Source organism: Devosia sp. P3_B2, from assembly GCF_056402875.1.
On record NZ_JBFUGO010000008.1, the window covers coordinates 55670 to 110312 of the forward strand.

Annotated in this window: 59 protein-coding genes, 1 tRNA gene and 1 other RNA gene (2 of these 61 cut by a window edge); 30 read left to right on the plus strand and 31 right to left on the minus strand. The window is 66.0% G+C overall.

Annotation, left to right across the window (positions count from 1 at the left end; all coding sequences use genetic code 11):
* Window positions 1-334, minus strand: the beginning of a protein-coding gene (locus AC1DV8_RS13045; RefSeq protein ID WP_477157740.1) for a tetratricopeptide repeat protein. Its footprint begins 419 nt before the window's first position; the window shows 334 of its 753 coding nt (coding positions 1-334); the start codon lies at window positions 332-334; its stop codon lies off the left edge, out of view.
* A 197-nt stretch (window positions 335-531) separates the two neighbouring features.
* On the opposite strand from AC1DV8_RS13045, the gene AC1DV8_RS13050 reads away from it, so the two are divergent.
* Complete coding sequence (locus AC1DV8_RS13050; RefSeq protein WP_477157741.1) at window positions 532-1875, plus strand: leucyl aminopeptidase family protein; 1344 nt, start codon at window positions 532-534, stop codon at window positions 1873-1875.
* 35 nt (window positions 1876-1910) lie between these two features.
* Window positions 1911-2825 (plus strand): GNAT family N-acetyltransferase, encoded by a 915-nt coding sequence (locus AC1DV8_RS13055; RefSeq protein WP_477150762.1) that lies wholly within the window; start codon window positions 1911-1913, stop codon window positions 2823-2825.
* On the opposite strand, the gene AC1DV8_RS13060 is transcribed toward AC1DV8_RS13055, so the two are convergent.
* Entirely contained in the window at window positions 2822-3769 is a 948-nt protein-coding gene (locus tag AC1DV8_RS13060) for a 2-hydroxyacid dehydrogenase (RefSeq protein WP_477157742.1), read from the minus strand. The genes AC1DV8_RS13055 and AC1DV8_RS13060 overlap by 4 nt on opposite strands.
* Window positions 3770-3840: 71 nt before the next feature.
* Window positions 3841-4551 carry a c-type cytochrome gene (locus AC1DV8_RS13065; RefSeq protein WP_477150760.1) on the minus strand — a complete coding sequence of 237 codons (711 nt, stop codon included), beginning with the start codon at window positions 4549-4551 and terminating at the stop codon, window positions 3841-3843.
* Between the two features lie 244 nt (window positions 4552-4795).
* On the opposite strand from AC1DV8_RS13065, the gene AC1DV8_RS13070 reads away from it, so the two are divergent.
* Entirely contained in the window at window positions 4796-5626 is an 831-nt protein-coding gene (locus tag AC1DV8_RS13070; RefSeq protein ID WP_477157743.1) for a prephenate dehydratase, read from the plus strand.
* A gap of 24 nt (window positions 5627-5650) precedes the next feature.
* Here AC1DV8_RS13070 and AC1DV8_RS13075 read toward each other — a convergent pair whose 3' ends face one another.
* Together AC1DV8_RS13075 and AC1DV8_RS13080 are read right to left on the minus strand one after the other, a co-directional pair.
* Entirely contained in the window at window positions 5651-5872 is a 222-nt protein-coding gene (locus AC1DV8_RS13075; protein WP_477150758.1) for a hypothetical protein, read from the minus strand.
* Between the two features lie 302 nt (window positions 5873-6174).
* Window positions 6175-6570 (minus strand): hypothetical protein, encoded by a 396-nt coding sequence (locus AC1DV8_RS13080; protein ID WP_477150757.1) that lies wholly within the window; start codon window positions 6568-6570, stop codon window positions 6175-6177.
* Between the two features lie 97 nt (window positions 6571-6667).
* Here AC1DV8_RS13080 and ffs point away from each other — a divergent pair.
* From ffs to recR, 4 genes are all read left to right on the plus strand, one after another.
* Window positions 6668-6763, plus strand: an RNA gene (gene ffs / locus AC1DV8_RS13085) — signal recognition particle sRNA small type.
* Window positions 6764-6845: 82 nt separating this feature from the next.
* Complete coding sequence (locus AC1DV8_RS13090; protein ID WP_477157744.1) at window positions 6846-8636, plus strand: DNA polymerase III subunit gamma/tau; 1791 nt, start codon at window positions 6846-6848, stop codon at window positions 8634-8636.
* On the plus strand, window positions 8633-8956 hold the full coding sequence (locus tag AC1DV8_RS13095) for a YbaB/EbfC family nucleoid-associated protein (RefSeq protein WP_477150755.1): 324 nt from the start codon (window positions 8633-8635) through the stop codon (window positions 8954-8956). The genes AC1DV8_RS13090 and AC1DV8_RS13095 overlap by 4 nt, the downstream gene beginning before the upstream one ends.
* Window positions 8957-8964: 8 nt before the next feature.
* A complete protein-coding gene (recR, locus tag AC1DV8_RS13100) occupies window positions 8965-9558 on the plus strand; it encodes a recombination mediator RecR (protein ID WP_477150754.1) in 594 nt (197 codons plus the stop codon).
* Here the strand turns inward: recR and AC1DV8_RS13105 are convergent.
* Window positions 9555-10019, minus strand: a complete 465-nt coding sequence (locus AC1DV8_RS13105) for a hypothetical protein (protein WP_477157745.1) — start codon at window positions 10017-10019, stop codon at window positions 9555-9557. The two genes, recR and AC1DV8_RS13105, sit on opposite strands and share 4 nt — an antisense overlap.
* A 198-nt stretch (window positions 10020-10217) precedes the next feature.
* Between AC1DV8_RS13105 and AC1DV8_RS13110 the strand changes: the two genes are divergently transcribed.
* Entirely contained in the window at window positions 10218-12608 is a 2391-nt protein-coding gene (locus AC1DV8_RS13110; RefSeq protein ID WP_477150752.1) for a bifunctional diguanylate cyclase/phosphodiesterase, read from the plus strand.
* 54 nt (window positions 12609-12662) lie between these two features.
* Here AC1DV8_RS13110 and AC1DV8_RS13115 read toward each other — a convergent pair whose 3' ends face one another.
* Window positions 12663-13838 carry a DNA recombination protein RmuC gene (locus AC1DV8_RS13115; RefSeq protein WP_477157746.1) on the minus strand — a complete coding sequence of 392 codons (1176 nt, stop codon included), beginning with the start codon at window positions 13836-13838 and terminating at the stop codon, window positions 12663-12665.
* A gap of 150 nt (window positions 13839-13988) precedes the next feature.
* Here AC1DV8_RS13115 and def point away from each other — a divergent pair, with 150 nt between their 5' ends.
* The 3 genes from def (at window position 13989) to truA (ending at window position 16367) form a co-directional block, all read left to right on the plus strand.
* The gene (gene def, locus AC1DV8_RS13120) at window positions 13989-14510 is read left to right on the plus strand and encodes a peptide deformylase (RefSeq protein ID WP_477150750.1); all 522 of its coding nucleotides are present in this window, start codon (window positions 13989-13991) and stop codon (window positions 14508-14510) included.
* 199 nt (window positions 14511-14709) lie between these two features.
* The gene (gene fmt, locus AC1DV8_RS13125) at window positions 14710-15630 is read left to right on the plus strand and encodes a methionyl-tRNA formyltransferase (RefSeq protein WP_477150749.1); all 921 of its coding nucleotides are present in this window, start codon (window positions 14710-14712) and stop codon (window positions 15628-15630) included.
* Entirely contained in the window at window positions 15630-16367 is a 738-nt protein-coding gene (truA, locus tag AC1DV8_RS13130; RefSeq protein ID WP_477157747.1) for a tRNA pseudouridine(38-40) synthase TruA, read from the plus strand. Before fmt ends, truA begins: the two co-directional genes overlap by 1 nt.
* Here truA and AC1DV8_RS13135 read toward each other — a convergent pair.
* From AC1DV8_RS13135 to dapD, 7 genes are all read right to left on the minus strand, one after another.
* Entirely contained in the window at window positions 16351-16953 is a 603-nt protein-coding gene (locus AC1DV8_RS13135) for a hypothetical protein (protein ID WP_477157748.1), read from the minus strand. The two genes, truA and AC1DV8_RS13135, sit on opposite strands and share 17 nt — an antisense overlap.
* Entirely contained in the window at window positions 16953-17492 is a 540-nt protein-coding gene (locus AC1DV8_RS13140) for a hypothetical protein (RefSeq protein WP_477157749.1), read from the minus strand. Before AC1DV8_RS13140 ends, AC1DV8_RS13135 begins: the two co-directional genes overlap by 1 nt.
* A complete protein-coding gene (locus AC1DV8_RS13145) occupies window positions 17489-18037 on the minus strand; it encodes a hypothetical protein (RefSeq protein WP_477157750.1) in 549 nt (182 codons plus the stop codon). The genes AC1DV8_RS13140 and AC1DV8_RS13145 overlap by 4 nt, the downstream gene beginning before the upstream one ends.
* Window positions 18037-19191 carry a succinyl-diaminopimelate desuccinylase gene (dapE, locus tag AC1DV8_RS13150; protein ID WP_477157751.1) on the minus strand — a complete coding sequence of 385 codons (1155 nt, stop codon included), beginning with the start codon at window positions 19189-19191 and terminating at the stop codon, window positions 18037-18039. The genes AC1DV8_RS13145 and dapE overlap by 1 nt, the downstream gene beginning before the upstream one ends.
* Before the next feature lie 19 nt (window positions 19192-19210).
* Window positions 19211-19768 (minus strand): DUF805 domain-containing protein, encoded by a 558-nt coding sequence (locus AC1DV8_RS13155; RefSeq protein WP_477157752.1) that lies wholly within the window; start codon window positions 19766-19768, stop codon window positions 19211-19213.
* Between the two features lie 83 nt (window positions 19769-19851).
* A complete protein-coding gene (locus tag AC1DV8_RS13160) occupies window positions 19852-20367 on the minus strand; it encodes a DUF805 domain-containing protein (RefSeq protein WP_477157753.1) in 516 nt (171 codons plus the stop codon).
* Window positions 20368-20426: 59 nt separating this feature from the next.
* Window positions 20427-21266: a 2,3,4,5-tetrahydropyridine-2,6-dicarboxylate N-succinyltransferase gene (gene dapD, locus AC1DV8_RS13165; RefSeq protein WP_477157754.1), complete on the minus strand. Its 840-nt coding sequence runs from the start codon at window positions 21264-21266 to the stop codon at window positions 20427-20429.
* Between the two features lie 123 nt (window positions 21267-21389).
* On the opposite strand from dapD, the gene AC1DV8_RS13170 reads away from it, so the two are divergent.
* Window positions 21390-22244 (plus strand): LOG family protein, encoded by an 855-nt coding sequence (locus AC1DV8_RS13170; protein ID WP_477150740.1) that lies wholly within the window; start codon window positions 21390-21392, stop codon window positions 22242-22244.
* Here AC1DV8_RS13170 and AC1DV8_RS13175 read toward each other — a convergent pair.
* Both AC1DV8_RS13175 and AC1DV8_RS13180 read right to left on the minus strand, forming a co-directional pair.
* Window positions 22241-22621 (minus strand): VOC family protein, encoded by a 381-nt coding sequence (locus AC1DV8_RS13175; protein ID WP_477157755.1) that lies wholly within the window; start codon window positions 22619-22621, stop codon window positions 22241-22243. The two genes, AC1DV8_RS13170 and AC1DV8_RS13175, sit on opposite strands and share 4 nt — an antisense overlap.
* A complete protein-coding gene (locus AC1DV8_RS13180) occupies window positions 22618-23322 on the minus strand; it encodes a pyrimidine 5'-nucleotidase (RefSeq protein ID WP_477157756.1) in 705 nt (234 codons plus the stop codon). The genes AC1DV8_RS13175 and AC1DV8_RS13180 overlap by 4 nt, the downstream gene beginning before the upstream one ends.
* 203 nt (window positions 23323-23525) lie before the next feature.
* Between AC1DV8_RS13180 and AC1DV8_RS13185 the strand changes: the two genes are divergently transcribed.
* The 3 genes from AC1DV8_RS13185 (at window position 23526) to AC1DV8_RS13195 (ending at window position 26113) form a co-directional block, all read left to right on the plus strand.
* Window positions 23526-24143: a TetR/AcrR family transcriptional regulator gene (locus tag AC1DV8_RS13185; protein WP_477150737.1), complete on the plus strand. Its 618-nt coding sequence runs from the start codon at window positions 23526-23528 to the stop codon at window positions 24141-24143.
* A gap of 2 nt (window positions 24144-24145) precedes the next feature.
* Window positions 24146-25642, plus strand: coding sequence for an MFS transporter (locus tag AC1DV8_RS13190; RefSeq protein WP_477150736.1), 1497 nt, complete (start codon window positions 24146-24148; stop codon window positions 25640-25642).
* Between the two features lie 102 nt (window positions 25643-25744).
* Window positions 25745-26113 carry a YciI family protein gene (locus AC1DV8_RS13195; RefSeq protein WP_477157757.1) on the plus strand — a complete coding sequence of 123 codons (369 nt, stop codon included), beginning with the start codon at window positions 25745-25747 and terminating at the stop codon, window positions 26111-26113.
* Window positions 26114-26122: 9 nt separating this feature from the next.
* Here AC1DV8_RS13195 and AC1DV8_RS13200 read toward each other — a convergent pair whose 3' ends face one another.
* Both AC1DV8_RS13200 and AC1DV8_RS13205 read right to left on the minus strand, forming a co-directional pair.
* Entirely contained in the window at window positions 26123-26281 is a 159-nt protein-coding gene (locus AC1DV8_RS13200; protein WP_477150734.1) for a hypothetical protein, read from the minus strand.
* A gap of 11 nt (window positions 26282-26292) precedes the next feature.
* Entirely contained in the window at window positions 26293-27525 is a 1233-nt protein-coding gene (locus AC1DV8_RS13205) for an FAD-dependent oxidoreductase (protein WP_477157758.1), read from the minus strand.
* 52 nt (window positions 27526-27577) lie between these two features.
* Between AC1DV8_RS13205 and AC1DV8_RS13210 the strand changes: the two genes are divergently transcribed.
* Window positions 27578-28051, plus strand: a complete 474-nt coding sequence (locus AC1DV8_RS13210) for a MarR family winged helix-turn-helix transcriptional regulator (protein WP_477150732.1) — start codon at window positions 27578-27580, stop codon at window positions 28049-28051.
* A 125-nt stretch (window positions 28052-28176) separates the two neighbouring features.
* The gene (locus AC1DV8_RS13215) at window positions 28177-29142 is read left to right on the plus strand and encodes a hypothetical protein (RefSeq protein ID WP_477157759.1); all 966 of its coding nucleotides are present in this window, start codon (window positions 28177-28179) and stop codon (window positions 29140-29142) included.
* A gap of 188 nt (window positions 29143-29330) precedes the next feature.
* On the opposite strand, the gene argB is transcribed toward AC1DV8_RS13215, so the two are convergent.
* Window positions 29331-30239 (minus strand): acetylglutamate kinase, encoded by a 909-nt coding sequence (argB, locus tag AC1DV8_RS13220; protein ID WP_477150730.1) that lies wholly within the window; start codon window positions 30237-30239, stop codon window positions 29331-29333.
* Between the two features lie 141 nt (window positions 30240-30380).
* Here argB and AC1DV8_RS13225 point away from each other — a divergent pair, with 141 nt between their 5' ends.
* The 5 genes from AC1DV8_RS13225 to AC1DV8_RS13245 all read left to right on the plus strand — a co-directional run bounded on the left by AC1DV8_RS13225 (window position 30381) and on the right by AC1DV8_RS13245 (window position 34000).
* Entirely contained in the window at window positions 30381-30929 is a 549-nt protein-coding gene (locus AC1DV8_RS13225; protein WP_477150729.1) for a sigma-70 family RNA polymerase sigma factor, read from the plus strand.
* On the plus strand, window positions 30926-31636 hold the full coding sequence (locus tag AC1DV8_RS13230) for an anti-sigma factor (protein ID WP_477157760.1): 711 nt from the start codon (window positions 30926-30928) through the stop codon (window positions 31634-31636). Before AC1DV8_RS13225 ends, AC1DV8_RS13230 begins: the two co-directional genes overlap by 4 nt.
* 319 nt (window positions 31637-31955) lie before the next feature.
* Entirely contained in the window at window positions 31956-32519 is a 564-nt protein-coding gene (locus tag AC1DV8_RS13235) for a fasciclin domain-containing protein (protein ID WP_477150727.1), read from the plus strand.
* Window positions 32520-32667: 148 nt separating this feature from the next.
* The gene (gene msrB / locus AC1DV8_RS13240) at window positions 32668-33171 is read left to right on the plus strand and encodes a peptide-methionine (R)-S-oxide reductase MsrB (RefSeq protein WP_477157761.1); all 504 of its coding nucleotides are present in this window, start codon (window positions 32668-32670) and stop codon (window positions 33169-33171) included.
* Window positions 33172-33295: 124 nt separating this feature from the next.
* Complete coding sequence (locus AC1DV8_RS13245; RefSeq protein ID WP_477150725.1) at window positions 33296-34000, plus strand: type 1 glutamine amidotransferase; 705 nt, start codon at window positions 33296-33298, stop codon at window positions 33998-34000.
* Here AC1DV8_RS13245 and yihA read toward each other — a convergent pair.
* The 5 genes from yihA to rpmH are packed head-to-tail and all read right to left on the minus strand — an operon-like array spanning window position 33997 to window position 37807.
* The gene (yihA, locus tag AC1DV8_RS13250) at window positions 33997-34647 is read right to left on the minus strand and encodes a ribosome biogenesis GTP-binding protein YihA/YsxC (RefSeq protein ID WP_477150724.1); all 651 of its coding nucleotides are present in this window, start codon (window positions 34645-34647) and stop codon (window positions 33997-33999) included. The two genes, AC1DV8_RS13245 and yihA, sit on opposite strands and share 4 nt — an antisense overlap.
* A gap of 37 nt (window positions 34648-34684) precedes the next feature.
* A complete protein-coding gene (locus AC1DV8_RS13255; RefSeq protein ID WP_477150723.1) occupies window positions 34685-35386 on the minus strand; it encodes a hypothetical protein in 702 nt (233 codons plus the stop codon).
* 18 nt (window positions 35387-35404) lie between these two features.
* Window positions 35405-37264 (minus strand): membrane protein insertase YidC, encoded by a 1860-nt coding sequence (gene yidC / locus AC1DV8_RS13260; RefSeq protein WP_477150722.1) that lies wholly within the window; start codon window positions 37262-37264, stop codon window positions 35405-35407.
* The gene (gene rnpA / locus AC1DV8_RS13265; protein ID WP_477150721.1) at window positions 37264-37659 is read right to left on the minus strand and encodes a ribonuclease P protein component; all 396 of its coding nucleotides are present in this window, start codon (window positions 37657-37659) and stop codon (window positions 37264-37266) included. Before rnpA ends, yidC begins: the two co-directional genes overlap by 1 nt.
* 10 nt (window positions 37660-37669) lie before the next feature.
* Window positions 37670-37807 (minus strand): 50S ribosomal protein L34, encoded by a 138-nt coding sequence (gene rpmH / locus AC1DV8_RS13270; protein ID WP_477150720.1) that lies wholly within the window; start codon window positions 37805-37807, stop codon window positions 37670-37672.
* Between the two features lie 277 nt (window positions 37808-38084).
* Between rpmH and AC1DV8_RS13275 the strand changes: the two genes are divergently transcribed.
* From AC1DV8_RS13275 to AC1DV8_RS13300, 6 genes are all read left to right on the plus strand, one after another.
* Complete coding sequence (locus tag AC1DV8_RS13275) at window positions 38085-39518, plus strand: dihydrolipoyl dehydrogenase family protein (protein WP_477157762.1); 1434 nt, start codon at window positions 38085-38087, stop codon at window positions 39516-39518.
* 60 nt (window positions 39519-39578) lie between these two features.
* On the plus strand, window positions 39579-41009 hold the full coding sequence (locus AC1DV8_RS13280; protein WP_477150718.1) for a sensor histidine kinase: 1431 nt from the start codon (window positions 39579-39581) through the stop codon (window positions 41007-41009).
* Between the two features lie 102 nt (window positions 41010-41111).
* Window positions 41112-41188: transfer RNA gene (locus AC1DV8_RS13285), tRNA-Arg, on the plus strand.
* Window positions 41189-41324: 136 nt separating this feature from the next.
* The gene (locus AC1DV8_RS13290) at window positions 41325-42407 is read left to right on the plus strand and encodes a type III polyketide synthase (RefSeq protein WP_477157763.1); all 1083 of its coding nucleotides are present in this window, start codon (window positions 41325-41327) and stop codon (window positions 42405-42407) included.
* 1 nt (window position 42408) lies between these two features.
* Entirely contained in the window at window positions 42409-43119 is a 711-nt protein-coding gene (locus AC1DV8_RS13295; RefSeq protein WP_477150716.1) for a class I SAM-dependent methyltransferase, read from the plus strand.
* Window positions 43116-44300, plus strand: a complete 1185-nt coding sequence (locus AC1DV8_RS13300; protein WP_477157764.1) for an NAD(P)/FAD-dependent oxidoreductase — start codon at window positions 43116-43118, stop codon at window positions 44298-44300. Before AC1DV8_RS13295 ends, AC1DV8_RS13300 begins: the two co-directional genes overlap by 4 nt.
* Window positions 44301-44352: 52 nt before the next feature.
* On the opposite strand, the gene AC1DV8_RS13305 is transcribed toward AC1DV8_RS13300, so the two are convergent.
* The 7 genes from AC1DV8_RS13305 to AC1DV8_RS13335 all read right to left on the minus strand — a co-directional run bounded on the left by AC1DV8_RS13305 (window position 44353) and on the right by AC1DV8_RS13335 (window position 51416).
* Window positions 44353-45120, minus strand: coding sequence for a GntR family transcriptional regulator (locus tag AC1DV8_RS13305; protein WP_477150714.1), 768 nt, complete (start codon window positions 45118-45120; stop codon window positions 44353-44355).
* A gap of 7 nt (window positions 45121-45127) precedes the next feature.
* Entirely contained in the window at window positions 45128-46015 is an 888-nt protein-coding gene (locus AC1DV8_RS13310) for a carbohydrate ABC transporter permease (protein WP_477150713.1), read from the minus strand.
* Window positions 46016-46022: 7 nt separating this feature from the next.
* Entirely contained in the window at window positions 46023-46967 is a 945-nt protein-coding gene (locus tag AC1DV8_RS13315) for a carbohydrate ABC transporter permease (RefSeq protein ID WP_477150712.1), read from the minus strand.
* Between the two features lie 62 nt (window positions 46968-47029).
* Entirely contained in the window at window positions 47030-48250 is a 1221-nt protein-coding gene (locus AC1DV8_RS13320) for an ABC transporter substrate-binding protein (RefSeq protein ID WP_477157765.1), read from the minus strand.
* Window positions 48251-48301: 51 nt separating this feature from the next.
* Window positions 48302-49390 carry an ABC transporter ATP-binding protein gene (locus tag AC1DV8_RS13325; protein WP_477157766.1) on the minus strand — a complete coding sequence of 363 codons (1089 nt, stop codon included), beginning with the start codon at window positions 49388-49390 and terminating at the stop codon, window positions 48302-48304.
* An 8-nt stretch (window positions 49391-49398) separates the two neighbouring features.
* The gene (locus AC1DV8_RS13330) at window positions 49399-50622 is read right to left on the minus strand and encodes an enolase C-terminal domain-like protein (RefSeq protein WP_477157767.1); all 1224 of its coding nucleotides are present in this window, start codon (window positions 50620-50622) and stop codon (window positions 49399-49401) included.
* An 8-nt stretch (window positions 50623-50630) separates the two neighbouring features.
* Window positions 50631-51416: an SDR family NAD(P)-dependent oxidoreductase gene (locus AC1DV8_RS13335; protein ID WP_477157768.1), complete on the minus strand. Its 786-nt coding sequence runs from the start codon at window positions 51414-51416 to the stop codon at window positions 50631-50633.
* A 142-nt stretch (window positions 51417-51558) separates the two neighbouring features.
* On the opposite strand from AC1DV8_RS13335, the gene AC1DV8_RS13340 reads away from it, so the two are divergent.
* Window positions 51559-52656, plus strand: a complete 1098-nt coding sequence (locus tag AC1DV8_RS13340) for a lactonase family protein (protein ID WP_477157769.1) — start codon at window positions 51559-51561, stop codon at window positions 52654-52656.
* A 45-nt stretch (window positions 52657-52701) separates the two neighbouring features.
* A protein-coding gene (locus AC1DV8_RS13345) for a glycoside hydrolase family 38 N-terminal domain-containing protein (protein ID WP_477157770.1) crosses the window boundary here: on the plus strand, window positions 52702-54643 show its 5' portion. It continues 683 nt past the right edge of the window; 1942 of the gene's 2625 nt are visible here — the first part of the coding sequence; it begins with the start codon at window positions 52702-52704; its stop codon lies beyond the right edge, outside the window.

Here is a 54643-nt window from a genome sequence, read left to right on the forward strand (position 1 = left end):
GCGCTTGGTCGAACCGGCCGGCCGCCGATAGGGCCTTGCCATATCCGATCAGGACATCCGGATCGTCCTTGAAGCGGGCGACGCCGGTCTCGAGCACCGCAACGGCCTGGTCGTTCTGGCCGTTGGCGCGCAAGGCGGCTGCGTAATAGACGATCGTCGCCTTGTCGTTGGGCGATTTCTTGTAATGCGCGGCGAGCTGCGCCAGCGCGGCCTGCTTCTGGTCCATCGGTTGGCCGGTGAAATCGGCGTCGCCGATGCTGCCGGTGGTCATGGGGTTGGTGGCGCAGGCGGAGAGCGCCAGGGCTGCCACGCTCACGAGGAGCAGGGCGCGCAACGGTTTCAGATCAGTCCGGACAAGACGCAACAACACGAAACACTTCCTCTGGGCCATGCGATTTGCAGTTCCCGAGCCCCAGAGCAGCAATAATTGATTAACCCTAATACGGGGTTAAGGTACGCTTTCGGACCGTTGCCGCGCTCTTTGGCGGGGCGTAAATCCACCCTGTCCCGCCTCTTGCAACGGATTGCCCAATGGCCAAGTCGAAGTCGCTGCCGCTCATTGCCGTGGAGCAGGGCGCGCTCCCCCCGAGCCTGACGCCCGCCGAGGCCAAATGGGCCAAGGCCAATGGCTTCACTGGCCAGCGCGGCCGCCTGCTGGCGCTTCCGGGCAGTGACGGCGCGCTTGCCGGCCATCTCTTCGGCCTCGGTGAAGCCACGGGCCGCCCGGCGCTGACCCTGGGGCTGGCGGCGGCGGCGCTCGAGCCCGGCCATTACCGGCTCGCCGGCAGCTTCGGCGATCCCACCCTCGCTGCCCTGGCGTTTCGCCTCGGCGCCTATCGCTTCGACCGCTACCGCAAGGCTCGCGACCCCGTGTCGCTCGATGCCGTCGAGGGCGCCGATGCGGCCGAGGTGGCACGGCTGGCGGATGCGGCTTATCTGGCGCGCGACCTGATCAACACGCCGGCCAATGATCTCGGCCCCGACGCGTTCGAGAAGGAAATCCGCGCCTTCTGCAAGCGGCACAAGCTCGACATCAAGGTGATCGCCGGCGACGATCTGCTGAAGCAGAACTTTCCGATGATCCACGCCGTCGGCCGCGCCGCCGCCGAGGCGCCACGGCTGGTCGAGTTCAACTGGGGCAAGGCCAAGGACCCCAGGATCACGCTGGTGGGGAAGGGTGTCACCTTCGATACCGGCGGGCTCGACATCAAGCCATCGGCCGGCATGCTGCTGATGAAGAAGGACATGGGCGGCGCAGCCAACGTGCTGGGCCTCGCCCACGCCATCATCGACGCCGGGCTCCGCGTTCGGCTGCGCGTGCTGATCCCGATCGTCGAGAACGCCATCTCCGGTCCGGCTTTCCGGCCCGGCGACGTGCTGCGCGCCCGCAACGGCTCCACCGTCGAGATCGGCAACACCGACGCCGAGGGCCGGCTCATTCTCGGCGACGCCCTGGCGCTCGCCGACGAGGAGACACCCGATCTGATCGTCGACATGGCGACCCTCACCGGCGCTGCCCGCAGCGCCCTCGGCCCCGACCTGCCGCCGCTCTATGCCACCGACGACGCGCTTGCCCGCGACATCATCGCCGCCGGTGCCATGTCCGACGACCCGCTGTGGCAGATGCCGCTCTGGGCCGCCTACGATGCGATGATCAGCTCCAAGATCGCCGACGTAAACAATGCCGGTGCCAGCGCCTTCGCCGGCTCGATCACCGCGGCGCTGTTCCTCAAGCGCTTCGTCAGACAGGCCAAGGCCTGGGCGCATCTCGACATCTACGGCTGGGCGCCGGAAGCCAGGCCCGGTCGCCCGTTCGGCGGCACCGACCAGGGCATCCGCGCCGTGTACGGTTACCTGAAACAACGGTATAGTTGACAAGATCAACGATATCGGCGCCAATCTCATCCATCATGGATGAGACGCAGATCGCCGAGATTCGCCGCTTCAACCGCGCCTTTGCGCGCTGGCTGGGGCTGTTCGACGAGCACTACTCGAAGACCGACTACAGCCCGGCCGAGAGCCGGTTGCTCTACGAACTCGACGCGGCGGGCCATTCGAACAGCGCCACGCTGGCCCGGGCCATGGGCGTCGATCCGGCCTACATGAGCCGCATGGTCTACAAGTTCGTGGCCGCCGGGCTGATCGCCAGTTCACCCGGCACCCGCGACCGGCGTCGCAGTGAACTCGCGCTCACTGCCGAAGGCGACCAGGCCGCGGCCGATGTCGAAGCCGCCGCCGATCGCGCCATCGCTGACTTGGTCGCGCCGCTGTCGGAGGCCGAGCGGCAGGAACTGGTCTCCGCCATGCAGACCATCGTTCGCATTCTCGATCAGGAGGACGGCGCTGCCTCGATCGTCCTCAGGCCCCACCATATCGGCGACGTCGCCCACGTCGTCGCCCGCCAGTCGCGTCTCTATGCCGAGGAGTTCGGTTGGGACGGCAGCTACGAGGCGCTGGCGGCGGAGATCGGCGGCAAGTTCCTGCAGGACTTCGATCCGACGACCGAAGGCTGCTGGATCGCCGAGCGCGATGGCAGGGTCATCGGCTCGGTGTTCGTCGTCGATGCCGGGCAGGGCGTGGCTCAACTGCGCCTGCTCTATGTCGAACCCGAAGCCCGCGGCCTCGGCGTCGGCAAGCTGCTGGTCGACCAGGTGGTCCGCTTCGCCCGCGACAAGCGCTATTCGAAAATCCGGCTCTGGACCCAGTCGAACCTCGCTGCGGCCCGCAAGCTCTACACTGCCGCTGGCTTCACCCTCACCGAGAGCAAGCCCCACCACAGTTTCGGCAAGGACCTCGTGGGCGAGTATTGGGAGCTGAAGCTCTAGTAGCCGCGGCTGAAGTCGATCACGTTCGGCAGCGGCAACCCCGCCTCGTGATCCCGGATCACCTTGGAGAAATACGCAACGCCCGTCCGCTCGCTCGAGGCAGCGGCGATGTGTGGGGTGATATAGACATTGTCCATGCCCCAGAGCGGGCTGTCCTGCGGCAGTGGTTCCACCTCGAACACGTCGAGGCTCGCCGCCTTCAGCGTGCCATCGTTGAGCGCCCTGACGATATCGGCTTCCCTCTGGTGCCCGCCGCGCGCCGCGTTGATCACCACCGGCCCCTCGTTGTCGATGCCGCCGCGCTTCAGCTTCGAGAACGTCTCATAGTTGAGGATGCCCTGCGTCTCGGCCGTCAGCGGCAAGAGGTTGACGAGAATATCGGTGCCCGAGAGGAACGCCTCGAACTGCTCCGGCCCGGAGAACGCCTCGACGCCCTCGACATGTTTGGGTGAACGGCTCCAGCCGCGCAGCTTGTAGCCGAACACCTTGAGGTGCCGGATCGCGTCGAGCCCGAGCTGCCCCAGTCCCATGATGCCGACTGTCGCGTCCCACGCCGGCGCCGGGTAGAGCTGGCGCCACTGCCGGGCCGCCTGGTCGCGCTTGAACCGGGTGAACAGCCGCTGGTGCATCGTCACCTGCGAGACGACATAGTCGCTCATCCGCTGCGTCAGGTCTTCGTCCATGAACCGAGCGATCGGCACGTCCTTGGGCCGCGACGGATTGCGTAGCAGCGCATCGACGCCGGCGCCCAGCGACAGGATGGCCTTGAGCTTGTGCAGCCCTTCGAACGCATCAGGCTTCGGCTTCCAAATGAAGATGTACTCGATCTCATCGGGGTCATAGCTGTCGGCCCGGGTCACCACCTTGCGGCCGGGCAGGGCGGCGGCGAAGCCATCGGCCCAGCGCCGCTCGTTGAAATCGGCGAGGTGCAGCAGCAAGGTCATCGGTGGTCTCCCCAAAACAAACGAGCCGCACCAGGGGCGCGGCTCGGTAAATCAGTTGCCGTGAGCCAGGCTCACTGAGCGGCCGGCGCTGCCGGTTCGGTCGTCGCAGCCGGAGCCTCAGCGGCCGGTGCAGCTTCTGCGGCCGGCGCAGCAGCGGCATCGGCAGGAGCAGCTTCCGCGGCGGGAGCAGCGGCGGCATCGGCCGGAGCCGCAGCCGGAGCGGCTTCGGCGACCGGGAACGGCACGGGCGACGGCGACAACGTCTGCAGGTAGGCGAGGATGTTGGCGCGCTCGGCCGGATCCTTGACGCCGGCGAAGCTCATCTTCGTGCCGGGCGTGAAGGTCTTTGGCGAGGTGATGAAGGCGTTGAGGTTCTCGTACGACCACACGTCGCCCTTGGCCTTGTGCTCTTCCATACCGGCCGAATAGGCAAAGCCCTCGTGGCTGCCGATCGGGCGACCGACGACACCGTAGAGCAGCGGGCCGGTCTTGTTAGATTCGCCTTCGCCGAAGTTGTGGCAGCTGGCGCACTTCTTCGTGGACGCCTGGCCCGCGGCGGCATCCGCGCTGGCCAGCAGCGTGCCGAGCGGCACTTCCGGAGCTGCCGGCTCGGCGGCGCCGCCACCATGCTCGCCGGCGACTTCCGCCTCGGCTAGCGTGAGGCCCGGACCGCGATCTTCGATCGGGTGATAAACGGCCTCGGCCAGGAACCCTACGCCCATGACGAACAGCAGGGTGCCGAGAATGGCGCCAATGATCTTGTTGAGTTCGAACGAATCCATCGGGGGTATCTTTAGCCTTTGACGCCGGTTTGATGAACGGCGGAACAGCGATAGGCCATAGCTAGCCAACCCCGGCGCTTCAAGCCCTGTCCCGACGCGGGCGGAAGATAGTCTGTCCCTCCCCATGGCGCAACGGGGTAACGCGCACTGCGACAATAGTGGAAAGAGGAGGCTTCTCCTCAACATTGACTTGGCTCGCACCGGGTCGCATTAAGGCGCGCCTTTCGTTTGGGAGTTCCAGTACATGTCCAGAAAGATCGCGTTCCAGGGTGAGCCCGGCGCCTTCAGCCACGCGGCGGCACATGCGCTGTTTCCGAGTGACGAAGCGCTGCCCTGCACCACTTTTGAGGACACCATCTCGGCCGTGCAGAACGGCGACGCGGATTTCGGCGTGGTGCCGGTGGAAAACTCGCTCTACGGCCGCATCACCGACATCTACCACCTGCTCCCCAAGAGCGGGCTGTTCATTACCGGCGAGCATTTCCTGCGCGTCGAGATGAACCTGCTCGGCGTGCCCGGCGCCAAGCTTGCCGATATCAAGTCCGTGCAGTCGCTCTCGGTGGCGCTCGGCCAGTGCCGGAAGTTCATAGCCAAGCACAAGCTGAAGACCATCAACGGCGTCGATACCGCCGGTTCCGCGCGCGAAATCGCCGAAAGGGGCGACAAGTCGGTGGGCGCCATCGCTTCGCTGTTCGCTGCCGAGGTTTATGGGCTCGACGTGCTGGCACAGAACATCGAGGATGCCGCTCACAACACGACGCGTTTCCTGGTGATTTCGAAAAAGGCCGAGGAGCCGGCGCCCGAAGCGGGTAAGGTGAAGACCACCTTCGTGTTCCGCGTCCGCAACGTGCCGGCAGCGCTTTACAAGGCGATGGGCGGCTTTGCCACCAACGGCGTCAACATGACCAAGCTCGAAAGCTACATGCTCGACGGCTCGTTCACCGCCACGCAGTTCTACGCCGATATCGAGGGACATCCGTCGGATCGCTCGGTGCAGCTCGCCTTCGAGGAGCTGCGGTTCTTCACCGACCACTTCCACGTACTGGGCGTCTACAAGGCCGCGTCCGCGACCTAGCAAGCTCGCCTCGAGCTTGTCGGCTCAGTAGAAGTCGTCGTCCTCGTCGGCGCCGATGGTGAGGCCGCCAGCCTCGACACCCCAGTCGAGATCGTCGGACTTGTCTTCCTCGCGACGGGCTTCGGCTTCGAGGATCTGGTGCTGGAACGCCGGCAGGTAGAGCGGGGCACCAATTTCGCGGGTAGCGGCGCGCTGCATCTGGCTGAGCGCGATGAGTTCGTGTGGAACGCGGACTGACTTCAACATGACAAGCCTCCTTGGGGCTCGTGAAGTCATTAGAATGCGCCCCAGTTTGTTAACAAGGTCTGAGGGATGCGTTCAGGGTGGGACGGTTGCCTGCACGTGATCATCCAACCCACGGGCCGTCATCCCGGCGAAAGCCGGGACCCACTGCTCGGACGGTCGGGTAGGCGCGAACCCATCCGGTCCATCACAGCAAGGTCGGAGAGGCTCGAGCGAGTGGAGCGCTCAGAGTACTGGGTCCCGGCTTTCGCCGGGATGACGACCGGTGGGGTAGGTGAGAGGCAGGGCCAAGTCGAGGGCCAAGCCTAAGCCCCCAGCCCCGCATCCCGCTTCAACTCGCTCAGCAGGTACTTCAGCCCAGCGATGTTCTTGCTCGCCTCGATCCTCGGCCCCATCTGCTCGGCCGAGATCGCGATGCTCTCGCTCAGCGCTTCCAGCGCTCCTTCGATCTGGAACAGGTCGGGCCGCATCTCGTGGCCGGGAGCCAGGTTGTCGATCAGCCGCTCGCAGTGATCGAGCGCATCGCGGATGCGCCAGCGCGTGCGATCGGCTTCGCGAAGCAGGTGCGGGCTGGCCTGCGCCCTGCCGCGCGCCGCGTCGCGATACTCGTCGGCAATGGTGTTCCAATGCCCGATCATCCCCTGCCACAGCGCGATGTGGTGCCGGGCCTCGGCTTCGTCACTACTACCTCGGGCGATCATGGCCGCCTCCAAGCTCTCAAACTCGCCCAACTAACGCCGCCGAGCACCGGGGAGTTGCATCTTGCCATCGCCGCAATGTCGCGCCATATAGCGGATCGGGAGGTTGGCGCGGACGTGTTCCTCGCCAACCGGGTCAGGACCGGAAGGTAGCAGCCCCAACGAGACCTTCACGGGTCGTTGCCAGCCTCCTACTTCCCACATCTTTCTGATCAGGCCCCGCGCTTTGATGGCATGAACTTTTGCGATCCGCGTCCGCGCTCGCTATATGCTCTGCCATGGCTGACGGAATGTTCCCCGACGATCCCCCTGCGCCCGCCGCCAACGCGGCGAAGTCGCCCTATCTGGTGCTGGCACGAAAGTACCGGCCGCTAAGCTTTGCCGGGCTGATCGGTCAGGACGCCATGGTCCAGACCCTCCGGAACGCCTTCAAGTCGGGCCGCATCCACCACGCCTTCATCCTCACCGGCGTCCGCGGCGTGGGCAAAACCACCACTGCCCGCATCCTCGCCCGCGCCTTCAACTACGAGGACGAGACCGGCCGCCATCCAACCCTGGATTTCGAGAAGGAAGGCATCCACGACCGCGCCATCATCGAGGGCCGCCATGTCGACGTGGTGGAGATGGACGCCGCCTCGAACACCGGCATCAACGATATCCGCGAGATCATCGACTCGGTGAAGTACGGGCCCGTCTCGGCGCCCTACAAGGTCTACATCATCGACGAAGTGCACATGCTCTCGACCGCGGCCTTCAACGGCTTGCTGAAGACGCTCGAAGAGCCGCCGCCCTATGTGAAGTTCATCTTCGCCACCACCGAGATCCGCAAGGTCCCGGTGACCATCCTCTCCCGCTGCATGCGCTTCGATTTGCGCCGCGTGCCGCCCGAGACGATGACCGCCCACCTCATCGACCTCCTCGCTCGCGAAAAGATCGACTACGAGCCCGAAGCGCTGGCGATGATCGTCCGCGCCGGCGAAGGCTCGGTGCGCGACAACCAGTCTCTGCTCGACCAGGCGATCAGCCACGGCGACGGCAAGGTGACCACCGCGACGGTCAAGGCCATGCTCGGGCTGGGCGACCGCGCCCGCACCATCGATCTGTTCGAGGCGCTGATGGCCGGCCGCATCGGCGATGCGCTGGGTAACCTGCGCGAGCTCTACGATGCCGGCGCCGACCCGCAGACCATCGTCGCCGACCTCTGCGATTTCACCCACCTCGTCACCCGCATCAAGATCGTTCCGGCAGCCGCCGACGACGTATCGCTGACCCCGGACGAGCGCACCCGCGGCGCGCAGCTGGCGACAAAGCTCGGCATGCGCGCTCTGTCGCGCACCTGGCAGATCCTGTTCAAGGGCTATGACGAGGTGCAGCAGGCCGGCAACGCGCTGCAGGCCGCCGAAATGGTGCTGGTCCGCCTCGCCTATGCCTCCGACCTGCCGACGCCGGACGAGCTGATCGCCAAGCTCGGCAACCTGCCCGCTCCCACCCAGCCGCAGACTGCCCCGGTGGCCCGTGGCAATGGCGGCAGCGGTGGTGGGCCATCGGCCGCCCGGCAGTATCAGCCGGAAGTTGCGCCGCGCTTCGAAGCCGCGCCGCCGCAGCAGGCCATTCCGCAATCCACCCCGCAAGCCCAGGTCTTCGCCAATCCGCGCACCTACGCCGACCTCGTGGCGCTCGCAGGCGAGAAGCGCGACCTGATCGTCAAGCACGCGCTAGAATCCTCGCTGCGCCCGGTGTCCATCGGCGACGCGCGGCTAGAGGTGGCGCTCGTCCCCAATGCCGACCCCGGCATCATCCAGACCCTCAGCGCCAAGCTGAAGCTGTGGACCAACCGGCAGTGGATGATCACGCTCAAGACCGACGCACAGCACGTGCCGACCATGCGCGAGCAGCGCGAGGAGCGGCAGGAAGCGGTGCGCCAGGAGGCCCACCAGGATCCGTTGGTGCAGGCCATCCTCGAGACGTTCCCCGGGGCCACGGTGCGGGTGACGGTCAAGCAGGAACAGGTACCGATCGAAGCCTACGCGGACGTGGTTCGCGACAGCGATGAGGAAGACGACGAATGAAAGACCTGATGGGAATGATGAAGGCCGCCCAGGAGATGAAGGGGCGGATGGAGGAGTTCCAGAACAAGGTCGCCGAGATGACCATCGAAGGCCGCTCCGGCGGCGGTCTGGTCACCGTGACGCTCACCGGCAAGGGCGAGATGCGCGGCCTGAAGATCGACCCCAGCCTGTTCAGGGAAGACGACGTCTCTGTGCTCGAGGACCTGATCCTCGCCGCCCACAACGACGCCAAGTCCAAGGCCGAAACCGAAATGAACGCCAAGATGCAGGAGATGACGGCGGGCCTGCCGCTGCCTCCGGGCATGAAGTTCCCGTTCTAGAGGACGCTTTGGCTAACGGCGGACCCGAAATCGAACAGCTGATCCTGCTGCTGGCGCGGCTGCCGGGGCTTGGGCCGCGCTCGGCCCGGCGTGCCGTGCTGCAGCTGATCAAGAAGAAGGAACAGCTGATGATCCCGCTGTCGGCGGCGCTTGATCGCGCCGTCCAGGCGGTGACGGTCTGCGAGACCTGCGGCAACGTCGATACCCGCTCGCCCTGCCACATCTGTGCCGATCCGCGCCGCGACAGCGGGCTGCTGATCGTCGTCGAGGACGTCGCTGACCTCTGGGCGCTGGAGCGCGCCGGGGTAGGGCAGGTGAAATACCATGTGCTGGGCGGCGTGCTCTCGCCGCTCGACGGCGTGGGCCCCGATGACCTCTCGATCGATGCGCTGCTTCGCCGTGCCCCCGAATTCAATGAAATCGTCCTGGCGGTGAATGCCACGGTCGAGGGCCAGACCACCGCGCACTATATCACCGACCGCCTCGCCCCCAGTGGCGTGAAGATCACCCGGCTGGCCCATGGCGTGCCGGTGGGTGGCGAGCTCGATTATCTCGATGAGGGCACGCTCAGCCAGGCGCTGAAGGCGCGTACTGCGCTCTAGTGCTTCTTGTCGGCATCCAGTCCGTCGCCGTCGATCCACTCGTTCTTGTCGATCGGCCCCTCCTCGTCTTCCGAGAATGACGCCTTGTCGGCCGCCTCGATCGCGTCGAGTTCGTCTGAATCGGGTGACAGGGTCTCGCGATGCGCCGTCGCGTCGTGATCGATCGAGGTAGGGTCCATGCCCTCCCCATCGAGGCTGCTGAGCTGGGCGATCGCCTCGTCGATGGCGCCGATCATGCTGCGCGGGTCGTCGTCGCCGAAATCGGGGGCTTCAAGATCGGCGAGTTCGGCCCGGATCGATCTCAGCCGCGCCAGCCGTTCGACCGCGGGCCAATCGTCGCCATAGAGCAGTTCCTCGAGCTCGGCCTGGCTCACCGGCTGGGCGAATCCTGGGGTATCGCCGTCATTGCCGGCTGGTGTGTCCTCCGCGATCAGGCCGCGGAAGTGGTTGTTAGCGCTCATCGGTCATACTCCCTTTGGACCTTAACGCACGCACCCACTGGCGGGTTCAGCCGAACATCTTAAGCCTCCATTTACGCCGTATCGAGAGGGCAGGCGGTTAAGCACAAGTCGTATCAAGCGAGGCAATACTCTCTTCACCACCGCGGGCCGAAAGCAGTGGCACTGCCTCCAGAAGGACGCGCCATCTTGCAGATCATATTGTCTACGCTTTTCGAGCATCACGACCTCCGCCTGGTGGCCCTGGCGGCACTCGTATGTGCTCTCTCCGCTTTTGCCGGTATCACGCTGCTCAATCATGCCCGGCGCACCGTCGGCCCGATGCAGAAGGCATGGCTTGCCGTTGCCGCCGTATCGGTGGGCTTCGGCGTCTGGGCGACGCACTTCGTCGCCATGCTGTCGTTCTCGGCCGGCATGCCGGTGGGCTACGACCTGCCGCTGACATTGGTTTCGCTGCTCTGCGCCATCACCATCGTCGGTGGTGGCCTGTGGTTCGCAACCATCGGCACCCGCCGCTCCGACACCATACTTGGTGGCGCCATCGTCGGCATCGGCATCGCCGGCATGCACTATGTCGGCATGGCGTCCGTGCTGCTGGGCGGCCACATCGTCTGGGATCCGACGCTGGTCACCACTTCGCTGCTCCTCGGCATGAGCCTGGGCGCGGCCTCGTTGTGGGTCGGCACCGAGCGCGACACGCTGCGCTGGCGGCTCGGCTCGACCGGGTTGATGACGGTGGCAATCTGCGCCATGCACTTCACCGCCATGGGCGCCGCGGGCCTAGAGAACTGCTTCCCCGTGGTTTCCGCCGCCGACCAGACGCCGCAATGGCTCTCGCTGGTGGTCGCGGTGGTCTCGGTGATGATCCTGCTGTTCGCCCTCGGCGGCACCTATCTCGACCTGCTCGATCGCCGCCGCACGGCTGCCGAAAGCGATCGCATGCGTGGCCTTGCCGACGCCGCGGTGGAGGGCCTGCTGGTGGCCCGCGATGGCGAGATCGTCACCGCCAACCAGAGTTTCCTGGCCCTGGTCGACCTGCCGCAGGTCGATGTGAGCGGCCGGCAACTGTCGGAGTTCCTCGGCTCCGCCGTCTGCTCCATGCTGCTTGAGCGCCCCAATATCGCCATCGAGACCGATCTCAAGACCGGCTTCGGAGTCGTGCCCGCCGAGGTGATCCTGCGGCAGGTCGATTTCGCCGGCCAGCCGCACCAGGCAATCGCCATCCGCGATCTGTCGGCCCGCAAGCAGGCCGAGCAGCATATCCGCTTCCTCGCCCACAACGACCCGCTGACCGGGCTGCCCAACCGCGTGAGCTTCTCGCGCAAGCTCGAGGACGAAATCAGCCACGCCCGCAGGCACGGCCAGACGTTTGCCGTGCTGTGCCTCGATCTCGACCGCTTCAAGGAGGTCAATGACCTCTTCGGCCACGCCGCAGGCGACTCGCTGCTGCAGCGCGTCGGCCAGGCCTTGCTCGGGGCCATCGAGGGCCAGGGCGACGCGGCGCGGCTGGGTGGCGACGAGTTTGCCGTGCTGTTGGGCGATATCGGCACGCCGGCCCGCGCCGGCCGCATCGCCGAGCAGATGCTCGATGCGTTCCGCCGGACCAACGATCAGTCGTCGAGCGGGGCACTGATTTCGGCCTCGGTCGGCATCGCACTGTTCCCCGACAATGCCGACACCGCCGAACAGCTGATGACGCACGCCGACACCGCGCTCTATCGCGCCAAGCAGGACGGTCGCGGTATCTACCGCTTCTTCGAAAATGCCATGGGCGCCGAAGTGCGCGATCGCCGGCTGCTGGAGCACGACCTGCGCCACGCCGTGTCGCGCAACCAGCTGCGCCTCGTCTATCAGCCGCAGGTCGATATCCAGTCCGGCGAAGTCACCGGCTTCGAGGCGCTGGTGCGCTGGCAGCACCCCGAACGCGGCGAGATACCGCCGTCGGTGTTCGTTCCCGTCGCCGAGGAGAGCGGTTTGATCCTGCAAATCGGTGAGTGGGTGCTCCGCACCGCCTGCAACGAGGCTGCGCGCTGGAAGTCGCCGCTGTCGATCGCGGTGAATGTCTCGGCGGTGCAGGTGCATTCGGCCAGCTTCGCGCAGACCGTGCACGAGGTGCTGATCCAGACCGGGCTCTCGCCCTCGCGGCTCGAGGTCGAGATCACCGAGACGGCGCTGATCCGCGATATGATGCGGGCGGTGACGACGCTCCGGCAGATCCGGGCGCTGGGCGTCCGCATCGCCATGGACGATTTCGGCACCGGCTACTCGTCGCTGGCCAATCTCCGCGCCTTCCCGTTTTCGAAGATCAAGGTCGACCAGTCGTTCATCCGCTCGGTCGACAACAACCACCAGTCGGCCGCCATCGTGCGCGCCGTGCTGGGGCTGGGCAGCGGGCTCAACGTGCCGGTGGTCGCTGAAGGCGTAGAGCGGGCGGAGGAACTGGCGTTCCTCAAGGGCGAGGTCTGCCAGACCGCGCAGGGCTACCTCTTGAGCCGACCCGAGGACATCCGCACCTTTGCAGCCGTCACCGAGGGGCGCACCAAGCTGCTCGACAGCATCCTGCCGGCGCCGATGCACGTGCTCGCCAGCTAGTCTTTCAGCATCAGGGCCGGCTGGGGGTCGTCCCCCGCCTGCCCGAGTGATTCACTACTCTCCAGCGAGACGCTGCTCCGGCCGCGCCTCGTCGAACTCCATCGCCTCGATGCGCTCGCCGCGCTTCACGATCTTCGACGACGACGTGACGATGTCGCCGATATCCCCGGCGGCCTGGGTGAAATGCGTCTGCAGCTTCCGCACCCGCTCGTCCAGCCGGCCGACATCGGTGAGCAGCGCCCGCACCTCGGTCTGGATGCGATACGCCTCTTCGCGCATCTTCACGTCGCGCAGCAACGCCTGCACCACCTGAATCGACAGCATCAGGATCGACGGCGAGACGATGACGATGCGGGCCTTGAGCGCGCGCTGCACCACATCCTCGAAATGTTCGTGCAGGTCCGCGAAGATCGATTCCGACGGCACGAACAGGAAGGCCGTATCGGCAGTCTCCCCGGCAATCAGGTACTTCTCCGAGATCGCCTTGATGTGGACGCCCATGTCGTTGCGGAAGCGGCTGGCCGCAAACCGCGGGTCCTCGCCTTCACCGGCGCCCGAAAAACCCTGCCAGCTCTCGAGCGGAAACTTGGCGTCGATCACCAGCGAGGGCGCGCCGTTGGGCATGTAGACCAGTGCGTCCGGCCGGCTGCCGTTCGAGAGCGTCGCCTGGAACGCATATGCATTCTGGGCCAGCCCATCCCCGATGATCGCTTCCATCCGGCCCTGGCCGAACGCCCCGCGCGTCTGCTTGTTGGCGAGGATCGACTGCAGCGACACCACGTTCTGGCTGAGCTGCGTGATGTTGGATTGCGCCCGGTCGATCACCGCCAGCCGCTCCTGGAGCTTTGCAAGGCTCTCGTTGGTCTTCGCGTTGCCTTCCTGCATTGCCGCGCCGATGCGCTGGCCCTGGCTGTCGAGTCGATCATTGACGAGGCGGGCGAGGTCGGAGGTGCGCGAGCCGAAGATCTCGCTCATCGTCTGCATCCGGCCGGTCATCTCCGACTGTACCCGCAGCATGTCGGCGATATAACGCTCGGTCTCCTGCGCCTTGAGCTGCGCCGCGGCCGCCTCATCGGCCCGCTGCTGCGCTTCCTCGGTGCGGATGCGCGACTGCCGCACCATCACCACCAGGAGGGCGATCAATAGCGCCGCGAACAGTCCTGCCGCCGCAAACGCGGCGATCTCGAGCGTGACGGGATAGTCGGCGATGACGAAGAGCACACGATCCATCGCGGCAGCCTACACGATTCGACCGAGTTGTTCCCGCATTGTTCACGTTCGCCCCAATTATCGTTGACGAAGCGTAAACCGGCTGGCCGTTGACCGGCGCCCGGGAAATACCATATTCAGCGGCAACCCCCGATGAAGGACTGAACGTTCATGGCCAAGCGCCCCATCCTGATCCTGCCCGACGAGCGCCTGCGCGCTATTGCAGAGCCGATCGAGAAGATCGACGATGGCATCAAGCAGCTCGCCAAGGACATGCTCGACACCATGTACGACGCGCCGGGCATCGGCCTCGCCGCGCCGCAGATCGGCGAGCTGAAGCGCATCGTGGTGATGGACCTCGCCAAGGAAGACGAGACGCCGGCGCCGCTGGTCATGATCAACCCCGAGATCCTCAAATACTCGGACGAGACCGTGACGACGGAGGAGGGCTGCCTCTCCATCCCCGAGCTCTACTACGACGTCGAGCGCCCGGCCGAAGTCACCGTCCGTTACACCGATCTCGACGGCAAGGAAGTTGAACTCGACGCCAAGGACCGCCTCGCGGTCTGCGTGCAGCACGAGCTCGATCACCTCGATGGCGTGCTCTACATCGACTACCTCAGCCGCCTGAAGCGCGACCGCGTGCTGAAGAAGTTCCAGAAAGCGGAGCGCCTGGCCAAGAAGGTCGGTTAGCACCTTAGTGAGGCGATCGCCTTCTCCCCTTGTGGGAGAAGGTGCCCGAAGGGCGGATGAGGGGTCTCTCTCCGCGCACTGGGTCGCTCCTCGCTTCGCTCGGATCGCGCTACACTTCGTTTCGCGGGACCCCTCATCCGGCGCTGCGCGCCACCTTCTCCCACAAGGGGAGAAGGCGACCACCGGGAGACCGGAACATATGAAAATCATCTTCATGGGCACGCCGGAATTCGCCGTGCCCACCCTCACCGAGATCGTCTCCACCGGCCACGAAGTCGTCGCCGTCTACACCCGTGCGCCAAAGCCCGCCGGCCGCGGCCAGGCCGAGCGCAAGTCGCCGGTGCACGAGGCGGCCGAGAACTTCGGTATCCCCGTCTTCACCCCGCGCAGCCTCAAGCAGGCGCCCGAGCAGGAAGTGTTCGCCTCGCTCGATGCCGATGTTGCGGTGGTCGTCGCGTACGGCCTGATCCTGCCCAAGCCGATCCTAGAAGCGCCGCGTCTCGGCTGCCTCAATCTCCACGGCTCGCTCTTGCCGCGCTGGCGCGGCGCCGCGCCGATCCAGCGTGCGGTGATGGCCGGCGACGCGCGCACCGGCATCATGGTGATGCAGATGGACGAGGGCCTCGATACCGGCGCCGTCGGCCTGATCGAGGAAATGCCCATCGGCCCCGACATGACCTCGGGCGAGCTGCACGACAAGATGATGCTGGTCGGCGCCGACCTGATGGGCCGGGCGCTGGCGGCACTCGAACGCGGCAGCCTGCACTTCACCCCGCAGCCCGAAGAAGGCGTGACCTACGCCGCCAAGATCGACAAGGCCGAAGCCCGCATCGATTGGGGCAAGCCGGCGGCTGAGGTCCACAACCTGATCCGCGGCCTCTCGCCATTCCCCGGCGCCTGGTTCGAACTCGAGCTCAACGGCACGCCGACCCGCATCAAGGCGCTGCGCTCGACCCTGATCCCAGGCTTCGGCGCGCCCGGCACAATCCTTCCCGATCTTACCATCGCCTGTGGCAGCGGTGCCGTGAGGCTGACCGCGGTGCAGCGCGAGGGCAAGGGCGCGATGGATGCCGCCACGTTCCTGCGCGGAGCCGGGGCGCTGCCGGAACGGGCGGGCTAATGCCCCGCTACCGCCTCAGCATCGAGTATGACGGCCGCCCCTTCTGCGGCTGGCAGCGGCAGGCGCACGATCTGTCGGTTCAGCAACTGCTTGAGGAAGCCATCGAGCGCTTCTCCAGCGAGAGCGTCGTCACCCAGGCTGCCGGCCGCACCGATGCCGGCGTCCATGCCCTCGGCCAGGTCGTCCATTTCGACCTCGAGCGCGACTGGGACCCGTTCAAGGTCCGCGAAGCCCTGAACTACCACACCAAGCCGCACCCGGTGGCGATCCTCACTGCCGACCTGGTCGACGAGAGCTTCGAGGCCCGCTTCTCCGCCATCGCCCGGCACTACGAGTACCGCATCCTCAACCGCCGGGCTCGTCCTGGCCTCGACATGGGCCGTGTCTGGCACGTGCCCGTGCAGCTCGATGCCGACCGTATGCACGAGGCCGCCCAGCTCATCCTCGGTAAGCACGACTTCACCACCTTCCGCGCCGCCGAGTGCCAGGCGAAATCGCCCGATCGCACCCTCGATGTCTTCACCGTGTCGCAGCAGTCCGACATGATCGTCGTCACCGCCAAGGCGCGGAGCTTCCTTCACAGCCAGGTGCGCTCGATGGTGGGTTCACTGAAGCTGGTCGGCGACGGCAAGTGGCAGCCGCGCGACTTCCGCGCCGCCCTAGACGCGCGCGATCGCGCCCGCTGCGGCCCGCTGGCCCCGCCCGACGGGCTCTATCTCACTAGGGTCGACTACTAGCCGCCGCGGCGTTGAGTTCGGCCAGCTGTTCCGGCGACAGCGGGAACACCACGCCGACGATCAGCAGTGCGATGCTGACCCCGACCAGCTGCGCCACGAGGAACATGGCAATCTGCCAGGCCGACAGCGTGACGATCAGGCGCGCGATATTGATCTCGATGACGATCACCACGATGCCGACAGCAATCAGCAGGAACTCTCCACCGATGCCGAACAGGCTAAGCAGCGTGCTGGCGAGCGTGAGGAAGAACGACGCCCAGTTGTCGGCAACCAGATAAGGCACGAGGCCATCGAGGCGTTTCAGCTGCCGCAGCAGGATGGCCGAGAAAGCGATCTGGAAGCCGAACAGGATGATGACCGTCATCACCGCCCGGAACACCGATCCCTTGGCGCCTGGCACCCCCAGCAGCAGCGGCAGCGCAGCGGTAATCAGCGTGACCGTGAGGAAGGCAATGAAGCTGCCGACGAGGCCGCGCGTCGAGAAATCGAAATACCTGCCCGACTGGCGATTGCCGATGACCAGCCCCGCGACGCCGCGCGCGGCCGAGCTCACCTCATCCCAGATCTCGTTGCTGCGTTCGGGCACTAGCCAATTCCCTGCATACCGGAGGTCAGCATGTAGAGCCCGACTCGGACGGCGACAAGCGCGGCGACCGAAAGAATGGCAAACGCGACGGAAATGCCGATCCGCAGTTTGCCGATTTCGCGCGCCACCCGATACTGCATGAAGCCGGTGACCCCGAGCGTCGCAACGATCAGGTTCGGCCCGCCGAAATAGGCGAGGGGCAGCGACAGCGCCAGGATGAACGCCATCGCATAGGTGCTCGGCACCGCCATGGCGACGGCCGGCGCCGAGAGCAGCCGCGCCGTGATCCAGATGACCGCCCAGACGGTCGCCAGCCGCCCCGCATTCACCGCGAGGCTGATGGCGATCAGCCCCCAGCCGGGAAAGCCGCTCAGCGTACTCTCGGCGGCAATCAGCAGCATCACCACCGCGAAATAGCAGCCGGCCGCGTTGACGAGGCCGAGGCCCGTAAGATTGAACTTCTCCGCCGCCCCCGGACGCGCCGTCAGCAGGTCGAGCCAGCCGATAATGGCGCGCCACAGCTCGCCGAAAGCGTTCATGGCGCCGCCAGCATCGCCTGCCCGGTCGGCAAGGCCAGGAACAGGAAGCTCGCGGCGAATGTGCCGACCGCGACCAGCGCGCCGATCAAGATCGCCCCACCCCAGCCGACCCCGAGCAGGCTTTTCGACGCCCGTGCGGTGAAGAAGGCGAGGACGCCGATCAGCGCCGTGCCCGAGCTGACGCCGAGCGCGCCGAGCACCAGCCCGACGATCTGGCTGATCGCCAGCACCAGTGCGAGGAACAGGAAGAGCGCCGGCAACTGCTCGCGCTTGTTCAGCAGCATCGCCGCTCCGCCGAGCACCACGAACGGCACCGCCAGCATGATCAGCGCCACGGCAGCGAAGTCGACTACGACCCGCAGCGCCTCAGGCAGCATGCCGGCAAAGGGAACCACGAGGATCGCGGCCTGCAGGACCGCCAGCACGACGATGCCGGTCACCGCATGCGTCCAGGTCACGCTCGCCGCAGCGTCGCCAGGGGCTGGGGCCTTACCGAACACTGCCCGGCTCACCACGTCGATGGCGCGGTAGAAACCGTTGGCCATCACTTGGCTCCCAGATAGTCGGCAATGAACGCGGCGTAGACCGCCGTCAGATCCTCGACATCGGCGACCCGCACGTTCTCGTCCACCTTATGCATGGTCGGACCGGGCAGCCCGAACTCCACGACCGGGCAGTATTCGGCGATGAACCGCGCGTCCGATGTGCCGCCCCCGGTCGAGAGCTCCGGCGGGATGCCGGTGCGCCGCGCGATCGTCTCGATCAGCGTCTCCACCCCACCCCCGAGCGGCGATAGGAACGAGCGCGATGGCCGCCCCGCCACGGTGAATTCCACCGCGCAGCCGCGCGCGTCCTGGTTGCCGATCACCTCGTTGATCGCCTCGATCAGGCTCTCGGGCGTCCAGCGGTCGTTGTAGCGCACGTTGAAGCGCAGCAGCACCGAGGCCGGAATGACGTTGGTCGTCTCGTTGCCCACGTCGGCCGAGGTGAATTCGAGGTTCGACGGCGGAAAATGCTCGGTGCCGTCATCGAGCTTGCCGGTCAGCGCGCCGATCAGCAGCGCCGCCACCGGCAGCGGATTGTTGGCCTTGTCCGGGTAGGCAACATGCCCCTGCGTCCCGGTCACCCGAATCTGCCCGTTGAGCGACCCGCGCCGCCCCACCTTGATGCTGTCACCCACCCGCGCCGTAGCGCTCGGCTCGCCGACAATGGCGAAATCGAACCGATGGCCCTCAGCCTCCGCCCAGGCCATCAGCTTGTCGGTGCCGTTGACCGAGTCGGCTTCCTCGTCATTGGTGATCGCAAGCGAGATGTGGCCGGCGTCAGGCACGCGGGACAGCGCGGCAACGAACGCCGCGATCCCCGACTTCATGTCCGCCGACCCGCGCCCATAAATCGTCCCGTCGACGATCTCGGCAGCAAACGGCGGGTGCCGCCACGCCGCCGTATCACCCGGCGGCACCACGTCGGTGTGCCCGGCAAACAGCAGGTGCTTGCCGCCGCTGCCGCGCGTCGCGAACAGGTTGTCGACCGGATACGAGCCATCACCCTCGAAACGCAGGCGCTGGCAGGTGAACCCGAGCGGCGTCAGTGCCGCCTCGAGCACATCGAATGCCCCGGCAAGCTCCGGGGTGACCGATGGCTGCCGGATCAGCTCGGCGAGAAGTTGGACGGGATCGATCCCGAGTGATGCGGGCATGTCCCGTCCGTCGTTCTGGTTACGCGGTCGCGGCCGCGCCGCTGGTCAGCGGATCGAGGCCATAGTCATTGGTGCCGTCGGTGCCCTTGAGGAACCCGAGGACGACCAGCATGTAGATGCCGAAAATGCCGACCGCCGCGCCGATCACCGAAAACAGCATGCTCGGCATCGGTACCGTCACGCCCTGGATGTCGGTCATCGTGTAGCCCAGACCAAGTGCCTGGATCAGCAGCAGCACGACCGTGACGCCGAAGTAGATCAGCACGTCGCGTCCGGCATTGTTCTTGTCGTGCCGGCGCTTCACCGACAGGCAATAGGCCGGATAGGCGAAGATCAGGAACACCACGAGGCTGCCCCATGCCGAGGCCTGGATCACTCCGGTGGCAATGGTCGCGATCTGCGCGGGATCGGTGGTGTTGGCCATGATCGCCGCCATGTTGGGGCCGCCCAGGCCCACCAGCGGCAGGATGAGCATCGAGATGACGATGTTGGCAACCGCCAGCACGATCGCGCCGATCCACCAGCTCTTGCGCGAAATCCGACCCTCGGTCTTGGTGTAGAGATACTGAAAGTCCATTATTCCCTCTATGGCTTCCCGCGGCGCCCTCATGCCGCAGGCGCGAGCCTAGTAGAGTCGCCGCAATCCTACCAGCCGCGCCGCTAGGCCGCGGGAACCGGGGGTCGGAGGGGATCGGGGCCATGCTTATTGGCGCCCTTCGTCCCCATCTGGAACCCGAGCAGGTAAAGCAGATAGAGACCACATGCCGACTGGATTGCGGTGAGCGCTCCGAGGACGTTGCTGAGCGTCGAGAAGGACGGCATCAGCATGGTCGTGAGCGACGCCCTCGTCTCCATGCTGGGCAGCAGGACCGTCGTGATGAACCATGTCTGCGCGATCATTGCGATACCCGAGAGGACCAGGTAGGCCAAGAGGAGACGGCCGTTCTCGTTGCAATCGTGCAGGCGTTTCACCGACAGGCAATAGTAGGGACAGGAAGCCGCGACTGAGGTTGCCCCGAACAACCAGAAGAAGGCCGCCGGAGATAGAGCTGCACCACTGAACATGGCGGCCATTACGAAGGCGATCACCAATGCGCCGAGCACCAAGGCTCCCAGCCACCAGGCCTGCCGCGTAATCCGCCCCTTGGTCGAAAAGTAAAGAAACCCGACGCCCACCGCTGCCCCCGCCGCGACTGTATCCCGACGGCGACCCTATTTGAGAGTCGGCGGTATCACTAGTCCCGCAGCAGTTCGTTGATGCCGGTCTTGCTCCGCGTCTGCGCGTCCACCGTCTTCACGATCACTGCGCAGTAGAGGCTCGGGCCGGGGTTGCCGTTCGGCAGCGGCTTGCCCGGCAGGTTGCCCGACACCACCACGGAGTAGGGCGGCACCTTGCCGATATGGACCTCGCCGGTCGCCCGGTCGACGATCTTGGTCGAGGCGCCGATATAGACGCCCATCGACAGCACCGAGCCTTCGCCGACCACCACGCCCTCGACCACCTCGGAGCGGGCGCCGATGAAGCAGTTGTCCTCGATGATGGTCGGGCCGGCCTGCATCGGCTCGAGCACGCCGCCAATGCCGACGCCGCCGCTGAGGTGCACGTTCTTGCCGATCTGCGCGCACGAGCCGACGGTGGCCCAGCCATCGACCATCGAGTTCTCGTCGACGAACGCGCCGATATTGACGAAGCTCGGCATCAGCACCACGCCGCGGCCGATATGCGAGCCGCGCCGCACGATCGAGCCGGGCACGGCACGGAAGCCGGCCTCGCGGAAGCGGTTCTCGCCCCAGCCCTCGAACTTGGATGGTACCTTATCCCACCAGGTGGTGCCACCGGGGCCCTGGATCACGGCGTTGTCGTTGAGCCGGAAGCTCAGCAGCACCGCCTTCTTCAGCCACTGGTTCACCGTCCAGCCGTCAGCAGACTTCTCGGCGACGCGCGCCTTGCCGCCGTCGAGCAGCTCGAGGGCAGTCTCCACAGCCTCGCGGATGGCGCCCTGCGTGCTGGAGCTGATCTCGGTGCGCGCCTCCCAGGCGGCATCGATGGTCTGGGCGAGATCGGCATGCGACATGGAAAGTGCTTTCGGATCGGGTGGCAGGAAGGCGCGCCGGACATTATCCGGCTCGGTTCGCCTGTCAACGATCCTTAACCCCGGCCATGACAAGCTCATCGCCTAGTTTCGGAGACTGCCAGAATGGCCACACGCGCCCATACCCCGCTTCGCACCTCGGTCGAAGACATCGATGCGGCAAAACGTGCGCCGTCGACGCCGCAGACCGAATCCGCCGCGTTCCGCCTCGCCTTCTCCGACGACGAGTTCATGACCTCGGAGGATACCCGCGGCATCCGCTTCCAGCTCGAGTATTTGAAGACCGAGTTCCGCCTGCGCGAGCACGGCATCCGCTCGACCGTTGTGCTGTTCGGCGGTGCCCGTATCCCCGAGCCGGGCAAGCCCGCCTGGGCTGCTCGCAACGAGACCCAGAAGAAGAACCTCGAGATCGCCTCGCGCTACTACGAGGAGGCGCGGCGCTTTGCCCAGTACGCCTCGCTCACCTCGCGGGCGCTAGGATTCCGCGACTACGTCGTGGTGACCGGCGGCGGGCCCGGCGTCATGGAGGCCGGCAACCGTGGGGCCGATGATGTCGGCGCACCGAACATCGCATTCAACATCGTCCTGCCGCACGAGCAGGCGCCGAACGCCTACATCACCCCCGACCTCTGCTTCAATTTCCACTATTTCGCGACCCGCAAGATCCACTTCCTGCTGCGCGCCCGCGCCGTCGCCATCTTCCCCGGCGGCTTCGGCACGCTGGACGAGTTCTTCGAGACGCTCACCCTGATCCAGACCGGCCGCATGGACCGGATTCCGCTCTTGCTGTTCGGCAAGGAGTTCTGGAACAAGGTGATCAATTTCGAGGCGCTGGCGGAAGCCGGCACCATCGCGCCCGACGATCCGAAACTGTTCACCGTGGTGGATAGCGCGGAGGATGGCTGGAACGTGATCCGCGAGCACTACAATTTGCCGGAAGTGACGCTGGCCACTGGCTAGCGCTTCGGTGCGAACGTGCCGTCGAAGTGGTTGCGCAACTCACACCGGTTGCCGTCCGGATCGACGAAGCCGCCGATGATGCCCCAGTCCCAGTGGCTGACCTCGACCCCGATGCCCTTGGCGCGCAACCGATCGGCCGCCGCATCCACGTCGGCGACGTTGAAGCGTAGCGTCACCGGGCTCTGGGCGCGCGATTTTTCTGTCGCTGCAGCCACCCCGCCGCCCTCGACCATGATGTAGCCATCGCCGAACTTCAGCGCCGCGACGCTCGCCGTGGTGAACATCACCGGCAGCTCGAGGAGGTCGCGATAGAAGGCGAGGCAGCGCTCGAAATCCTCGGTGAAGAGGATGACGCCGGCTTGCTCGTACCAGCTCATGGCAGCTTTCTGAGGAACCCGGCCAGGTCCGCCGTCATATGGTGCACATGCGCGCCGCCGGTGCGTTCCAGCTCCCACGCCTCCACCTGCTCATGCGCGAACGCCTCGCCGGCGATCACCTGCACGGTGGTCATCCCGGTATCGTGCGGCACCACGAGGTTCTTCTCGAGATCGTCGAACATCGCGGCCCGCCGCGCGTCGATCCCGTGCTTGCGGAAGAAGGCATCATACGCTTCAGGCAGCGGCTTCGGCCGGTAGCTCATGGCGCGGATGTCGAAAATGTCTTCAAACAGCCCGTCGGCATTGCCCAGCCGGTTCAGTACCGCCCTCGCGTGCCCGACATCGCCATTGGTGAGAATGAACTTCCGCCCCGGCAGCGCACGGATCGCGTCGACGAGGTCGGGATGCGCCGCAACCGGCGTATAATCGATCGCGTGGACGGTGTTGAGGAAGTGGTCCGGGTCGACCTCGTGCAGCTGCATCAGCCCGTTAAGCGTCGTGCCGTAGTCGCGGTAATAGGCCTTCTGCAGCGCCCGCGCCTCGTCGAACGGCAGCTGCGTCACCCCGACCATATAGCGGGAGATCAGCATGTCGATCTGCGCGAACAGGTTGCACTCGCGCGGGTAGAGCGTGTTGTCGAGGTCGAACACCCAGTCGGTGACGTGGGAGAGCGAACGGGGCGGAGGAGTAAGATCGTTCATCCCACCAATATGGCAGATAAGCCGCGAACTTTCACCCCGCGCTGATTGCAGGGCTGTGCACCGCCACCACCTCGACCTCCGCAATTTGATCAATCAATCACTTGATTGAAAGATTTCCCGGGTGTATGTGCCTGGCCTCGCCGCAAGCCAAGTGTCGAAATGCCGATGTTTGGCGCGACATTGTCGGCGAGCCAGGAAATCCGATGACCCTCACCAGCCCGACCAGCAAGCGCGAGACCACCGACGATCGTCGCCGCGCCATCGCGGCAGCGGCGCGCGATCTCATCGTCGAGAAAGGCTTCGAGGGCCTCAGGACCCGCGATATCGCCGCGCGTGTCGGCATCAATGTCGCGACGCTGCACTATCACGTGCCCACCAAGGAGGCGCTGATCGGGCTCGTCGCCGACACCATGCGCGACGATTTCCGGGCCCAGTCGCTGCTCCGCCCGCGTGCCCACCTGTCGCCTGGCGAGCGACTGGAGCACGAGTTCTTCGACTTCCGCGAGATGTTCTACGAGCAGCGCGAGACCCTCGCGGTGATGTCGGAGCTGATGGAGCGGGCCCGGCGCGACGCCGTGATCCACGCCGCCATGCAGCCGATCCTGCACAAATGGCACCAGATGGTTGCCGCCATTTTCGTCGCCGGCCTCGCCGACGGCACCTTCCGGCCGGACCTCGACCCCGAGGCGGCCTCGAGCATGTTCATCGGAGCATTGGTCGGCTTCGGCCGCGGCCCCGATACCACCCCCCAGTATTTCGAACGGCTGTGCGCCGAGTTGCGCCGCGCCGTTCGCCACCAAACGCCAGAGACCAGGAACTAGCCATGTCTTCGCAATTCCACGTGCCGCAATCCAAGGCCGATGCCGATCCGCGCCGCTGGGTGGCGCTTGCCGTCCTGCTGCTCGCCAGCTTCATGAATCTCATCGACGTCACCATCGTCAACGTCGCGCTGCCCAGCCTGCAGCAGAACCTCGGCGCCGATCCCAGCCAGATCGAGTGGGTCATCGCCGCTTATGTGCTCGCCTTCGCGCTGGGCCTTCTGCCATTCGGCCGGCTCGGCGACATCGTCGGCCGCACCCGCATGTTCCTCATCGGCGTCGCCGCCTTCACGCTGGCCTCCGCCTTCTGCGGCCTCGCCCCCTCGATCGAGTGGCTGATCGTTGCCCGCGTGCTGCAAGGCCTCGCCGGTGCGGCGATGACCCCGCAGGTCCTCGCCATCGCCCAGGTCACCTTCCCGCCCGAGGAGAAGGGCCAGGCCTTCTCCCTGTTCGGCCTCAGCGCCGGCCTTGCCGCGGTTGCCGGCCCGATCGTCGGTGGGCTGCTGATCGGCGCCAACTTCGCCGGCCTGGACTGGCGTCCGATCTTCCTCGTCAACGTCCCGTTCGGCATCCTTGCCGTCGTCGCCGGCTGGTACCTCATCCCCCGCACGCCAGGCCATCCGACGCTGAAGAACGATTTCGTCGGCATCGCGCTGTTCGGCGCGGCCACCGTCGCCATAGTCTATGCCTTGGTCGAGGGCCACACCCTCGGCTGGCCGACATGGCTGTGGGGGCTGATGGGCGTTGGCCTGCTGTTCACCGGCCTCTTCGTCATCTGGGAGCGCCACCGCGCTCGCCTTGATCTGCCGCAGCTGCTGAATTTCAGCCTGATCAGCAATCCCAACTATCTGCTGGGCCTGCTCATCACCACCATCTTCGCCTCGGGCATCCCGGCGATGTTCATGGTGATCTCGCTGCTGCTGCAATCCGGCTACAACTTCACCCCGCTGATGTCGGGCCTCACCAACACCCCGTTCTCGGTCGGCGTGCTTGCCATCTCGCTGTTTATCGGCCGTCTCGGCCAGCGTTACCTGCGCACCCGGCTGGCGCTGGGCGCGGCGATGCTGGTGCTCGGGATCGGTTGGCTCGACTTCATCATCCGCGGCCTTGGCGATTCCGTCGACCACTGGACCTTCCTGCCGCCGCTGCTGCTGGCCGGCCTCGGTCTCGGCCTCGGCTTCTCCGGCCTGTTCCAGTCGGTGCTGTCGGGCGTGCCGCCGCGCGATGCCGGTGCCGGCTCGGGCGCGCTGCAGGCCTTCCAGCAGGTCGGTGGCGCCATCGGTGTGGCGCTGGTCGGGCAGATCTTCTTCACCCAGCTTTCCGCCGGCTTTGCCGCCGGCAACCCGCCGCATGTCGCCTTCGCCCAGGCTGCGGGGCCGGCGATCCTCTACCAGATCGTCGCCTTCGGGTTGGTCGTGGTGCTGGTGCCGTTCCTCAGGATCAAACGCCCGGATCAAGGTGCCGGCGCCCCGGCGGCGCCCGCGGTGCCGGTCGAGGCATAGAGCAATGGACAGGGCGCCTGCGGGCGCCCTTTCTTTTTTGCCCGGCGAATGTCGATGTCGCCGTCGCTACCTCGACTAGCTGTGAAGCCGAAGGAGGAACCCATGCGCTATGTCTGCCTCGTCCACGTCGACAAATCGCTGATCGAAGCCGCGACGCCCGAAGAGCTGGCGGCGATGGATCGACAGAACCGGGAAACCAATAGGGCGCTCAAGGCCAGCGGCCAGTTCGTCCTCGATCTCGCCCTCAAGGAGCCGGAGACCGCGAGGGTCGTCCGCTCCCGCGGTGGCAAGGTTTCGGCTACCGACGGCCCCTACGTCGAAAGCAAGGAGCACCTGGGCGGCGTCCTGGTGATCGAGGCGCGCGATCTCGCCGAGGCGGCGGAGATCGCCGGTCGCGATGCCATGGCCCGCTTCGGTAGCATCGAGGTGCGGGCTGAAATGGGCCTCTCCTGGCAGCAGCCGGAGCCGTGACCGGCTCGGCTAGAACCCGAGGATGACGAAGCGTCCGACCAGCGCGGCGAGGCTGAGGCAGACAAGCCCGATGCCGAGGCCGACGGGCGAGCCCCAGCCATGCCAGCTGAGCGCCGTCTGCGCGTAGCGCCATTCTTCATCGGGGGTGAGGGGTGGGCGGTTGGCCATGTCGTTCTCCTTTACTGGGTTGGTTGGGTGAGCGGGGTGCGGTCGGCCCTGAAGCCGAACATTCGCTGCTGCGCCCTCACCCCCATCGGCATCACCACGGGCAGGATCAGGTCGCGGATGCGGAGGGAGAGCCAGCTCTGCGCGTGCTTCTGCGATCCGGCCATCCGGCCGATCTGGATGGCGGTCTCGACTCGCTGCCGGCGCAACGCCTCGAAGCGCCGGAACGCGGCAGCCGGCTCCGGCTGTTCGTCGAGGCAGGCGGCCAGCACCACGGCATCCTCGATCGCCATCGAGGCACCCTGGCCCGAATGCGGCGCCACCGCATGGGCGGCATCGCCCATCAGCAGCACGCGCAGCGTCGACCAGCGGCTCAAGCCGTCCATGTCATAGACCGGGAAATTGCGATCGATGCGCGTCACCGCGGCAAGGATCCGCCGATTGTCGAGCGGATCGTCCGCGTGCATGGCCGCGACCTTGGCCGCATAGGCTGAGGGATTGGCAACCGGCCCGGTCTCGTTTTCGGCGTCGGGATAGGTGTTGAACCACAGCACCGGTCCGTTCCCCTGCTTGAGGTAGCCGAAGAACGCCCGTTTGCCGAAGGTCATGTACATGACGCCATCAGTCGGGGCGATCTCCGGCACGTCGACCAGCCCGCCGGTACCTATGAGGCCGGAATAGCGGGGCGCCGGCAGCTCCGGGAAGCAGAGCCGCCGCACCGTCGAGCGCAGGCCGTCGCAGGCGATTGCCATGTCGAACATTTCGCGCGTTGATCCGGTTTCGATGGTGACGCCGGCTTCGGTTTCATCGATGCCGGTCAGGTCTTCGCCAAGCCGCAGCATCACGCCGGCTGCTTCCGCCGCATCGAGCAGCGCGCCGCCGAGCGCGCCGCGTCCGATGGTGACCGACGGCGCGCCGAACGCCTCGCGATGCCCGGCGTAGTCCATCAGCCCCAACCGCTTGCCGTGCTCGTTGAAGATGGCAATGCCGCTGGTATCGAGGCCCGCCGCGATCACCGCATCGGCGAGGCCGAGCGCCCTCAGCGCATTGATGCCATTGGGGGCCAGCGTCAGGAACAGCCCGTCTGAGCGGATCTGAGCCGCGCGGCGCCGTTCGATGACCACCGGCCTCAGTCCCTTCTGCTGCAGTGCCAGAGCCAGCGCCAGGCCACCGATGCCGGCGCCGCAGATGGCGATCTGGGGATGGTTGGTTTTTGCCCTTGCGGGGCGACTATCGATAGGTGACATTGTACGAACGCCTTATTATTAGACAATCTAACAATTAGATGATCGAACAATAATGTCAACCCCCGACAAAGCCGCCCTCATCGAAACCCTCGGTCGCATCGTGGTGCGCTGGCAGGATGCCACGCAGAAACATGATGAGGCCGTGGGCGCCATCTACGGCCTCAACGCGTCCGAGCGGCTGTGCCTGAGCTTCCTCTGGCTCGGCCCGCAAACTGCCAGCGCCATCGCCCGCGAGATCAGGCTGACCCCGGCGGCGGTGACGGCGCTGATCGACCGGCTGGAAAAGCGCGGCTTCGTCCGCCGGCGTCCCGACCCCGGCGATCGGCGAAAAGTCTGGGTGGAGGCCGCCGAGGAGGCGCACCGGGTTACCGCCGAGGCCTATTTGCCATTGGGCGCGGCGGGCGAAGTTCTCCTCGCCAAATACTCGGTAGCGGAACTGCAGGTAGTCGAGGCAGTGCTCACCGAGTCGATGGCGCTGCAGGAGAAGATGACCGGCGAACTGCTGGCCCGGCATCAGAAGCCCTGATCGATCCGCCACGTTGGCAATTGGCTAACCATTGCTGACGAGTTTCCGTAAAATGCCACATAGCGGTCGCGGTGTCGGCCAACTGCGCCTCCATCTCGCGTGCACCAAACGCACCAGGAGCCGCCGTGAACAGCCTCACCACCTTCGGCCTGACCGCCGTCGTCCTCTTCGCGCTGGCCACCGGCCTCGCCGCCAACGCCCGCGCCGCTGAGAACTTCATCTATACCGGCAACGGCGACCTCGAAGCTGCCGAGTCCGTGCTGGCGCGGCCCGACATCGAAGGTGCCCAGGTGGTCTACAACTGGCGCGCCCTCGAGCCGGCGAAAGGCGAGTACGACTTCTCCGCCATCGAGCGCGACCTGGCGCAGACCGGGCGGCTCGGAAAGAAACTCTTCATCCAGATCCAGGACCGCTTCTTCTCGCCCCAAGCCCGCAACATCCCCGACTACGTGCTCGAAGGTGCCGAATATGGCGGTGGGCTGGTACCGCAGGTCGACAACCCGGGCGAGGACAAGACTCAAGCCTATGGCTGGACCACCATGCAGTGGAACCCGGCGGTGAGGGCTCGCTACCAGGCGCTGCTGCAAGCGCTGGCTGTGCGCTTCGACGGCAAGGTCTACGGCGTCAACCTGCCGGAGACGGCGATAGACATCGACATGAAGGCCGACAAGACCGGCTTCAGCTGCGACGCCTACTTCGACGCCGAGCTGCAGAATCTCATGGTCGCCCGTCGGGCTTTCACAGCATCCAAGGTGGTCCAGTACGTGAACTTCTGGCCTTGCGAGTGGGAGAACGACCACACCTACATGAGCCGCCTGTTCGAGCTGGCCGCCGCCAACAACATCGGCCTGGGCGGCCCCGACATTGTCCCTTGGCGCAAGGGCCAGATGAAGAACTCCTACCCGTTCTTCAACCAGTACAAAGGCAAGCTGGATTTCGTCGGCATGGCCGTGCAGGAGCCGACGCTCACCTACAAGAACGACAAGACCGGCAAGCCCTTCACCAAGGACGAGTTCATCGCCTTCGCCGACGATTACCTCGGCGTCGACGCGGTATTCTGGAGCCTCGAAACACCGTGGCTGAAGCAGTAAGGGGCAGGGCGATGCACAACCGGACAACGTCGCGCAGCCTCCCGCACACCAGCCGCCAGCCGGGCGAGAGCCGCAACTCGCGTCTCATGGGACACGATCTGACGGCGCGGTCGGAAAAACCGAGCGACTGGATGGGGCTGAGCACCGGGTCACGGCCTGCGCCGTGACCGCCGGAGGAACTGCTCGCCCTACCGGACGATCAGCGTTCCGGCGCCATGCTCGGTGAACAGCTCGACCAGCACCACGTGCGGGGTCTTGCCGTTGAGGATCACGACGCCCTCGACGCCGTTGTCCAGCGCCTCGAGGCAGGTCTCGACCTTCGGGATCATCCCGCCATTGATGGTGCCGTCGGCGATCAGCGCCTTGGCATCGCGCATCGACAGCTCGGGGATCAGCTTCTTGTTGGCGTCGAGCACGCCGTCGACGTCGGTCAGGAACAGCAGGCGCTTGGCGCCGAGCGAGCCGGCAATGGCGCCCGCAAACGTATCGGCGTTGATATTGTAGGTGTTGCCGTCGCGCCCTGGCGCCACCGGCGCGATCACCGGGATCATCTCGGAACGGGCGAGCTGGTCGAGCAACGTGCGGTCGACTTCCACCGGCTCGCCGACGAAGCCGAGATCAAGCTCGCGCTCGATGTTCGAGCCGGGGTCCTTGACGGTCTTGGTGGCCTTCTTGGCAAAGACCATGTTGCCGTCCTTGCCGCAAAGCCCGATGGCCCATTCGCCTTCGGCATTGATCAGCGCCACGATCTCTTTGTTGATCGAGCCGGCCAGCACCATCTCGACCACTTCCATGGTCCGCTTGTCAGTGACGCGCAGCCCGCCCTCGAACTTCGATTCGATGCCGAGGTTCTTCAGCATCGAGGCGATCTGCGGCCCACCGCCATGCACCACGATCGGATTGACGCGCGATTGCTTCAAGAGCGCGATGTCGCGCGCAAAGGCCTGGCCCAGCGCGTTGTCGCCCATGGCGTGCCCGCCATATTTCACGACGACGGTCTTGCCCTCGTAGCGCTGCATGTAAGGCAGTGCCTGAGACAGGACGGCGGCGTCCCGGGAGAAGCTCTCGATATCGGGCATCTTGCGCTGTGTATCCATTGTGTCTCGTCCTATAGCGCATTCCGCCGGAGTCGAAAGCGCTTTTGAGCCTCGGCGCGCATCAACAAAACAAACACGAAGATTTCGTGACCGGCGGGGGCAGGGATAGGCATATGACGAGCCTTTGGCTAAGTTCGCGCCATGAGCAGCCCCGCGAGCGCCGAGATCGCCGACCTCATTGCCCGCATCGCGTTGCGGGATCGTGCGGCCTTTCGTGATCTCTACGACCGCACCAGCGCGAAACTTTTCGGCGTAACGCTGCGTATCCTCAAGGACAGAGCGGAAGCCGAAGAGGCGCTGCAGGAAGTGTACGTCAAGATCTGGCAACGCGCCGACCGCTATGTAGCGGGAGGTTATAGCCCGATCAGCTGGCTGGTGGCGGTCGCCCGCAACCATGCCCTGGATGCACTTCGGGCGCGAAAGCCGGTGAGCGATGATATCGACCTCGTGCTCGACCTTGCCGATGGTGGGCCTGATCCAGAACAGGCAACCATCGACAGCTCCGAGCGCACGCGCATCGACGGCTGCCTCGACGAGCTCGAGAGCGACAAGGCCGATTGCGTGCGCGGGGCCTATCTCGACGGCTTCAGCTACGAGGAACTGGCGACGCGCCACAGCGTGCCGCTGAACACGATGCGAACCTGGCTGCGGCGCAGCCTGTTGAAACTGAGAGAGTGCCTGTCGGCATGAGCACGGAAGGTCACAGCGGCGGTAGGGAAGACGACCAGGTCCTGGTCGCCGAATACGCGCTCGGCCTGCTCAAGGGCCCCGAGCTGACCGCCGTCGCGCATCGCATCGCCACCGAGCCGAACCTCGCCATCGACCTCCGCCTGTGGCGCACCCGGCTCGCGACGCTCGACAACGAGTTCGCCGAAGTGACGGCGCCCGCCGGCGGGCTGTCCCGGCTGGAAACGCGGCTGTTCGGCGGCCAGCCGGAAGCGCGCGGCGGCTGGTGGAATTCGCTGGCGCTGTGGCGTGGCTTGGCCGGGGCAGCCGCCGCGGTCGCCGTGGTCGCCATCGGCGTCAACCTGTTGCAGCCGCCACGGCTCGACCCGCAGATGTTCGCCAACCAACTGGTGGCCGCATTGAGCGAGCAGGGCAGCAATGTCAGCTTCGTCGCGCTCTACAACCCGATGACCGGCAGCGTCCGGCTCACCGCGCTGAGCGGCGATGCGGTGCCCGACAAGGACTACGAGCTCTGGGCCATCCAGGGCGCCAACGCCCCGATCTCGATGGGCGTGGTGCCGATGGGCCGCTCCGACATGAAGATGCCGCCCATGCCCGGCGAGTTCGGCGAAGGCACCGTCCTCGCCGTCACCCTCGAGCAGAAGGGCGGTTCGCCCACCGGCGCCCCCCAGGGCCCCATCGTCGCCAAGGGCATGGCGACCGCGATCTGACCGTCGCATACGGTTGGCAGACGCCCCCTCCCATCCTCCCCCATGAAGGAGGAGGTGCCGCATCGAGCATCGGGCACGACCGAACCACAGCCTCGACTCTTCACCTCCCCCTTCATGGGGGAGGCCGGGAGGGGGCCGTCTAGGCCAGCAACCCCTCCCGCGCGGCTACGAAAACTCCATCCGAGAAGTTTCGCCACCACCCCCAAATAATCCCGCCAGAAGCGAAATGTGATCCGAAACCGGCCGGAAGTTCCCTCCGTATCTCACGCTGTCCCGCCAAGAGAACAACGCGGACACTGCCAAAGGAAGGAACCAAACAATGAAGCTCTCCACTCTTCGCGCACTTGCCGTCTCGGCCATGCTGTCGGTCTCCGCGATCTCCGGTGTTGCCTTTGCCGAGAACCCGATGGTCGGCGGCGCGCCGATGTCGGAAACCAAGGACATCATCGACAACGCGGTGAACTCGGCCGATCACACCACGCTCGTCGCCGCCGTGAAGGCCGCTGGCCTGGTCGAGACGCTGAAAGGCGCTGGCCCGTTCACCGTGCTGGCTCCCGTCAATGCCGCCTTCGATGCGCTCCCGGCCGGTACTGTCGAGAACCTGCTGAAGCCCGAGAACAAGGACCAGCTGGTGAAGATCCTCACCTGCCACGTCATCGCCGCCAAGGCGATGTCGACCGACATCACCAAGATGGCGATGGACGATGGCGGCACCCACGAGGTCACCACGGTGGGCGGCTGCAAGCTGTGGCTGAAGGCCGATGGCGGCAAGGTCACCATCACTGACGAAGCCGGTGGCGTCGCCAACGTGACCATTGCCGACGTCGTCCAGTCGAACGGCGTGATCCACGTCATCGACAAGGTGCTTCTGCCCAAGATGTAACCTTCGGCACTGGCCCATCTGTCCGCCGCAAGATGGGCCTTGCCTGTTTCGTGTCCCGCTGGGGTTGCCTTGCGGGACACGAGCATTTGAATGCTCCTGGCCGACAGGGCGGATAAACTGCCGGCAACCGCTGAAAAGGCCTCACCCCATGCAAGTCGATCGCCGTACTTTTCTACTCGGCGGCACCGCCGTAGCCGCCCTCGGCGCGGCAGCGCTGATGTTCCGCCCGATGGGCGCCAGCCGCGCCGCGGAAGGCACTTTCGAAATCACGCTCACCGAAGAGGAGTGGAAGGCCAAGCTCCCGCCAAAGGTCTTCGAGGTGCTGCGCCACGAAGCCACCGAGGCGCCGGGTTCTTCGCCGCTGCTCAACGAGCATCGGGTCGGCACCTTCAACTGCGCCGGCTGCGAACTGCCACTGTTCGATTCCAAGACCAAGTACGAGAGCGGCACCGGCTGGCCCAGCTTCTACCAGCCACTCGACAACGCCGTCGGCGAGGCCACCGACACCACGCTCGGCATGGCCCGCACCGAAGTCCATTGCCGCCGCTGCGGCGGCCATCTCGGCCACGTCTTCACCGACGGCCCGCAGCCAACGGGCCTGCGCTACTGCATGAACGGCCTGGCGCTGACCTTTACCCCCGCCGAGGGCTGATCCCGATCACCGAACTCTCCAAACTGGGGCTCGCACAGAAGCGCGGGCCCCTTTTTCTGCGCAACCCAGCCGCGCTGCCCGCCATCTTGCGTCCCCGCGCGAACCGATCCATTTCTCGTTCGCCATGAAGCTCACGATCATCCAGACCGGCGACGTCCCCGCCGCCCTGCGCCCCCAGTTCGGCGCTTACCCGCCAATGTTCAAGCGCATGTTCGACGAGGCCGGCCAGCCCTTCGAATACGAGACCGCGCCGGTCTACGACGGCGCCGCGTTCCCCGATGCGAGCAAGCTCGACGGCATCCTGATCACCGGCTCCGCCGCCGGCGTCTACGACGACTACGCCTGGCTCGATCCCCTGCGCGCCTTCATCCGCTCGGCCTACGCCGCCGATACGCCGATGCTGGGCATCTGTTTCGGCCACCAGATCATGGCCGACGCCCTGGGCGGTGACGTGCGCAAGTCCGAGAAGGGCTGGGGCCTCGGCCGCCACACCTACGAGGTGAAGGCGCGCCCCACCTTCCTCGCCACCGACCTGCCAACCCTCTCCATCGCCTGCTCTCACCAGGACCAGGTGATCGTCCCGCCAAAGGACGCGGAGGTGTTCCTCGGCTCCGAATTCACCCCGAACGCCGGCCTCGTCTACAAGAACGGCAAGGCCCTGAGCCTCCAGCCGCACCCCGAATTCCTCGACGACTACACCCTGGCGCTGGCCGAACTCCGCCGCGGCAAGGCTCCGGACGAGGTGGTGGACACGGCGGTCGGATCGGTAGCAAAGCCGTCGCACAGCAAGGACGTTGCCGGCTGGCTAGGGGCGTTCCTCGCCCGCTAGTGCTCCATCAGCTGCCGGATCTCGGCCCGCAGCTGTTCCATGCCCAGCTTGGTCTCGCTCGACGTGAGGATCAGCTCGGGATGCGCCGCCGGGCGCTTGGCAATCGCCGCGCGCGTCTTGGCGAGGGCCGCGTCGAGTTCGGTCTTGTTCGGCTTGTCCGCCTTGGTGACGACGATCTGGTAGCTCACCGCCGCCTTGTCGAGCTCGTTCATCACTGAGGCGTCGTTGGCGTTCGGCCCATGGCGGCCGTCGATCAGCACATAGACGCGCCGGAGGTTCGGTCGGCCGGTGAGGTACTGGTGGATCAGCCGCGTCCACTGCTTCACCTTGTCCTCGGGCGCCTTGGCATAGCCATAGCCGGGCATGTCGACGATGCGGAGTTCGTCAGATTGGCTCTCGAAGATGTTGAGTTCCTGCGTCCGGCCCGGCGTGTTCGAGGTGCGGGCGAGGGCAGTGGTGCCGGTCAGCGCATTGATCAGCGACGACTTGCCGACATTGGAGCGGCCGGCAAAGGCAATCTCCATCCGGTCGGCCGGCGGCAGGTCGGCGATGCGCACGCACCCCTTGATGAAGACGAACGGCCGCGCGAACAACAGCCGCCCGGCCTCGATCTGGTCTTCGCTGAACTTTGCTTGTGTCTCGCTCATCGCCTTCCCATAGGGGAGGCGGCGCCGGAAGGGAAGGCTAGACCGGATAGCCGAAGGCGCGCTTCTCGAGGTCGCGCGCCACCAGCGCCTTCGAGAAAGCCGGCCAGTTGTCGACCTTGTCGGCGGCGGCTTTGATCCGGTCCTGCTTGGTGAGCCCGGCGACGGGAAGGCTCGCCGGCACCCGCAGCGTCACTCCGACCTGCGCCGCGGCAGCAGCGAAACGGCGCAGCGCCCATTCCGGTGGCTGGTCGAGATCGGTCTCGTAGCGGAGGATCGGGGCGGGCAGGAACCGCCGGTTGAGCCAGTTGCGCCAGCGGTCGTACCAGCGCTCCTGCGCCTCCATCCACGCCGCGAAGTCGTTGGCATCGAGAGTGAGGCGGACGCCCGAGGTATCGACGCCCTGCCATTTGCCCAGCTCGATCGCCTTGCACCAGCTGACATAGGCATCGATCTGGCGGCGGACGACGAAGATCACCCGTGTACCGGGGCGGGACAGCACCAGCTGCTCAACCGTCTCGGCTTCGAGTGTATCGTGCCAGAGCTTGAAGGTGAGGACCCGCTTGCGTTCGGCTTGCGCTTCGGCCGCCGCGCGCTCGAGCACGTTGTCCGGCTCGATGCGCTCCGCAAGGCTCTCGAACAGTTCGGGGAAGGTCTTCAGCTCGGCGAAGTTGCCGCCGAGCTGCATCAGGTGGTTGGCCCCGGTGCGGGGCCCGGTGATCAGGCAGATGGTGTCCAGCACCTGATCACCCTTGTTGCGTCAGCTCGCCTTGCCGTCCGCAGCCTTCGGCTTGCGCTTGAAGGTGGCGGCGATGTTGCTGAGCAGGTTCACCTCGGCGCCGTGGCGCTTCATGATGAAATACTGCTGCGTCACCGAGAGCAGGTTGTTCCAGGCCCAGTAGATCACGAGGCCGGCGGGGAACGAGCCCAGCATGAAGGTGAAGATGATCGGCATCCAGTTGAAGATCATCGCCTGCGTCGGATCCGGCGGCGGCGGGTTGAGCTTCATCTGCACCCACATGGTGATGCCCATGAGCAGCGGCCAGACGCCGAGGTGCAGCAGGTTGCCGACGAACGGCAGCGTGGTGGGGTTCCACGGGATCAGGCCGAACAGCGTGAAGATGTTGGTCGGATCGGGCGCCGCGAGATCGACGATCCAGCCGAAGAACGGCGCGTGGCGCATCTCGAGCGAGATGAAGATGACGGTGTAGAGCGAGAAGAACACCGGAATCTGGATCAGCACCGGCCAGCAGCCGCTGAGCGGGTTGATCTTCTCTTTCTTGTAGAGCTCCATCATCGCCTGCTGCTGGGCAGGACGATCTTCCTTGAAGCGCTCCTGGATCGCCTTCATTTCCGGCTGCACGCGGCGCATCGCCGCCATCGAGGCGTAGGAGCGGTTGGCCAGCGGGAAGAACAGCGCCTTGACGATGACGGTCACCCCGAGGATCGCGAGGCCGAAATTGCCAAGGATGCCGTAGAGGAACTGGATCAGCTCGAACATCGGGCGGGTGATGAAGTGCAGCCAGCCCCAGTCGATCAGCAGCTCGAGCCGATCGAAGCCGTAATTCTTGTCGTAGGCATCGATGATGCGGGTCTGCTTGGCGCCGGCGAACACGAAGGACTTCGATTCGGCCTTGCCGCCCGCCGGTACGACCACCGGGGTGCTCTCGACGAAGCTGGTCTGGAAGATATCGAGCGCGCCGGACAACGACCGCGAGAAGCGCGCGTTGAGCGGCTTGCCGGGTTCCGACAGCACGGCCGTCGCCCAGTACTTGTCCGTGATGCCGAGCCAGCCACCCGTCGGGCTGGTATAGTCCACCGGCTCGTTGGCCTTGAGGTCAGAGTACTTCTTCGACACCAGGTTGTTGGGTCCGAGCACGCCGAGCGGGCCTTCGTGCTGGACAAAGAAGTTCTGCACGTGCGGGATGCCCTGCCGCACGATGCGCGAGTAGGGGTAAAGCGCCACATCGCCGCCGGTCTTGTTCTCGACCGACTGGGTGATGGTGAACAGGTAGTTCTCATCGACGCCGACCGTGCGGCGGAAGATGAGCCCGGCGCCATTGTCCCATACCAGCGTCACCGGCGTCGCAGTCGTGACGGTCTGGTTGTCGCCCTCGACGGCCCAGACCGTGTCGGCGCCCGGGAGCACCGTGGTCGCACTGCCTACGGGCGCCCAGCCTTGCTCGACATAATACCCACCCGGCGCACCCGGCGGGATCAGCAGAGTGACGATCGGGGAGCTGGCGTCGACTGTCTCGGTGTAGCGCTTGAGCTGCAGGTCATCGAGGCGGCCGCCAGTGAGGGCGACCGAGCCGCTGAGCGCCGGGGTATCGATCTTGATGCGCGGCGTCGCGACCAGCGCGGCGTTGCGGTCGGCAAAGGTGGCATTGCCGACGCCCTCGCCAACTGCGGCGGGGGCCGTACCATTGGCTGCGGGCGTCGCGAGGCTGGTGTCCGTCGCGGCAGGCGCACCGGCCTGCTGCTGCGCCGCCTGCTCGAGGGCGGCGCGCTTCTGCGCCTGCTCCAGCTGTGGTCCGGCAATGAAGAACTGCCATCCGAACAGCACCACGACGCTGAGCACGATCGCAATGATCATGTTGCGGTTGTTTTCGGACTGCATCAGCTCTTCTTCTTCAGATGAATCTTGGAAATGGCGGCACCGAGGTCATCGACCAACTGGCCGTACGGAATGCTCAACGCCTCGCGGCGCCCGACGAGCACGTAGTCATGTTGGGGTTCGAACCCGCTGGCGCAAGCCTTGGCGGCCGCCCGGAGGCGACGGCGAATACGATTGCGCTGTGGCGAATTGCCCATCTGCTTGGTGACCGTGAAGCCGATGCCCGGCTCCTCGAGGTCACGCGCGTTCGCCTGTAGCGAAAACGCAGAGCGCCCGACGCGCTTGCCTCGGGCGGCTCCCAGAAATTCGGACCGGTTCTTGAGGCGCCGCAAAGCGACCTCCTGCGGCAAAGCGCTTTCGTGCGGCAAAGCGCTTTCCTGCGGGTTGGCCGTGTTCACGGCCAATGCCTTAGGCCGAGAGCTTGGCGCGGCCGACAGCGCGGCGGCGGTTCAGGATCTTGCGGCCGTTCTTGGTCGCCATGCGGGCGCGGAAGCCGTGGCGACGGGTACGAACGAGTACGCTCGGCTGGAAAGTGCGTTTCGACATACGATCTGACCACGCCGGCGCGCGGTTCCTCTTATTCTTGACTGCAGCAAGGTGCTTGCCGGTCGAGCCCTCGAAAGGGCGCCTACGGCAGATTGGGGCGGCTTATAGGGAATTGGTTCGGTGAAGTCAACGCGACGGCGCTGCGGCAGAAAGGCTTTTCCGGGCGACGAAAACTGCCGATTTCCACACTGGCTTGATCTCGCCCACTATTGTCGTGCACGAAGCCGGTGATAATGAGGCGCGGGGCCTTGGTCCCCAGGGCACCGAGAGGGCGAGATTGGCCGATATCCTTACTCCCGACCTCTGCGTCATCGGGGCCGGATCGGGCGGGTTGGCGGTGGCCGAACTGGCCCGCGCCTATGGTGCCTCGGTGGTGCTGGTCGAGAAGGCTAAGCTGGGCGGTAACGCCCTGAGCCATGGCGCCATCCCGGCCAAGGCCCTCGTTGCTGCCGCAGCCCATGCGCAGGCGATGCGCGACGGCGCAGCTTTCGGCATCACCGCCGAGGACCCCAAGATCAATTTCCGCCGCGTTCACGATCATGTCGATCAGGTGATCGCCGCGCTGTCGCCGCAGAACGCCGCCGGTCGCCTCGAAGCGCTGGGGGTTGAGATCGTCCGCGGCACGGCGCGCTTCATCAACCGCCGCGCGGTGACGGTCGGCGACATCGAGATCCGCGCCAGGCGTTTCGTCATCGCCACCGGTGCGAGACTGCCCGTGCCGTCGATCCCCGGGCTCGACGCGGTCCCGTATTTCACCAGCGAGACAATTCTCGACAACACCCGAAAGCTCACCCATCTCGTCGTCATCGGTGGCGGACCGCTGGGGCTCGAACTCGCGCAGGCCTATTGCCGGCTCGGCACCGAGGTCACAGTGGTCGAGAACGGCCCCATGCTCGCCGGCTTCGACCCCGAGCTTGCCGCGGTAGCGCTGAAGCGCCTGGTCGAGGAGGGGGTAAGCCTTCGTCCCCACGCCGTCGTTACCGCCATCCAGCCGCGCTCGCTGGGCATCGGCGTCGCCTTGCAGAACGGCGAGGTCGACCAATTGCTGGACGCATCGCACATCCTCGTCGCCCCCGAGCGCATCCCCAATCTCTCCGGCCTCGAACTCGACAAGGCCGGCGTCAAGATGAACAAGGCCGATCCGCGCTTGCCGCAGCTGTCGCGGGGGCTGAAGACCAGCAACCCGCGCATCTACGCAGTCGGCGATGCCGCCGGCGGCCAGTCGGTGCAAGCGGCGGTGCGGCAAGCCCAGATCGTCGTGCGCCACGCGCTACTCGGCGTCGTTGCGCTGCCGGACGCGCTGCGGGTGCCGCGCGTCGTCTCGACCGACCCGGAACTTGCCGAAATCGGGCTCAACGAAGCCCTGGCGCGGACCAGGCATGGCGTCAATTTCCGCGTCACCCGCTGGTCCTACGCCGACAATGACCGGGCCCGAGCCACACGTGAGACCTATGGGCTCGCAAAACTGATCACCGATCGCTCGGGCCGCATCCTGGGCGCCGGCGTCGTCGGAGCCGGTGCGAGCGAACTGGTCTCGATGTTCTCTCTCGCCATGACGGGGGGGCTCCCTGCCGGCAAACTCGCCGAACTCGTGGCCCCTTACCCCTCGTTTGCCGAGATCGTCGTCCGCCTCGGCGAAGAGTTCCGCCGCGGCGAGACGCAGAAGCCGCTGGTCAAACAGTGGATCAGCCTCAACAAGCTGCTCGGGTAAGCGGTATTTGTCGCGTGTTGCCGCTGGAAAGCGGCGCCTTTCCCCGCTAATCATCGATCAATGGCCACAGCAAACCGCGCGATGCCGGGCCCGTTTTCGGGGCTCTCCGTCAAGATCATCGCCACCCTCATCGTGGTGATCCTCGCGGTCGAGGTGGTGATTTACCTGCCGTCGGCTGCCAACTTCCGCCAGAGCTGGCTCAATGACCGGCTGCGCGTCGGCGTCGTCGCGGCGCGCGTGCTCGATGCAGTGCCCGACGCGATGAACCTGCCGCGCATGCTGACCGACCGGCTGCTGACCTCCGCCGGGGCGCTCGCCATCGTCTATCGCCGCGAGGGCCAAAGCCAGCTGATCGAGCTCGAGAACGTCACCATGCCGCGCGAAGCGGTGACGGTGGACCTGCGCCAGCGCGACCCGGCAACGCTGATCCTCGGTGCGCTGGAGACGCTGGTGCTCGGCTCCAACCGGACCCTGCGCATCGTCGGCGAGGAAGACGGCATGCCCGACCGGGTCATCGAGGTGCTGATGCCGGAGGCCCCGCTGCGCACCGAGCTGCTGCTCTACTCGCGCAACCTGTTCTTCCTGTCCCTGATCCTCGCCATCATCACCTCGGCGGTCCTCTACGTCTTCGTTTCGCGCATCCTGATCGCCCCGATCCGCCGCCTGACGGGCAACATGGTGGAGTTCTCCGAAGCGCCCGAGAATGCGGCGCTGATCGTCACCCCCAGCGACCGGCGCGACGAGATCGGCATCATGGAGCGCGAGCTGGCCGACATGGAGTCCGACATCTACTCGATGCTGCGCCAACGCCGGCACCTCGCCGACCTCGGCCTCGCCGTGGCTAAGATCAACCACGACCTGCGCAACACCCTGACCTCGGCACAACTGCTCTCCGACCAGGTGGCCAATCTCGACGACCCGAAGGTGCAGCGCCTGGCGCCGCGCCTCGTGCTGTCGATCGACAAGGCCATCGGCTTTGCCCAGTCGGTGCTCGACTACGGCCGCCAGAGCGCCACCCCGCCGCGCCCGGTGCCGGTTGACCTGCATTTGCTGCTCGATGAAGCGGCATTCGATGCCGGCCTCGTCGGCCACCCTTCGATCCGCTGGACCAATGGCGTGCCCGACGCCGTCTCGATCTCGGCCGACCCCGACCAGTTCGCCCGCATCTTCGACAACCTGTTCAAGAACGCCCGCGAGGCGCTGGAAGCCGCCGGCAGCAAGATCGAGGCGCCCTATGTCGAGGTCGACCTGACCGAGACCCCGGAATGGCTGACCCTGTCGGTGACCGACAACGGTCCCGGCCTGCCGCCACGGGCGCGCGAGAACCTGTTCGTCGCCTTCGAAGGTTCCGCCCGCGCCGGCGGCACAGGCCTCGGCCTAGCCATCGCCCGCGAACTGACCGAAGCGCATGGCGGCAAGCTCAGCTTCGTCGACCAGCCGGTGGGCACGCGCTTCGACGTAACGCTGCCCCGCGCGATCCGTATCGCCTGACTGTCACGGACGCGTCAAAATTGTCGTCGCAACCCTGCTTGCAATGCTGCGGAACGCAATGTATGGGTCACGCCGTCCGCCGGAACACTATCCCGGCCGTGCGCGCCCTTAGCTCAGCTGGATAGAGCACCAGACTACGAATCTGGGGGTCAGGAGTTCGAATCTCTTAGGGCGCGCCAATCCTTCACTCGCTGCTGATATTGCGTCACGGCCGCCACCGGCCGGTGGAATAAACCGACACCGCGAGTGTTACCCCTGAGAGCCCAGGGGTAAGCGTCCGCTCCCCGGTCCCTTGGGCCTAACCAAGGAGCCGTGATGTCTACCCAGGCCTACGTGAACAAGATTTCCGCCGCGGTTCCCGACCACGACGTCCACCAGTTCTCGCTCGGTTTCGCGAGCTCGCAACTGGCCGACGATCCGCGCCGCCAGGCCATATTCAATCGCATGGCGACCAAGAGCGGCATTGAGCATCGTTTCGCCTGCTATCCTTCGGCCGCCGACCCCAATGGCCCGACCGTCGACGCCGCTGGCCGGTTCCGGCGCGGTGCATTCCCGGGGACGGCGGTGCGCATGGACCTGTTCGCCGAGGCCGCCCCCGCATTGGCCCAGAGGGCAGTGGAGGGGCTCAACCTTGGCGAAGATGCCGCGCGGATCACCCATCTCATCGTCACCACATGCACCGGCTTCTCCGCGCCGGGAGTCGACCTCGAAATCATCGCACGTTGCGGGCTGAACCCGTCGATCGAGCGGACGATCATCGGCTTCATGGGCTGCTACGCCGCGGTCAACGCGCTCAAGCTGGCGCGCCACATCGTCCGGTCCACTCCCGAAGCGCGGGTCCTCACCGTCAACATCGAGCTCTGCACGTTGCATCTCAAGGAAACCACCGATCTCGAGCGCTTGCTCACCTTCCTCCTGTGGGGCGACGGCTCAGCGGCGGCATTGGTTACCGCCGAGCCGACCGGCATCGCGCTCGATAGCTTCCATGGCATCGTCGCGCCGGGCAGCCGCGACCTGATGACCTGGACGGTGCGCGACGACGGCTTCGATATGGTGCTATCCGGCCAGGTGCCCGCTGCCATCCACGAGACGCTCGGCACCGGCATCTCGGATATCCTCGGCAGTCGCGGGCTGAACAATGTTGACCTCTGGGCCATCCACCCAGGCGGCAAATCCGTGCTCGACGCCGTTGAGCGATCGCTTGGCCTCGACGGCGAAGCGCTGCGGCCGTCGCGCGAGGTGCTGCGCAAGAACGGCAACATGTCGTCGGCGACGGTGATGTTCGTGCTGGCGGACATGCTGGAACATCGGCAGGCGGACCAGATCGGCTGCGCTATGGCTTTCGGCCCGGGTTTGACGGCCGAGACCTTCATGTTCCACACCGCCGACGCTGCCTGAAATGGCCGGCGTCCTGGCGCAGCGCCGGCTCACGCCGGAACTGCTCGACCACCTGCCGCCGACCGACGCGCAAGCGATCGGGTCGCGCCGCGACTTGGCCTGGATCAATGCCATCATGTTCCAGGCCGCCATCATGTCCCGGCGGTTGCGCAAGGACCTGCAGAGGCCTCCGCGGCGGATCCTCGAGATTGGCTGCGGCGACGGCGCTTTCATGCTGGCGGTGGCGAGGCGGATGGCGCGACACTGGCCCGACGTGCAGGTCGTGCTTCTCGACCAGCAGGACCTGGTTCCATCTGAGCGGCGACGGCCGTTCGTCGAGCTCGGCTGGCGGGTCGACACCGTCACCTCGGATGCCTTGGCCTGGATGGAGCAGCGCCCGGCAGGGGAGTTCGACCTCGTCACTGCCAACCTGTTCCTGCACCACTTTGATGAAGCCCAGTTGACCCGGCTGCTGGCCGCCGCAAGGCGGCTGGCCCCGGCGTTCGTGGCGACCGAACCAAGACGCGGCGCGGTGGCGCTGGCGGCAACCGGACTGCTGCGAGTGATCGGGGCCAACGCAGTCACGCTGCACGATGCCGCCGTCAGCGTCCAAGCCGGCTTCGCGGGCCAGGAACTGTCCCGCCTATGGCCGGACGCCGACCGCATGAAGATTCGGGAACGAGCCGTAGGGCCCTTCACCCACGTGTTCTCAGCAGTAGAGGCCGCGCCGTGAGGTACGACGCCATCATCATCGGTGGTGGTCCCTCCGGCGCCTCGACTGCGATCGCGCTCGCTCGGCAGGGGCGCGCGGTCGCCATTGTCGAAAAGAGTGCCTTCCCGCGCAGCAAGGTCTGCGGCGAGTTCATCTCGCCGGTGAACCTCGCATTGCTCGACCGGCTAGGGGTCGGCGACAGAGTGCGCAGTCTCGCCGGGCCCGAGGTGCGGCGCCTCGCCCTGTTTGCGGCGGGGCGAGGTATCGAAGCCATGATGCCGCGGGCCGCGTCCGACGCGTTCGGGCGGGCGCTCGGGCGCGATGTGCTCGATACGCTGCTGCTCGAGGTGGCAGCCGAAGCGGGGGCGACGGTGTGGCAGCGCTGGCAGGCGGTTGCAGCGTTCCGCGATGGCGAGGATTGGGCCATCCGCATCGAAAGCGGTAGCGAGCATCACATCCTGACCGCCCCGGTGCTCATCGCCGCCCATGGGTCGTGGGAGCCGGGCGGCCTCCCAACTCAGTCGAAAAAACAGCACCGCCCCTCCGACTTTCTCGGCTTCAAGGCGCATTTTCGGGATTCGGCCCTGCCGCCCGATCTGATGCCGCTGCTGGCCTTTCCCGGCGGCTATGGCGGCATGGTCTGGGCAGATCAAGGCCGGATGTCGCTATCCTGCTGCATCCAGCGAGATCAACTGGATACCATCCGCGCCGCCAGTCGGCGCCTGTCTGCGGGCGAGGCGGTCCATCAGCACATCCTCGCCTCCTGCCCCGGCGCTGCCCTTGTCCTGCGTGATGCCAGTCTCGATGGTGCGTGGCTGGCGGCAGGCCCCATCCGCCCCGGCATTCGCGCTTGCTACGCGGCCGACATCTTCCGCGTCGGCAACGTCGCCGGCGAGTCCCACCCGATCATTGCCGAGGGAATTTCGATGGCGCTCCAGTCCGGCTGGCTGCTGGCATCGGAACTGGCCGGTGTTCGCACGTGGGACGAAGCCGGGCGCGAGCAGGCCGGGCAGCGCTATGCAGCCGCCTGGCACAAGCAGTTCGCCCTGCGGATCCTCACGGCATCGGCGCTGGCTGGCCTCGCTTCCCGGCCCATGACCGCCGGCCTGATGCGCCGCTTTGTCCGCACCTTCCCCGCGAGCCTGTTTTTCGGGGCCCGCCTTAGCGGCAAGGTCGCGGCAATACCAGGCCTCGGCGGATAACAGCCCGAACGTTGGGCACCATCCACGTGCCGATATCGTCGAAGCGCGGCCTCTAGTGCTCCGCCGCGGCGGCCACGCGCACGAAATACTCGGGGTGCGCCGAGCGGATGACGTCGAGTTCGCGCATCACCGAGACGAGGTGCACCGCCATGCTCTCGTCAGCGCCCTTGGCGTCGCCTGCCTGCAGGCGGGCGAGGATTTCCTCGTGTTCGCCGACGATGAAATACATGTGCTCCTGGCTGAGCAACGACAGCCGGCGGATGCGGTCCATGTGGAACTTCGCCTCGCGCACGTCGTCCCAGATCGTCTCGAAGCCGGCCGCCTTGGCGATAAGCGCGTGGAAGCGGTCATCCGACTTGAGGAAATCCTGGTCGTCGCCGAGCCCCGCGAAGGTCTGCTGCAGCACGATCTCGCGCTTCAGGAGCGCCGCAATCTCCGGTGTCAGCCGCTCGGCCGCGAGGCGGGCGAGGGGGCGCTCCAGCGCCTCGCGGATGAAACGCGACTTGGCGATCAGGTTCTCGCTGAGCGGCGACACCACGGTGCCGCGCTGTGGCAGGATTTCCACCAGCCCGCGCCGGGCGAGGCGGGCGAAGGCTTCGCGCACCGGGGTACGGCTGACCCCGAACTCGGCGGCGAGGCGGGCCTCGGACAATTCCTGGAACGGCTGCAATTGCATATCGAGGATCTGCTGCATCAGGTGCTCGTAGACCTGGCTGGCGATCGAGCCGCCATCCTGGCGCGGGCTGTAGACGCTGTCGCTCCCCAACTCCGCTGCTGCCGTTTTCGCAGCTGATATCGCCTTGGGCGCCTTCATTGCCATTTTGCCGTCATTTGGTCCCCAGCTGCAGTCCAGCCATGAAGTACTTCCTCAGGGCGATGAACAGCAAGACCGTGGGGATACTCGAAATCAGCGTCGCGGTAATCACCACGTTTGGCCCCAGCGTCGAATAGGTGCCCTGCAGCGACTGCAACGCCACCATGATCGAACGGACCTCGATGCCGTTGGCGAGAATTGAGGAGAACAGCAGGTCGTTCCAGATGAAGGTGAACTGCAACAGGAACAGCGCGATCAGCGGGCCCATAGCGTTGGGCACGATCATCGAGGTGAACACCCGCCATTCGCTCGCCCCCTCGATGCGTGCCGCCTCGTCGACCTCGCGTGTAATCGCCGAGAACGAGTTGCGCAGCACCAGCAGTGGGAACGGGATGCAGATCGCTACGTAGACCAGCAGCATGCCGAACCAGGTGTTGACCAGTCCAAGCCGCTGATAACCGAACAGCAGCGGCACCAGGTACATCTGGAACGGGAACAGCGTGCCAGTGAAGATCAGCATGAACCAGCCGTTCGAACCGAGCAGGTGCAACCGCGTCATGCCGTAGGCCGCCGCCGCGGCAAACGACACCGACAGCACCGCCCCGACCAGCGCATAGCTGAAAGAGTTCATCGCCGCCTGGCCGAGATTGGCGATCGTCCAGGCCTGCACCACGTTGTCGGCGAGCGGCGCGAGGCTGTCCGGCAGCTCAAGCACGCCCTTCTTGGCGTACTCTTCGCTCGTCTTGAAGATCGTGACGAACAGGTAATAGAGCGGCGTCAAGTAGGCGATGGTGAGCGCCAGGATCGGGACCACCAGCCAGCGGCCACCCTGGCGTTGCGTGCGCTTCTCCTTCGCGATCAGGCCCGAGATGAACGCCTTGTCGGTGATATCGACTGCCATGATCTGCCTACCGGATGTTCTTGCTGACGCGCGCCTGCACCACGGCGAGCAGCGCGCTGACGGTGATCACCATGGCGCCCAGCACCACCGCTACTGCCGAGCCATAGGCCCAGGCGCCGTTCGAGAAGCTCTCGTAGTACATGTAGACCGCGAGCGAGAGCGTGCGCTTGCCGGGGAACGAGGTTGCCATCACCCACAGCAGGTCGAAGGTGGTGAAGCCCGCCGCGACGTTGAGAATGGTCACCACCAGCACGGTCGGCAGCAGCAGCGGCCAGACGATGTGGCGGAAAATCTGGAAGTTCGAGGCGCCATCGACCCGCGCCGCCTCCACCGGATCCTTGGGGATCGCGGCGAGCCCGAGCAGCAGCAGCACCATGGTGATGCCGACGGTCTGCCACACGAAGGTGACGATCACCGAGCCGGTGATGGTCGCCGGATCGTACAGCCAGCCAAAATCGAACGGCGTGCCGGTGATCCCGGAAACGGCTGAGTTGAGCACGCCGCGCGGCGCGTACACGTAGTACCAGATCGCGGCCACCGCCGTCGGCGCCAGCACGCGCGGCAGGAAGAACAGGCTCTTGAAGGTTTCCTGGAACGGGATGTTGCGCAGCAGCAGCGCCAGCCCGAGGCCGACCGCCAACGGGAAGATGACGGCGCCCACCACCCAGACTGCGGTATTGGACAGCGCTTCCGAGAAATACGGCAGGCGGAACAGCCGGGCGTAATTGTTGAAGCCGGCGAACTGGTCGAGCCCGGTGAACTTCTGCCACTTGGTAAAGCTGAGGATGACGTTGAACACCACCGGGGTGAGCAGGAACAGCGTCACCATGATCACCGCCGGCGCGATGAACAGCCAGGCGACGCGCGTCTGCTGCCAGGCGACCCGCCGTTCCCGCCGGCGCGCTTCCTTCAACACTTCCGGCGAGAGCAGGGCCGAGGCGGTGGCAATCATCTGAGGCGCTCCAATCGGGGTGCCGGTCGCGCCCGAGAGCGCGACCGGCGGGAGGAACTGGCTTACTTGCTGGCCCAGTAGTCGGCGTTGATCGTCTGCATGGTCTTCATCGACTCGGCCGCCTGCTCGGGGGTCGGGTTGAACATGAAGGCACCCATGGCAGCGACGAGATCGCCCTGGATCTGCGACGGCACGGCTTCCCACCAGCGCACCAGGGCGCGCGGCTTGGCGGCAGCCACCATGTCCTTGTTGGCCTGGATCGTGGCGTTGGGCGCTGCGGCCTTGAGGTTGCCGTTGTAGACCTGGATCTTGGTGCCGAGCGCATTGGAGGCGTCGACGCCCATCATCGACTGCACCGCCTTGGCGAGTTCGGGGTTGGCATCGAGCGCCGCCTTCGAGACGACGATCGGCGAGGCCTCGACGATCACCGACTGCTGCACATCCGGCGACAGCGACGGCATCAGGAAGGTCTTGAAGTCCTTGCCCGGCTCCATCCCGGCCTCGGCAAACGAGCCCGAGTGCCAGTCGCCGATCAGGTACATGGCGGCCGTGCCATCGACGAAGAACTTCTGGTCGTCCTGTTCGCGCGGGTCGGTGAAGTAGCCCTTGGCATACATGTCGCCCCAGACCTTGAAGGCGTTCTGCACGGCCGGGCCGTCATAGGGCACGGTACCGTCGGTCAGCCCGACAAAGGCGTCCGGGTCGCCGCCGAGCACCAGCTGGCTGAACCAGATGAACGGCATCCAGCCGCCCGAGGTCGGACCGTTGAACGGGGTGTAGCCCGCCGCCTTCAGCTTGTCGGCGTCGGCCATCAGCTCTTCCCAGGTGGTGGGAGGCGCTGCGATGCCGGCCTTCTCGAACGCTGCGGTGTTGTAGAACACCACCCAGTTGGCGACGTTCAGCAGCACGCCGTAGGGCTTGCCGTCGACGCTGACCAGCTCGCGCTGCGCTTCCGAGTAGTCGCCATTGGCGATCGCGGCATCCCAGTTGGCGCTGAGGTCGGCGGGAATGCCCGTCGCCACCAGGTCGCTCAGCTGCTGGCCGTTCCACCAGGTGAAGAACGCCGGCGCATTGTTGCCGGCGATCGAGGTCTGCATGTACGCCTGATACTTGTCGGTCGGCGTGATGTCCTGCACCGTGACCTTGACGCCCGCGGCGGCGCCGGCAGCGTCCATCATCGCGGTAATGCCCGGGTTCCACTCGGTCTTGTCCGAGTTGAGGATCAGGTCCTGGGCCTGCGCGGCGCTGGCTGACACGAGGGCAGCTAGGCCCACGCTAGTCATAGTCCTCATAAACGACATGTCTCTCTCCCTTGTCGTTGTTCCCGCTGCCCCTTAGCGGAGCAGCGAATTCTGGCTTCCGTTGTCGAAGACGTGGACGCGCGTGCCGTCGATGCGGAACCGCACCGACTGGTTCGGTTCGAGCGCGCGCGGGTGCTGCATGCGTGCGACGATCTCGGTCCCACCGAGGTCGGCAAACAGCAGGCTTTCGTTGCCGAGCATCTCGGCGAAACTCACTTCGGCGCTGAAATCGGCGCCAAGGTCGGGTCGCGTGCCGTGCCCCTCGGGCACGATGTCCTCGGGCCGGATGCCCAGCGTCACCGCCGTACCCTGGGCGGGCAGGGCGAACCGATCCGCGGGCACCGGGATATCGAGCCCGGCCGCCCGGATGGTGTTGCCCGGACCGACCTCGGCCTTCAGCATGTTCATCGACGGCGCACCCATGAACCCGGCGACGAACATGTTCGCCGGCCGCTCGAACACCTCGAGCGGCGTGCCGATCTGCGCCACCCGGCCGTCGTTCAGCACCACGATCTTGTCGGCCAGCGTCATCGCCTCGACCTGGTCGTGGGTGACGAACACCACCGTCGCTCCGAGCTGGCGCTGCAGCCGCTTGATCTCGATGCGCGTCTGGTTGCGGAGCTTGGCATCGAGGTTCGACAGCGGCTCGTCGAACAGGAACACTTTGGGCTCGCGCACCATGGCGCGGCCGATGGCGACGCGCTGGCGCTGCCCGCCCGAAAGCTGCGACGGCCGGCGATCCATGTAGGGATCGAGCCCCAGCATCTTGGCCGCCTCGCCGCGCCGCCGGGCGATCTCAGTCTTTGGCACGCCACTGATGCGCAGCCCGAAGCCGAGATTGTCGGAAACGCTCATGTGCGGATAGAGCGCGTAGGACTGGAACACCATGGAGATGCCGCGGTCGCGCGACGGCAGGTCGTTGACCAGCTTGCCGTCGATCTTCAGCTCGCCATGCGAGATGGTCTCGAGCCCGGCGATCATCCTCAAAATCGTGGACTTGCCGCAGCCGGATGGCCCGACCAGCACCACGAACGTGCCATCCTCGATGTCGAGGTCGACGCCTTTGATGGCGACGTACTCGCCGTAGATCTTGATGATGTCCCGGAGGGTAACGGTTGCCATGGCGCCTCTTATCGTCCGGCTGGGTCGGCGTAGCGCATCTCGGGCTGGATCGAGTACCAGTCCGGGCGTTGCGGATCGCGGTCGTAGGTGTAGCCGCCGACCTCGCGGTAATAGGCGGCGTACTGCGCGAGTTTCTCGCGGTCGACCTCGACGCCGAGCCCCGGCCCCTTGGGCAGCGCGATCTCGCCGTCGACGTATTTCAGCTTGCCGCCCACGATGATGTCGTCGAGCAGGTGGTGGTAGTGCGCGTCGGCGGCAAAGCTCATGTTCGGCAGCGCCGCGCCCAGATGCAGCATCGAGGCCAACTGGATGCCGAGTTCGCCCGACGAGTGGACGCTGGCGCCGAACTGGAATGTCTCCAGCACCTGGCCGGCCTTGTAGGCCTGCCGCAAGCCGCCCCAGAACGTCGTATCGAGCAGGATCACATCCACCGCGTCATGCTTGATGCAGGCGGCGAGCTGCTCGAAATTCACCACCACCGTGTTGGTCGCGGTGGGGATGGAGATGCGATCGCGCAGCCGCCGCATCCCTTCGAGCCCGAAGCACGGGTCCTCGAAATAGTCGTTGCGGATATGCTCGATCTCTTTCGCCACCCAGATCGACTCTTCCACCGACCACACCGAATTGGGGTCGAGCCGGAAGCGATCGCCGGGCAGGGCGTCGGCAATGGCGGAAAACACTTCTACATCGTGCTCGGGCGCGAACACGCCGCCCTTCAGCTTGTGCGACTTGAAGCCGTGCAGCTGCTTCTGGCGCTTGGCTTCGTTGACAAGCGCCTCGGCCGAGAACTCGTCGCCAAAACCGTTCTTCTCGTTGCCGTAGCGGTAGAATAGGTAGCTCGCGAACGGGATCGACTCGCGCAGCGCCCCGCCGATCAGGTCGCAGGCCCGGACACCGAGCGCCTTGCCGGCCACGTCCATGCAGGCCATTTCCAGCGCCGCATGCACCTGCATCCGCGAATTGTAGAGGCTGGCCACCGGGTTCATGATTTTCCAGCGCAGCTGTTCGAGCTGCAGCGGATCGTGGCCCCTGAGATAGGGCAGGAGGCTTTTGACGGTGTTCTCGGCGCTCTCGCCGCCGCCACCGAGTTCACCCCAGCCGGAAATCCCCTCGTCGGTCACCACCTCGACGATGGTGCGCACGAACCGTCCCCAATGGGCGCCCGACGCATGCCGCAGCGGTGCCTCGAGCGGGACTGCAACGGTGGTGGCCTTGATGTCGACGATCTTCATAAATGGTCTCAGCTTTTTCGGGGAGCGCCGGGGATGCGCGCCAGCATGCCGCCATCAACGCGCACGGTTTCCCCGGTCATGAACGAGGCCTTGTCGGAGAGGAGGAAGGCGATGACCTCGGCGATCTCGCGCGGCTGGGCGCGGCGGCCGATCGGGTGCATCGCGTCGATTTCTTCGTCGAGCGCCGCCGGATTGGGATCGAGGTTGATGGCCCAGCGCAGCATCGGCGTTTCGACCGAACCGGGAGCGACGCCGAGGACGCGCACGCCATTGGCGGCTTCATCCATCGCCATGCCGGTGACGAGTCCGATCAGACCGTGCTTGGCGACCACATAGGCCAGCGCACCCTTCTGTGCGGCCATGCCCTGGACTGATGCGGTCAGGACGATCACGCCCTTGTTGCGCCGCAGCTCGGGCATCGCCGCTTTGGCGACGTAAAAGCCGCCGGTGAGATTGGTATCGAGCGTCTTGGCCCACAGTTCGGGCGTGGTCGAAACCGCATCGCCGTAGGTCTGGATGCCGGCATTGTGCGAGACACCGCCGAGCCCGCCGAAGCGGTCGACCGCGAGTGCTACCGCGGCCTCGCAGTCGGTAAGATTCGAGACTGAACCAACCTGCACCGCATGCTTGCCGCCGAGCTCTTTCGCCGTCGCCTGCAGCGCCTCGGCGTTGAGGTCGAACAGCACGAGATCGCGTCCCTCAGCCGACAAGGCCTCAGCCACGGCGCGGCCAATGCCCATCGCGGCGCCGGTCACCAGCACTGTGTTCGCTGCGGTTTTGGCTGTGTCGTTCACCGGCATCGTCCTCCCTTGCCAAGACGTTGTAGGTCTACCATACTAGTTGTGTCAATCGCCATCGATCCTGTATCCAAACGACAGGGTTGGCAAGCGCCGGCAGGACGCAGGGGCGATGGCTGAGGAAAAAGGGAGGGAATAGTTGGCGGTCTACGCATTCACCGGGAGCCTGACGCGCCCGATGCCGCAATACGGCGCGGCCAACGGGCAGGGCATCACGCGGCTCGCGTTCGACGAGCAGGCGGGCCGACTCAGCGCCCTCGATCTCGTCGGGGGAGTCGACGACACCGCGTGGCTGGTGACCGATGCGGCGCGCGGCCGGCTGTACTCCACCTGCGAGATCACCGGCACCCGCGAGAGTGCGATTGCCGCCTACGCGGTCGAACCCGGCGGGCTCCGGCTGATCAACCGCCAGCCGACGCTTGGCAACGAAGCCTGCCACGCCAACCTCTCATCGGACGGCAAATTCCTGCTGGTCGCCAACTACAACGGCGCCAACCCGGCGGGCTGGCCGGACCATTCCGTCAGCGTCTTCCCCATCGCCAGTGATGGCTCTCTGCGCGCAACTGTTGCCAGCGTGCGCCACCAAGGTAGCGGCCCAAACGCAGCACGCCAGACAACCGCACACGCACACTGCGTCGTGCCGGCTCCATCAGGCGACATCGTCTACGTCGCCGATCTCGGCATCGACAAACTGGTGGCGTACCGCCTCGGAGCCGACGGTAGTCTGACGCACGAACCGGTACGCGACTTCACCCTGCCGCCCGGCCTTGGCCCGCGCCACCTAGTGTTCTCTGCCGATGGCCGATCCATCTTCATGGTCAGCGAGCTGATCCCCACCGTCGTCAGCCTCGCAGTCGACCCGGACGCGGGCGCTCTCACCCAGCGGGACGCCTTCTCGATCCCCTCGCTCGACGGCGGCATCGTGCAGCCGGCAGGCATCCTGCTGACCGCCGATAACCGGCATCTTTTCGTTGGTCTGCGCGTCTGCAACGAGATCCTCGGCCTCGCAATCGACGCCACTACCGGGGAGCTTACCCAGACCGGCCGCTGGCCCAGCGGCGGCGCCACGCCCCGCGATTTCGCCTTCTCCCCCTCGGGCAAGCACCTCGTCGTCGCCAACCAGGATTCCGACCGGCTGACGGTGTTCGCCGTCGACCAGTCGTCCGGCACCCTCTCCGAGCCCCTCCAGCATTTCGATGTCGGCACGCCGATGTCGGTCAAGCTCGCCGCCTTCTAGGCGGTCCACTCCTCCCAATCTCAACCCGATGATCCGAGCCACCCGATGATCAAAGAAATCCTCTTCGTCCATCACAGCCACACCGACATTGGCTACACCCACCCGCAGCCGGTGGTGATGGAACTGCACCGCCGCTTCGTCGACGAGGCGCTCGATATCGCCGAGCGCACGCAGGACTACCCCGATGACGCGAAGTTCCGCTGGACCTGCGAGGTCACCGGCGTGACCGTCGACTGGTGGAAGCATGCCTCGAACGCCGATCGCGACCGCTTCATGGCGGCGGTGAAGCGCGGCCAGTTCGAAGTGGCCGGCATGGGCTGGCACATGACTCCGCTGATGGACCACTCGATGGTGGTCGACGTGCTGCGCCCGGTGAAGTTCTTCCGCGATCTCGGCATTCCGGTGCGCTCGGCCATGAACACCGACGTCAACGGCCTGCCCTGGGGCGTCGTCGATGCGCTGCTCGACCACGGCATCACCGGCGTCTCGATGGCCATCAACGAGCACTACGGCCACGCCCTGAAGCCGTGGCCGCGGGCCTTCAACTGGGAAGCCCCCGGCGGTCGCACCATCACGGCCTATAACGGCTTCATCTACGGCGTGACCTCGGACCGCAGCCTGCGCATCCCGCTCGACATGGACGAAGCACGTATGCGTGTCCCGAACTGGGCCAAGCGCTTCGAGGACGACGGCTACCCGCATCCGTTCCTGATGATGCAGATCACCAACATCCGCTACCACGACAACGGTTCGCCGCAGGCCGCGCTCCCCGATTTCATCCGCCGCTTCAACGAGGGCAACGCTCCGTCGGGCGGCATCAAGCTGCGCTTCGGCACCCTCAGCGAGTTCTTCGACCGGGTCCGCGCCCAGCCCAAGGACAGCCTGCCGACGCTGCGCGGCGACTGGACCGACTGGTGGAATTTTGGCGCCGGCAGCACGGCGCATGAGACGGCGCAGGCGCTTCGCGGCCAGCGCGATCTTGATGCAGCCCTCGCCGGCGAAGCCTGGCACCCGGGCGAGGAGCCACGCCGCCGCGCCATGCTGCACGATGTCGCCCGCAACGGCCTCGCGCTCTATGCCGAGCACACCTGGGGCGCCGATCGCTCGATCAGCCACCCGTATTCACCCGAGACCCGCACCCAGCAGCTGCTGAAGCTGGTCACCGCGGCCGAAGGCGCCAGCGTCGCCCGCATGCTGCGCCGCGATGCCCTGGAGCAGCTGGCGATCGACGCCGGTGGAGATGATCCGACCCTGCTGGTATTCAACCCGCACCCGTTCCCGGTCACCCAGTCGCTGCGGCTGCCCTACCTGCCGCCGCTTGCCGGGGCCCCCGACCCGAAGCGCGGATTCGGCCTCGAGGACCTGGTACCGACCGGCCCGTCCTCGCATCGCATCCAGCGGCAGGACGTGGTGATGTCGGACCTGAGCGACGAACGCGCCTACTGGACCAGGCCGATCGCCGTCCCCGCGCTGTCCTACGTGACGATGCCCGCCGAGGGTGTCGTGCCCAACGACAACGGCAAGCTCTCGGCCAAGGACGGCGTGCTGTCCAACGGCCGCCTCACCGTGACCCTCGACCAGCAGGGCGGCGGCGTCACCTCGCTGAAGCTCGACGGTGTCGAGTATGCCGGCGCTGCCGCCGAGAACCTGAAGTTCGGCGTGCCGGTACTGGAGCGGATCGCTTCCGGCATCCGCACCGACATGTTCGACGTGGTCGAGCTCGAGTCGCCCGATTGGCACAAGGCCTGGCACCTCGACTGGAAGGCCAGGCGGGACGTGCCGGCCAAGGTCGCCAGCACCAGCGCAATCGTCGAGCGCGGCAGCGCCAAGATCAGCCAGTCGTTCGAGCTGGCCAATGGCGACAAGGTCGAGGTGATCTACCGGCTGCTCCCCGATGACGTGGCGCTGTCGATCGACGCGGTGGTCACCAAGCTCCCGCTCTCCGAAGCCCACTCGATCTACCTGCCGATGCCGGCAGCGCTCGGCA

Excerpts from the sequence above, each read along its gene's own strand:
- AC1DV8_RS13280 (WP_477150718.1), top strand. The coding sequence starts at position 39,579 with ATGGCCACAGCAAACCGCGCGATGCCGGGCCCGTTTTCGGGGCTCTCC.
- AC1DV8_RS13310 (WP_477150713.1), bottom strand. The coding sequence starts at position 46,015 with ATGGCAGTCGATATCACCGACAAGGCGTTCATCTCGGGCCTGATCGCG.
- AC1DV8_RS13080 (WP_477150757.1), bottom strand. The coding sequence starts at position 6,570 with ATGATCGCCCGAGGTAGTAGTGACGAAGCCGAGGCCCGGCACCACATC.
- AC1DV8_RS13105 (WP_477157745.1), bottom strand. The coding sequence starts at position 10,019 with ATGAGCGCTAACAACCACTTCCGCGGCCTGATCGCGGAGGACACACCA.
- AC1DV8_RS13145 (WP_477157750.1), bottom strand. The coding sequence starts at position 18,037 with ATGGCCAACGGTTTCTACCGCGCCATCGACGTGGTGAGCCGGGCAGTG.
- AC1DV8_RS13185 (WP_477150737.1), top strand. The coding sequence starts at position 23,526 with ATGACCCTCACCAGCCCGACCAGCAAGCGCGAGACCACCGACGATCGT.
- AC1DV8_RS13075 (WP_477150758.1), bottom strand. The coding sequence starts at position 5,872 with ATGTTGAAGTCAGTCCGCGTTCCACACGAACTCATCGCGCTCAGCCAG.
- AC1DV8_RS13095 (WP_477150755.1), top strand. The coding sequence starts at position 8,633 with ATGAAAGACCTGATGGGAATGATGAAGGCCGCCCAGGAGATGAAGGGG.
- yihA (WP_477150724.1), bottom strand. The coding sequence starts at position 34,647 with ATGAGCGAGACACAAGCAAAGTTCAGCGAAGACCAGATCGAGGCCGGG.
- AC1DV8_RS13205 (WP_477157758.1), bottom strand. The coding sequence starts at position 27,525 with ATGTCACCTATCGATAGTCGCCCCGCAAGGGCAAAAACCAACCATCCC.
- AC1DV8_RS13070 (WP_477157743.1), top strand. The coding sequence starts at position 4,796 with ATGTCCAGAAAGATCGCGTTCCAGGGTGAGCCCGGCGCCTTCAGCCAC.
- dapE (WP_477157751.1), bottom strand. The coding sequence starts at position 19,191 with ATGCCCGCATCACTCGGGATCGATCCCGTCCAACTTCTCGCCGAGCTG.
- AC1DV8_RS13290 (WP_477157763.1), top strand. The coding sequence starts at position 41,325 with ATGTCTACCCAGGCCTACGTGAACAAGATTTCCGCCGCGGTTCCCGAC.
- AC1DV8_RS13235 (WP_477150727.1), top strand. The coding sequence starts at position 31,956 with ATGAAGCTCTCCACTCTTCGCGCACTTGCCGTCTCGGCCATGCTGTCG.
- AC1DV8_RS13295 (WP_477150716.1), top strand. The coding sequence starts at position 42,409 with ATGGCCGGCGTCCTGGCGCAGCGCCGGCTCACGCCGGAACTGCTCGAC.
- dapD (WP_477157754.1), bottom strand. The coding sequence starts at position 21,266 with ATGTCGCATGCCGATCTCGCCCAGACCATCGATGCCGCCTGGGAGGCG.
- msrB (WP_477157761.1), top strand. The coding sequence starts at position 32,668 with ATGCAAGTCGATCGCCGTACTTTTCTACTCGGCGGCACCGCCGTAGCC.
- AC1DV8_RS13065 (WP_477150760.1), bottom strand. The coding sequence starts at position 4,551 with ATGGATTCGTTCGAACTCAACAAGATCATTGGCGCCATTCTCGGCACC.
- AC1DV8_RS13090 (WP_477157744.1), top strand. The coding sequence starts at position 6,846 with ATGGCTGACGGAATGTTCCCCGACGATCCCCCTGCGCCCGCCGCCAAC.
- AC1DV8_RS13330 (WP_477157767.1), bottom strand. The coding sequence starts at position 50,622 with ATGAAGATCGTCGACATCAAGGCCACCACCGTTGCAGTCCCGCTCGAG.
- AC1DV8_RS13225 (WP_477150729.1), top strand. The coding sequence starts at position 30,381 with ATGAGCAGCCCCGCGAGCGCCGAGATCGCCGACCTCATTGCCCGCATC.
- AC1DV8_RS13140 (WP_477157749.1), bottom strand. The coding sequence starts at position 17,492 with ATGAACGCTTTCGGCGAGCTGTGGCGCGCCATTATCGGCTGGCTCGAC.
- AC1DV8_RS13050 (WP_477157741.1), top strand. The coding sequence starts at position 532 with ATGGCCAAGTCGAAGTCGCTGCCGCTCATTGCCGTGGAGCAGGGCGCG.
- AC1DV8_RS13320 (WP_477157765.1), bottom strand. The coding sequence starts at position 48,250 with ATGACTAGCGTGGGCCTAGCTGCCCTCGTGTCAGCCAGCGCCGCGCAG.
- AC1DV8_RS13245 (WP_477150725.1), top strand. The coding sequence starts at position 33,296 with ATGAAGCTCACGATCATCCAGACCGGCGACGTCCCCGCCGCCCTGCGC.
- AC1DV8_RS13195 (WP_477157757.1), top strand. The coding sequence starts at position 25,745 with ATGCGCTATGTCTGCCTCGTCCACGTCGACAAATCGCTGATCGAAGCC.
- AC1DV8_RS13305 (WP_477150714.1), bottom strand. The coding sequence starts at position 45,120 with ATGGCAATGAAGGCGCCCAAGGCGATATCAGCTGCGAAAACGGCAGCA.
- AC1DV8_RS13190 (WP_477150736.1), top strand. The coding sequence starts at position 24,146 with ATGTCTTCGCAATTCCACGTGCCGCAATCCAAGGCCGATGCCGATCCG.
- yidC (WP_477150722.1), bottom strand. The coding sequence starts at position 37,264 with ATGCAGTCCGAAAACAACCGCAACATGATCATTGCGATCGTGCTCAGC.
- AC1DV8_RS13325 (WP_477157766.1), bottom strand. The coding sequence starts at position 49,390 with ATGGCAACCGTTACCCTCCGGGACATCATCAAGATCTACGGCGAGTAC.
- AC1DV8_RS13200 (WP_477150734.1), bottom strand. The coding sequence starts at position 26,281 with ATGGCCAACCGCCCACCCCTCACCCCCGATGAAGAATGGCGCTACGCG.
- truA (WP_477157747.1), top strand. The coding sequence starts at position 15,630 with ATGCCCCGCTACCGCCTCAGCATCGAGTATGACGGCCGCCCCTTCTGC.
- AC1DV8_RS13155 (WP_477157752.1), bottom strand. The coding sequence starts at position 19,768 with ATGGACTTTCAGTATCTCTACACCAAGACCGAGGGTCGGATTTCGCGC.
- AC1DV8_RS13210 (WP_477150732.1), top strand. The coding sequence starts at position 27,578 with ATGTCAACCCCCGACAAAGCCGCCCTCATCGAAACCCTCGGTCGCATC.
- AC1DV8_RS13170 (WP_477150740.1), top strand. The coding sequence starts at position 21,390 with ATGGCCACACGCGCCCATACCCCGCTTCGCACCTCGGTCGAAGACATC.
- AC1DV8_RS13115 (WP_477157746.1), bottom strand. The coding sequence starts at position 13,838 with ATGGATCGTGTGCTCTTCGTCATCGCCGACTATCCCGTCACGCTCGAG.
- AC1DV8_RS13180 (WP_477157756.1), bottom strand. The coding sequence starts at position 23,322 with ATGAACGATCTTACTCCTCCGCCCCGTTCGCTCTCCCACGTCACCGAC.
- AC1DV8_RS13175 (WP_477157755.1), bottom strand. The coding sequence starts at position 22,621 with ATGAGCTGGTACGAGCAAGCCGGCGTCATCCTCTTCACCGAGGATTTC.
- rpmH (WP_477150720.1), bottom strand. The coding sequence starts at position 37,807 with ATGTCGAAACGCACTTTCCAGCCGAGCGTACTCGTTCGTACCCGTCGC.
- AC1DV8_RS13055 (WP_477150762.1), top strand. The coding sequence starts at position 1,911 with ATGGATGAGACGCAGATCGCCGAGATTCGCCGCTTCAACCGCGCCTTT.
- def (WP_477150750.1), top strand. The coding sequence starts at position 13,989 with ATGGCCAAGCGCCCCATCCTGATCCTGCCCGACGAGCGCCTGCGCGCT.
- fmt (WP_477150749.1), top strand. The coding sequence starts at position 14,710 with ATGAAAATCATCTTCATGGGCACGCCGGAATTCGCCGTGCCCACCCTC.
- AC1DV8_RS13060 (WP_477157742.1), bottom strand. The coding sequence starts at position 3,769 with ATGACCTTGCTGCTGCACCTCGCCGATTTCAACGAGCGGCGCTGGGCC.
- AC1DV8_RS13315 (WP_477150712.1), bottom strand. The coding sequence starts at position 46,967 with ATGATTGCCACCGCCTCGGCCCTGCTCTCGCCGGAAGTGTTGAAGGAA.
- AC1DV8_RS13230 (WP_477157760.1), top strand. The coding sequence starts at position 30,926 with ATGAGCACGGAAGGTCACAGCGGCGGTAGGGAAGACGACCAGGTCCTG.
- argB (WP_477150730.1), bottom strand. The coding sequence starts at position 30,239 with ATGGATACACAGCGCAAGATGCCCGATATCGAGAGCTTCTCCCGGGAC.